Genomic DNA, 56,245 nt, shown 5'->3' with positions numbered 1-56,245 from the left:
GTACCTCAAGAAATCGTTCACGGAACGAGTCGAGGCCCTGTGTTTGAAGGCGCACCCACGACTCTTCCAGGCAGGTCACCACCGTGACGCATCGGTCGCAGAGATCGTGGGTTTCAAGGAGACCTGCCGCGAGTACCTCCGCGAGGCCAGTTTGTGCCTCGAAGCCGTCCCCGGCGTTGAAACGGCTTGCCTCGATCACGCCGTCGATCTGATCGACGGCGATCACCGTCGGCGCGCTGAGCCCCATGATCCAGCACATGCCGCGAACGAGTTCACTTGGTGCGGGGGGAGGCTTGAAACCGAGAGCCGCCTGTGCAGCGGCATCGGTCTCGTAACCCTGGAGCCAGGCGTGTGCGAGAGCGACAACTGAAAAATCCTGCGAGCGCAGCAGGCAGAGGGCGCGAAAGACATCGAGATGGGCGAGAGCTCGGCCCATATCGACGTTTAGCAAGGCCTTGCCGAGGACATCAACAATCCGCCGCGCATCCATGTTCGGCGTGCCGAAAGCGGTTTCGACCTCCTTCTCGACACTAAAGCGACGGGCGATACCGGCGATGACGGCATCGGACTGCCGCCGTCCGTCCGGCATCGTCTTGAGCAGGGCGGTCACGAAGCTCAGCGCCGCGCTGCGCCAAAAATCCGTGAGTCCAATAACGTCGAGAGGGACGAACCAACCACCCTTGTGCCATGCCTCTCGCCGAAGTTGCCCGATAAGATGGGTCTTTCCGATGCCGGATGGACCCACGAGCACGCGACCGCGCGTGCGGTCCTCAGGACGGCGACACTGGCGATGAAGCTTCCCGATGATGTCCGGAACGAGCTGCTCGTTTGGACTGCCGATCGGTGGAGAGTCGATCCAAATGCTGTCGAGGGTACGCACCCAGTCGAAATCAACCTCACGCAGGGCGTCGAGGGCATCGCTCATGATTGGATCCGGATAATGTGGAAGGGCTCGCCCGCCGGGCTGTAGGCGGCTGCGCGTTCGGCCTCGTCCAGGGAGCGAGGGTCGCTAAATCGGCTCAGCCGCGCCTTCGGATCACCCCGCAGGATCGCTGCGAGGCCGGCATCGACGGTGGCCCGGTCGAGATCCTTCAGCGCGACCCGCAGGGCGCTGAGGCGCACGGCCTCGGCCTTCTTCCCGCCGGTCAGCGTCAGATAGGCCGACTCGATCCGCGCCCGCACCGTCCTGGCGCTCGGCCTTGCGGTCGATTTTTGGGGCTTTGAGACAGGCTTCGGGGGAAGGGGCGCCGGCTCCTCGGCGGGCGGGCCGATCAGCTCCGCGAGCGTCCGCCCCGACCGGGCCAAATCGGCGTCGATCCGCGCCAGCCAATCCTGCAACACGCGGAAGGACGCGGGCAGGGGCTCGCGCAGATTCTTGCCGGCCCAGTCCCAGCCCCGGTCCGTCACGGTGAGCCGGAGGGAGCGTCCCTGCTTCGCGGCCTCGATGTAGCGGCCCGCGACCAGGGCTTCCCGATCCGCCTTGTCGAGCTTCGGGGCGAGGGCGCTCTGCAGGGCGCTGCCGCCCCGGCCCAGGAGGCACCACAGGACCAGGGCCTGTTTCGGTGTCGGCGTTCCGCTCATCGGCTCATCCCCGTTGGCGCCGCAGCTGGACGACGGCGCGAATCTTCTCGATGGCCAGGGACAGGTCGGTGGCGACCTGCTCGTTGGTGAGGCGCAGCACGAGATAGCCTGCCGTCAGCAATTCGTAGTCCCGATGACGGTCGTTGCGGAATGTGGGCTCCGTCCGGTGCTCGGGCCCGTCGAGTTCCACGACGATCCGATGCTCCGCGCAGAGCAGGTCGACCCGCGCCGTCCCGCCCCAGGCGCCGACGGGCACCGGCGCGTTGCACACGAACAGGCCCGCCAGGTCCTCATCCTGCCCGAGGGCGGCGGCGACCTGGCGTTCGGTCTGGCTCGCCGGGTGAGCGCCGGCCGGCGCGATGAAGCGCGCCACCGCCGGGACCTCGACCCTGCCGAACGCGACGGCCCCGTAGAGGATGCGGTCGTAGGGGGCGATCTCAGGTGGTGTCGCCGGCAAGGCCGCGACGACCGGAGCCCCGTGTCTCGCGCACCATTCCAAGGCTTCGACCGCCGGTCCCGCGCGCAGGGCCGAGGCCGGATCGATGTCCCAGAGCAGCACGACGCCGGAGGGGTCGATCACCGTCGTCAGGCGAGCCAGTTCGAGTTCCCGCGCCGTGCGCCGGAAGCGCGGCGGGAGCCCGAGCGCGGCGCGTTTGGAGGCCGCCTTCCGTCAGGGATCGGCGCCGCCCTCCTCGCCATGCCAGTGCGGCCACCGTGCCAGGGCAAGGGCGGCAAGGTCGTCGAGTAGCCCGTCGAGGCGCGCGGACGCGGACGAGCTTTCCCCGCGCGAAACCAGCAGCACGGCGCGTTCGGGATTCGGATCGTCGGACAGCAGGGCGCCGATGGCATCGAGGCCGGTCTCGAGAACGACCAAGCGCTCGCCCGGCCTCAAGCCTGCGATCCGCCGCCTGATTTCGGCGGCCGGAAGGGTCGGCCGTACCGCATCGCTGAGGGGGAGGAACGGTCGCACACGAACCCGCGCTGCCGCCTGAACCCGGAGGCGCGAAGCTCACGCCGCCGTGATGAAGAGATACCGCACGGACACCGCCCTTGGCTACCGGGGGGACATCCTGAGGTTTTGAATTGTCCGCGTTCGTGTCAGCGATTGCGGCAAGGGGTGCGTTCATGGGGCGCGTTCATTCCGGCTCCCTCCCGGCTTACCCGCAGCTCCCTGTGCGAGCGGCCCGATCCGTACCTATGCCCTTGGCCTTCGGGCCGCTCGCGACTTCATGTCGAGCCCGGCAGCCACCCATCACACCGTTGCGCTCCCCGCCCGCTTGGGCTAGGTGAGAGGCACGGTCAGCATCCGTAGCTCAGCTGGATAGAGCGTTGCCCTCCGAAGGCAAAGGTCACACGTTCGAATCGTGTCGGGTGCGCCATTTACGTACAGAACTGCGAACACCGGGCACGGATGAAGAGCCGGCCCCCGCGATAGCCAACTCCAGGCTGGCTTTGTCGCCCACGATGCGGATCACGTCGGCTCCGACCTCTACCCGATCGATAATCGACTGAAGCCACGCCTTGCGGAATGGGATCTCTCCCGCCGTCACGTTCTCCCGCATCAGCCGACCGAATCGCTCGATCAGTTCAGGCGGGATCTCCCTTGGCGGTCGCTCGGCTACCCGGATCCGGTCGAGCGCTGCGGCTGCTCGGTCCCGCTCCTCCTTCAGCGTCTTGAGGCGGTCCTTCAGAATCTCGTTGAGGTCGGTCATCCCCTCCTCAACCATCCGGTACAGCCGCCTCAGCTTGTCTTCCGCGCCTACAACCTGGCCGCGAAGTGTTGCTACGCGTCCGTCCACCTGCGCCGCCTTCTCGTCTCGTTGCGACCGCAGCGAAGCCAGCGTCTCCCGCAGGCGATCCGGCTGCAGCAGTTCGGCGATCAGACGATCGATCACCAAGTTGTCGAGCGTGTCCATGCGGATGCTGCAACCGGTGCAGCCAGTCTTGCCCATCCGACCGTGGGTCGAGCACCGGTAGTACTTGTGCACCTGTCCCGATCTCGACGTCCCGGTGCGCAGCGTCATCGGACCGTTGCAGGTCGTGCAGGTGGCCAAGCCCGTCAGCAGGATCGGGCCGGTGACGACACGCGCCGGTGTGACCCTCGGGTCGTGGGCTTTGAGAGTCGCCTGCACCGCCTCGAACTCGGCGTGGTCGATGATCGCCGGCACGCTGATTGAGATCTGCTCGGCCTTCGGCTTCTCGGCCAGGGTCTTCGAGCAGCGCCGGTTGAACACCCATTCGCCCACGTAGACTCGGTTCGTTAGGATGCCGTGGGTGGTGGCGACGCCGAAGCGGGCATCTTTGCGGGTGCGGTAACCGCGCTCGTTCAGCCAGCAGGTGATTGCCTTGACGCCCAACGGTCCGGAGGTGCCGTCGCCCTCCCGGTAGAGGCGAAAGATCTGCTTGATCGTCTCGGCCTCGACCGCATCCACGGTCAAGCGCTTCTTGATCTTCGTCCCACGCTTCTCGACCTCGACCAACATGTAGCCGAGCGGCACCGGCGCACCGTTGTAGAAGCCCTGCCGCGCGTTCTCCTTCATGGCGCGCAGCACGTGCTTGGCATTCTCGTGCGACTGGTACTCGTCGAACAGGCCGTACAGCCGACGTGTCATCACCTGACCGGGTTCATCGCCGAATTCCTGGGTGATCGATATCAACCGCACGCCGACCTTGCGGAGGCGGCGCTCGTACATCTCCCCAAAGAAGCTGTCCCGAAAGAAGCGCGAGTAGGAGTGGACAACAATGGCATCGAAGGGACGATCGTCATCGGTCGCCCGCTCGATCATCTTCTGGAACTCCGGTCGATTGTCGTCCGTGGCCGAAGCGCCCGGATCAACGAACTCTGCCACGACCGACCACCCCTTGTTGCCGGAGAAGGCCTGGATTTGTCGCCGCTGATCGGGGATAGACAAATCGCCTTCGGCTTGCCGTCCTGTCGAGACGCGCAGGTACGAGCAAATCCGCAGTGGCCCGTCGATCGCGGGCACAAAGTGCGCTTTGCGGGTGTAACGCGTCATCGAGCGGCCCTCGGTCTTTCAGCATCGGCTGGTGACGGAATCGTACAGGCTGTGTGAGCCGCGACTCGCGGGCAAGCGCGGACGGCTCGCTCTCCACAAGCGCTTGCCGGCAGCGAAGCGGCGTTACCGCTGGCTGGAGCGGCGCTGAGCGAAGCTTTGCAGCGCCGGGCGCGCGGAACCCGGACGTGGGGCGATCTTCCGGCGTCGCCGGGCGCCGCGCAGGGCGTGGATGTGCACAGCGTCACCGGGCGAACTCGCGCAACAGCGCGTCGATCTGGGCGCCGAGGTAGGTCTCGATCACGTCAAGTTCGGCGCGTGAGATCGGTACGGGACGCGACAGATCATCCACAACCCTAGGTGGTTCAGGGTCGCGTCGCGACGTGCGTCCACGTTTGCGCTGCCGGGGCAGCGCGGCGGGCTCGTCGGTGCTGAAGGTGGCTCCCCGACCTGTGACAGGTGCTCCGGCGGGCGGGGACTTCAGCGATGTCTTGGGGCCGGCTACCGCACCCGATGTCATCCGTGCCGGCCGCGATGCACGCGAGGTGCGCGCCGCCGGCGGAGCGGAGGGTTTGTACGCCACGAAGCACGTGAAGTCCCACGCCGACCGACAGCCTACGCATCCGGAGCTGGCTGTCGGCCAGCGTGGGGCAGTTTCTTCACCTTCCCCGGCGCGACACGACGCATCCGCGCGTAAAGGCCCGCGAACCGCCGTGTGAGGGCAAGTTTCGAAGAATCTCGAGCGAGCGCAAGTGGCATCGCTCCGCTAAGATTGCTGAGACAGGTTTAAGGCGAAGCGCATAAAAACCTGAGGTCAAACCGCAAAAAAGGTCATGACCTGCAACGACGCCTACAACGTAAAGGGTGGGTAGCCAGGATTCTAAGCCAAAACCGAAGGGGTACGACATCAAGGGGTTAGACCCTCGACCACCCATCTCGCGAGGCATCGGACCCGGGGAGTGGACCATCGGATTGGACCCTGGTCAACGCTCGGCCTGGAATGCTCCACAACTTCGGCGAATGGCGGTGGACCCGCCATTCGCCGAGAGCGCAGGATGGCACTCTGCCCGGAAGCGGACGATCCGCATTCGACCCACCTCAGTCATCCCGATGGGCCTAATGGCGAGGCCGAAACTGGCGCATAGCGGCAGCGATGAGCGACTGAGTCGGGTGGAAAACAGCCGGTCTGCTTCCGGACGAAACATGCGTTGAGTCGGTCGCCCGGTGTGGATCGGATGCGATGGCGGTGTGCCGGAGATCGATCATCGCACGTGAGCGTCCCGCGGTCGGGCAGGGCGAGCCCCGCTGCGCACCGACCGGGCCTTGCGTGAGCCGTGGGCCTCATGGGCGTTGAAGCACCTGTGCGTACCAGTAAAAATATACCGACTGTAGTAATTCTCTATAAACCTGGACGAACCGTGGAGTTACGAAATTATTAAGGGAAATTTGCGCGAAAAAACTTGAAGTATGACAAAAGATATTTTGATTATAGGTGTTTTCAAGTCAGATATGCGATGACGAACGCGTGAGATCCAGCCATTCATGTCTGACAAGTGATATCGTATTAAATGTGCAGTCTCTAAATTTGGCGCAATCGAATAGCGGGAGAAGCGCCATGCGGCTCAGTGTCGGGCTCAAGTTCCAAGCCCTCGTCGCCATTGCGGTTTTAGGTATGATCACCGTCGCCGGTATCGCCGCCTACGGGCTCAACGGAGCGATCAACGAGACACGCGCTTTGAAGACGCGCGATCTTGTTCAGACAGCTTACAGCGTCCTGAAGCACTACGAGGAGCAGGAGCGAGCCGGGCGGATGGATCGCAGCCAAGCGCAGGCCAACGCGGCAGCTGCGGTAAAAGCGCTGCGCTACGCCGGGAACGAGTACTTCTTTATCATCGGTATGCAGACCCGCATGGTGATGCACCCGTTCAAACCGGAACTCGACGGCAAGGATCTTAAGCAGAGCCGCGATCCGAATGGTAAGGCGCTATTCAACGAGATGGTCGTCACGGTCGCGGCCTCCGGATCAGGGTACGTCTCGTATCAGTGGCCCAAGCCCGGAGCGGACCATCCGGTCGATAAGATCTCCTTCGTCCAGGGCTTTGCGCCGTGGGGCTGGATCGTCGGCTCTGGCATCTATGCCGATGATACCTTCGCTCAGATGCGGTCCACCCTGATCGAATTGCTGATCGGCCTCGGGGTCAGCGGCGCCGTCATCGGTGGCCTCGCATACCTCATCGGTCGTGGCATCGCCCGCCCGACCTTGGCGCTGGCTGATGTCATGGACGCGTTGGCCTCCGGTGACCTGAGCAAGCCCGTGCCGGCGGCGCGGAGGCGCGACGAGATCGGCCGGATGATCGAGGCGACCCGCGTGTTCAAGGAGGGACTGGTGCGCTCGCGCGACCTTGAGGAGGAAGCACGGGCGGCACAAGGGATATCGGCCGCTGAGCGGCGCGTGGCCATTCATGCCCTGGCCGACACGTTCGAGCGGAATGTCGGGCACGTGGTGAGGCTGGTCTCCGCTGCGTCCACCGCGTTGCAGTCAACGGCCGGGACCATGAGCGACACCGCTTCGGAGACGGCCGCCCAATCGGAGGCGGTCGCCTCAGCGGCCGAGGAAGCGGCGAGCAACATCGGCACCATCGCCGCCGCAGCCGAAGAGCTTGGCGCCTCGGTGCAGGAGATCGGCCGGCAGGTGCAGGGATCGGCAGAACTCGCCGAGATCGCCATGAGCGAGGCCGATCAGACTACCGTTTTGATCCAGGCACTGCGACAGACTTCTGTACGGATCGGTGGGATGGTGGGCCTGATCTCCACTATCGCCAACCAGACCAACCTCCTCGCCCTCAACGCGACCATTGAGGCTGCAAGGGCCGGCGAGGCGGGCCGGGGCTTCTCGATCGTTGCCGCCGAGGTGAAGGAACTCGCGGGCCAGACGGCGCGGGCAACCGAGGAAATCGCGAGCCAGATCGGCGAAGTCCAGGGCGTCACCGACCGAACCGTTGCGGCCATCGGTGCGATCACGGGGCGCGTCCGGGAGATCGGCGCCTTTGCCACGTCCATTGCCTCTGCCGTGGAGCAGCAGGGCGCGGCAACGCGAGAAATCGTGCGCAACGTCGCTCAGGCCGCGATTGGCACGGGCGAGGTGACGAGCAACATTGTGGGATTGGCCGATGCTGCGGACAACACCGGAACGGCAGCCGGCAACGTGCTGGCTTCGGCATCCGAGCTATCGCAGCACTCGGAGCATCTTCAGGCCGAGGTCAACCGCTTCCTCGCCACCGTGCGTGCAGCCTGATCCCGAAATTAATCAGAAAGCCAACACCTGACTATACCCCACCTCTCATCAGGTCGGGGGCGATGCTAATCTATGCCCGAAGCGAGGCAACGATGGGCTACTTCACGATTGCGAGGCACTTCCTTAAGTCAGCCAGAGTCTGGCTCGTTTTGAGCTTCGTTGCCCCCCTCGGCATGCTGGTCGCCTCGGGTCTCACGCTGTTCGATCTGAGGCAGGATGCCTGGGAGCGGGCCGAGCAGACGTCCAAGAACCTGCTTCAAGTCTTGGAACGGGACATCGCCCGCAACATCGAGATGTATGACCTGTCCATCAGGGCGGCCGCTGAAAATTTTAGAACCCCTGGTGTGGCGGAACTCACCCCACACCTGCGCCAACTCGTTCTTTTCGACAGAGCGGCGACCGCGCGCGATATGGGTGTGATGATCGTAATCGATGAGCGCGGGGATATTGTTGCCGATCTCGATGCGGTACCGCCGCGCAAGGGCAATTACGCAGATCGTGAGTACTTCCAGGTTCACAGAACGCGCGTAGGCCGCGGCCTCTATGTTGGGCGCCCCATTGTGTCGCGCCTTACCGGCGAGCGGATGCTGCCCTTCAGCCGCCGGATCGACAACCCCGATGGCAGCTTCGGCGGCGTAGTCCTTGGCAGTCTGAAGTTGTCCTACTTCACGCATCTCTTCCAGAAGATCGATCTCGGTCCCGACGGTGCGATCAACCTCTATTTGGACGATGGCACGCGCATCATGCGCCATCCGTTCAACGAGGATGATATCGGAACGAATATTGCCAGCAGCCCAACCTTTCAGGGCTTCCTTCACCAAAGCAGCGGCACCTTCATCAAGACGTCGGTGCGTGATGGTATCAAGCGCCACTACACGTTCATGCGAGTGGGCAGGCTGCCGCTGATCCTGAACGTCGCACTCTCTACACAGACGATAGAGGCTGACTGGTGGGTCAAGGCCACCGCGATTGGAGGCATCTTGCTGGCGCTAAGCGGGCTGACCGTCGCGCTGGCGATCCTCTTCGGTCGCGAATTGCGACAACGCGAAGCCGCGCAAGCGGAACTCGAACGTCTCTCTCGAACAGACGCGTTGACGAGGCTTCCCAATCGCCGGGCATTCGAGGAGGCGGGCACACGCGCCTGGGAGCAGGGACGTCGCGACTGCAACCCGCTGTCTTTGTTGATCATCGATGCCGACCATTTCAAGCGCTTCAACGACCGGTATGGGCATCAAGTCGGCGACGAGGTTCTGCAGGGGCTGAGCCAATGCTTCTCCGCCAGCGTGCACAGGCCCCATGACTTGGTCTGCCGGGTCGGTGGTGAGGAGTTCGCCATCCTCCTCCCGAACACCGACCAAGCCGGCGCCATGCGGATCGCCGAGATCGTGCATCGCGAGGTAAGCACCCTGGCTATCGGTTCCATCGGCGGCGGGGCAGGCGCAATCACGGTGAGCATCGGAGCGGCGGTCATCACGCCGAGCGGGGCGGACAGCGCGTCCTTGATGGCTCTCTACCGGTTCGCCGATGCCGCGCTCTACGAAGCTAAGTCAGCGGGACGCAATCAAACCCGCTGCGCGAGAACACAAGTATCCTCGGGAACTGCACAGAGACCACAGCTTCAGGTCGTGGGCTTAACTTGATCGCCTGATCGCTCCCTCGTATCTCGGTTCGGCGTGATGCCCTCCAGTGGTCGCGTCATGCCCGAGGCTACGTTGTCGTGATAGCACCGGCAAAGGCTGGGACAGGGCCGTGATGAAACCCTGTCCGATTGAGGCCTCGTGATGAAGTATGCCTTTCTGGGTGTCCTGATGTTCTGGCCAACCGCCACGATGGCAGAGGTACCGGCGCTCTGCGCGGACACCCAGAACCAGACCGAGGGGACGCTCTGCGCCAAGGGCAAGTTGGACGAAGCCGAGGTCGGCCTCGCGAATGCACTGGATGCCCTGCAGGCCAAGCTCGACCCGAACGGGCGACGCAACCTCGACCTCGCTCAGCAAGCATGGCGGCGCTTCCGCAATCTCGAATGCCGGCTCGAGACTGGCTACGATGCCGATCATCCCGATGGTAACGGCACGATCATGCCCATGCTCCTGGGGGAGTGCGCGACCGCCATGACCGAGCGCCGGACCCGCGACCTGACGGACCAGTTGGCTTGCCCGGGCGGGAGCATGTCATGCGAGCGGTGAGTGTTCTCCAGTGCACGGTGACCCACCTTGGGGCATCTTTCGCACTCGCATTCATGGCGCCGGCTGCCCACGCGGCAAGCTTCGACTGTGCCAAGGCGTCGATCGGAATGGAACGACTCGTCTGCGGGCACGCCGCCCTCGATGCCCGGGACGAGATCATGGCGAGGCTTTACGCTGCCGCCCTGAAGGCCGGGAGGCGCGATGGGGTCGAGGCGCGGCAGCGAAGGTGGCTGAGGACTGCTCAGACCTGCAGCACCGCAACCTGCCTTGCCGAGGCCTACGACCGGCGGAACGCCGAACTCCAACGGTCCGAGGGTGGGGCCACCGTCGGCACGGACTTCTTCAGCGAGGAGCCCAAGGGCAACCATGGCACCCTCAACGTCGTGGGACCGATCCACGGCTTCGCCAGCGTGTCCCTGTCGTCGACGTATGTCGGGGCCGGCGGCAAGGAGGCGGGCGACGTGTTCGCCACCGGGACTGACGCCTTGTTGGACCTCCGGGAAGGGCCGGCCACTTTCGCCGAGGGCCCCTGCAGGCTGACCTTCGAGCCACTGAATGCGGACCGTTGGAAGATCACCCAGTCCGGCACCTGCGAATTACCGGGCGGCGCGGTCTTCGCCGGCGTCTACCATCGCCTGCCTTGACACGACTATGACCCGCCGCCGGTATCCATTTCGCTCGCGACCCCTGACGATCGTCGGCGCACAGGGGTCGGGTGATGGAAGTTGCATCCGCACACGCATCAAGGCGGGGCAGATACGCTGAGCTTTCGTCCGCACGCGCCCGGCAGGTCTGTTTCTGAGAAAAGCACCGAACTCCTACTACGTTAGGGTTGGGTCGCAAGCGGCCACGGCACATAGACCTAACCGATCCCCTATCGCGCCGGCATAGCTCGACCGCCTTTAGACTTTTAGCTCGACGGCATGTCAGCCAGCCCCGATCCCGTCGCTCGCTGGCGGGACGCCCTCGACAACCTGTCGCCGCACGCCTCGCCCTGGCGAAATGGGCCGGGATCCGCGAAAGCGGCATCAGGTTGTGATGGTGGAGTGTGACCGGACCACGCCCGTCGTGCGAGTAGAGGCAGAAGGGTCTGAGTGCGGTTCCATCCGTGCTCAAGCTTGTTAGGGGGACATCCCCAATATGCTTGGTTTCGCGTTGCGTTGGCGACATTTGGCTTGCCCGGGCATGGGTCATCGATCCGAGGTGGGGCGATGCCTCTTCCGGTCTGACATGGGGGTGGGGATGGTCAGGATCGCATCGAGGCTAAGCGCGCTGTGCCTACTCGCGGTCACCGTATGGGGCTTCCCGAATGCCGTCTGGGCCGCCGATATCACCGTCCTTTGCTCCCAAAGCCTGAGGACTGCTCTGGTCGAGCTTGCGCCGCGATTTGAACGGGCCAGTGGCGACCGCCTTCTCGTCACCTACGACACGGCCCACAACCTCAAAGTGATGGCTGAGGTGGGGAAACCGTTCGACGTTGCGGTCCTGACCCCAGCGCTGGTCGTCGCTCTGGTCCAGCAGGGCCGAGTCGCCGATGGAGGCGCCATGACTATCGCTCGTACAGGAGTCGGCGTCGCCGTCAGGAAGGGGGTCCCACGGCCGGACATCGGCTCCGCTGAAGCGCTCAAGCAGACACTCCTTGAAGTGAACTCAGTCGCTTACAGCACCTCTGGGGCGAGCCGGTCGGTGTTCATCGCGGCCCTCCGTCGGTTTGGAATCGAGGAAGAGGTGAAGGCAAGGGGCAAGGCGGTGCCCACGGGCCTGACCGGCGAGCTTGTCGTGCGGGGCGAGGCCGATCTCGCCGTGCAATTGATGCCGGAGCTGATGGCAGTCCCCGGCGTGGATGTCATCGGGCCGTTTCCGCCCGACGTTCAGTCTTACGTGGTGCTGGCTGGTGGGATCTCGACGGGCACCGCGGACAGCGAGCGGGCGAAGGCGTTCCTCGCATTTCTCAAGACCCCGGCGGCGGCTGCCGTCATTCGCGCCAAGGGCTTCGACCCCGGCTGAGAAATGAACTTACGGCCATAGCTCAAGGGGCGTTCGCAAGCGGCGCATCAGTGCAATCTAAATGACGCATCGCTTCAGTTTTGCTGCCTCGGCGACGAGACGCACCGGCTCAGCTGGACGGCGGCCGAATTGTTCGCGGTTCACCCGAAGCACGGGACGCTGCGCATCGACTATTGCGGCGTGCTGATGATTGCGGACGACCGTTCGCTGACCGTCGAGGCAACGCAGTGCCGAAGCCGTCGCCAGAATGGTGCTGCCGACCTATTTCGGCGTTCTCGGACAGCATGGGTGCCTGTGCATCCTCGGCCTGATCCGCGCTTAAGGAGAAGCGCCGGATCAGCGCCGGAGCAGGCCGGTCCAGGTAGCCAACGGCTCTCTGATCGTCATCAAGTTGCCTCCAAATGTTAGCGGACGTACGGCCATCAGCGCGGCCGCAGTAGCGGCCACAATATGAGCGAGCGCGATGGGCGGACGTCAGGCCACTTGAGAGCCGCACACGCGCTCGACGGCTTCAGCGCTGTCCTGAGGCTTCGTATTGAAGGCGATCGGCATCGTCGGTGCGGCTTCCCGAGTTGCGTTGATGATCGCCTCGAAGACCGGCAGGTGACGTGACCAGACGCGGACACCGGCTCCGATCACGAGGCAGTCGTACGGGGCCGAGGCGAGCTTCTGCTTCAGCGTCGGAACCGCCTGCTCGTCGGGACGTATAAGGCAGTGATCCGCCTTCCAGCCGCGGCTGCGCATTTCGTCCAGCGCCATAGCGATCCCCTGGTGGATCTTCTGTGCGTCCAGGCCTGGCGTCAGGGCCGGGTCCGAGAAATCGACCGCCTCCGGCTCGTAGCCCACGAGAAGCACATTCATCGGACCCTCCCACTTTCAGATGCCGGGGCGAGGCAGCTTTCAGGAAAATGGGGACGCGGTGTGCAGCCTCAAGCCGTTCGGCTCGCCTGTCCTGATTCCACACGATCCTCGGAACGAACGGCTAACCGTTCAACCATATCGCTGGATCTAGCACTTCTGCTTGACGGTTCACCCGGCTGGACATCGGAAACCCCATCGACTGACCTCGGATTGGGTGGCGGGGTAACACTGATGACGAGCGGCTAGGACGAACCGAATGACTGATCTGGAGGAGCCGAGATTGTCCGACGAGGAGATTGATCGTCGGGCTCGAAAGTTGTTTGCAGAGGTTCGCGCGGAGCATCCCGAGGCAAAGGCCGAGCGGGCGCTGGCGACTGCGGGTGAGGTAGCCGGAGAGGTCGTCCCCGGCTTACCTGACTGGTTGCAGGATGCCGACGCTACGCCCTAGGACGCCGGCAGTGCTTAATCGCTGCGGGATTACGGTGCCTTCTTTCGCCCTTTCGGCGCCGGCTTCTCTTCGACAACCTGTACCTTGTGACTGCTGGTTTGCCCGAAACGCAGCGACTTCGCGAGGCTCGACCGCTTCTCGCTGTACGACGATGCCACCATCGGATAATCGACCGGCAGTCCGAACCGCTCACGGTACCTGTCCGGCGTCAGGCCGTGCTTTGTGAGGTGGCGCTTCAGCGTCTTGTAGGACTTGCCATCGATGAAGCTGACCAAGCAATCCGGGCGGATGGACTTCCTCACCTCGGCTGATGTGGTCTTCTCGGCGGTGGAGCCAGTCTTTTCGAAGCTCGAACCGTTGCCGCCGAGGCCGCTGACAGCGGTGTGGATTGTCGCAATGAGGCCCGGCAAGTCGGCGGCGGCGATGTGGTTGTTCGAGACGTAGGCAGCAACCAAGTCGCCGACTCGTTCGATCATCATGGAATTGTTACTTATTTCGTTCTCGCTCAATTTATCTTTCCTTTCTCGCGCGCGCCCACGGTTGCAATGGAGCAATATAGAACTTTTAGCAAGTATGTATTCCGGTAGACCGACAGCCAGCGGCATTGTTTCTATAATCTTTTGAATCACGTTCTGTGCAAGGTGCACGCAAAGCTTGCACTGAGTCAGCCGGGATGGACCGGAGGAACGCACTCCGTCCGTTGCCGTTGATTCAGTATACCGGCATGGGCCGGCTCAGCATGTTCCGAGCACGCTATGACGAATCGTACAATCCAGTCCGCCGTTCTCGCCGTGGCGCTTCTCACGGCAAGCGCCGGTATCGCGGTTGCACAGAGCACGCCGAATGGTGACACCTCTACCTCGGGATCGGCTGCAGGGTCTGGCAGCAGTGGTAACGGCGCGACCGGGAGTGGAGCGGCCCCGAGCGGGAAGTAACAATCTCTCGCGTTGAATATTTAGCGCGCCCGGTCCTCCGGTGCGGGCTTTTGCGTGGGCCTACTGAGTGCGTCCACCGTTGACGAGCCCAAGGGGACGAACTGATGCGGTGGAGAGCGGGGATAACGAGGATAGGCATTTCCAGCATAACACATGTGATTGGATGAGTGCGGATTACGCATGGGCCGAAAATGCCAATGCTTCATTCTCGCGTGATGCTTCTCATCGCACGAGCCTATAATGCACTTCACGATCCGCCCGTCCGGGCCTGCTTGGGAGTGGGTCCTCGTCTCGTCGGCTGGTGAACAAATCGCCGAATCGGGGCGGACCTATCCGATGGAGAGCCAAGCTTCAGCTGCGGCCTTTGCATGGTCGCAACTGGTCCATCGTGCCGGCCGTGCGATGACGCGATTCTGAGAGCCGTAGGTGTCTACAGTCGGTCGGTCTCTAGCTGGCGCCTAACATCGCCTCTTTCACGATCTCCAGTGCACGCAAGATCCCGAATGCTGTCGTCTCAGCGTCCGCCTCGCCTTCGGCGCTATCGGGAAAGATCGCAACCGACTCAGCGCTGTCGCCGCCCTCGCGCCCCACGATCACTTGCAGCGTCATGCCGACCTTCTCGTCCTCGGCGCGGATCAACGCCACAAAATGGCCGACGGCGACGCCGTAGACCTGTAGGGGGCTGAACGCCTCAACGGCTTCAGGAGTGGCTTCGGCCTCGGCACGGCGGAAGGTGGGGCGGATCACATTGGTCATAGCCGAGTTATCTCATAATTCGCCAAATACGCGACTGCCTTTATAAGTTGTCGTGGTACAACTAAGGGTTGAAGATAATCTGCTATTTCAGAAGAATTGAATTCTAAAATCGGCAAATAACGGGGACGTACACTTCGTGAGGGCCCTGATATGGCGACGACCGCAGAAAAGTTCGTCTCCTACCTGCGAGTATCTACGGATATGCAGGGTCGTTCGGGCCTCGGTTTGGAAGCCCAGCGCCATTCGGTCACCAGCTTTCTGAACAGTCGGCAGAGATCCGTTTTCGCGGAATTCGTCGAAATTGAAAGCGGCAGTCGCAATGACCGGCCGCAGTTGCAAAGGGCGCTGGCACTTTGCCGATTGCAAAATGCAACTTTGATCATCGCCAAGCTGGATCGCCTTTCACGCGATGCTCATTTCCTTATTGGCCTGCAAAAGGCCGGCGCTCGTTTTATTGCCGCCGACATGCCCGAGGCTAATGAGTTGGTTGTCGGTATTATGGCAGTGATTGCTCAGGCCGAGCGGGAGATGATTTCAAGACGCACGCGCGAAGCACTCGCTGCAAAACGGATCTTTTATGCCAATCTTTCTGATGCGCAGCGCGATACGTTGCGGGCGGCGGGGAAAGCTACACAGCTAGGAAATCCAAGCCATCTGAGCAGACACGACGTCGGGAGGTCGTTAGGGCGAGCGCGCCAACAACTGAATGCCAACAATCGCGCAGCCGATCTCGCCCCTATCATTTCCGATATTAGGTCTGCCGGGGCTAATTCTCTTCGGAAGATCGCGGCAGGGCTGAATGAGCGTGGCATCCCGGCGCCGCGGGGCGGCGTTTGGGGACCGTCGCACGTCAAGAAGGTCGTGGCGCGCATTGAACGTTGCGCGCTACTCGGCCCTTTCCCATCGAAGCCACATACTTGTAACTTCCGATAATCGTCATGAGCCGCATCGGCTACCCTCCCCCTAACAAGAGGCAATTCACGGGTTTCGTTGCTGTAAGGCTACCCATGTTCCCTACGGCACCATCGCCCCCTGCGTCTCGACATAGACCGAGTAGATCGAGGTGCTTGCAGCCATGAACAGCCGGTTCCGCTTGGGTCCGCCGAAGCAAAGGTTGGCGCAAGTCTCGGGCAAGTGGATCTTGCCGATTAGGTCGCCTGAGGGTGCGTAGCAGCGCACGCCATCCTCGCTCGGGTCGGCCCATCCCATCGAGCACCAGACATTGCCATCCACGTCGGTGCGGATTCCATCGGTGAAGCCCGGCGCGAAGCCTTCCGCGAAGACGCGGTCGCCGGTGAGCCGGTCGCCTTTGACCGTGAAGGCGCGGATGTTGGACCGGCCGCCATGGGTGATACCGGAGTCGACGACGTAGAGCGTCTTTTCGTCGGGCGAGAAAGCGAGGCCGTTCGGCCGGTCAATGTCCGCCGCCACGACCTTGGCCTGTCCCGTGGAGGGGTCGAAGCGGTAGACCCGAGCCGGCAACTCCGCCTTGGCCTTGTGACCCTCGTAGTTCCCGTCGATGCCATAGCCCGGATCGGTGAACCAGATCGTGTCGTCGGCGGCCACCACCACGTCGTTGGGGGCGTTGAGCGCCTTGCCGTCGAATGTGTCGATGAGAATGGTGATCTTGCCATCCGGCTCAGTGCGAGTCACCCAGCGGGTATCGTGCTCGCAGGTGATCAGCCGACCCTGTCGGTCGCGGGTATTGCCGTTTGAGTAATTCGAGGTCGCTCGATAGACGCTGACATGGCCGTTCTCGAGCCAACGCATGATCCGGTTGTTCGGGATGTCGCTCCATAGCAAATAGCCGCCGTCCCGGAAGTAGACTGGACCTTCTGCCCAGCGGAACCCTGTGGCGATGCGCTCGATAGCGGCGTTGCCGACCTTGTAGCGAAAACGCTTGTCCAACGCCTCGACCCGCGGATCGGGATAGCGGGTGCCTGGCAAGTTGCCGAGGGGCAACCGGTCGGCCTGTGCCGTGACCGTGGTCGCCATCAGGGCGACGGTATCCGCGAGGACATCACGTCGGTTCATCGTTCGTCTCTCCCTTGTCCGGTCTTCACGCCGGAAGGGTGGATTGTATGGAAGCTGGGTTCGGTGTCTCGAGTTTTTCGTTTTAACGAGGCGATGCGGCTAGGAGGCTGGCCTGGGACAGGGAAGCGCTGCGCTCGGGATAGAAACGTTTTTGACGGCGGCGAGACGTGCAGATTCTTTTACAGATTGGGTACCTCGAAAGGACGGCACTCTATCGTCACGATGTAGCCTTTGATTGCGCTCGTATGGATCACAAGCCGGAAGCCAGAGGAGCCAACCTCGCAGCGAAAAGATATAGACGGCTGGTTTGCCCGCTGAAATTCTTCCTACGGGCAAACCTTTGGGGCGACGCTTGGTCAGAACAGTTCGCCGTTCTTGTTGACCGGCTGAGGCACGGAGGCTGGTTCTGATGTGGTCCCCTCTCTGGGCCGCCCTCTTGCCATCACTATGTCCATCCCTCTCCCGAGCGCATGTCTGGCGTTCCGAGCAGATTCGAGTTCCTGCTCCGCCTTGCGAGCGTGTTCGGGGTTGTCAACGTCCTGTGACTCGGACGTCGTCGCGACCGTCTGTTTTGGCGGTGTCGGCTCGACAGTTCGCTCCTGCGGCGCCGACGTGGGACGCTGTGATCCAGCGGGGTCCGAGGGTTCGATGCTATGCGGCTTGGTCGCATACTGGCTTGCCATACTAGGACGATCTGATTGGGCCACAGACGCAGGTGATGGCGTAGCGATCGCGGGGGCGGGCTGTGGCCGCGCTGGCCTCGGTGGCAATGTCCCGGGGCTCGTCGGGATCGCGCTTGTTGTCCCTACGGAAGCTTGAACAGGGCTGTTCGCGATGAAGGCCGCCGTTTGGGATGGCGGTGTCGTCGGCGTTTGCCGCTGCTGCGGCTGAGACGATGCCGTGGGTGACGTCGTACCCTGGGTGGCGCTGCTCGACGCAGGCGGTGACGAGCTCGCTGAGGACGAAGTACCTCCGCTCGTATCCGTCTTTTTGACTCGGCCTTTTCGGGCAGAGCGTTTTTCACAGCGTGCGAGGTAGCGACGGAGTTGTATTCCGTCGAGTTGTTCGCCGCCGAACTTCAGTCGCGCAGCAATCGTCGCGAACGAATGTCCCGCCTTGAGGCAGGCGCGGATGTCGGGGGCGTAGGCCGCGATCTCGGTCGCCACGGTGACCTTGGTCGGCTGTGCCTCCGGTTCCTCGGCCTGCAACTCAGTGAGTGCGTTGCGGTTGTCGGCCGGCTCATTCGCCAACATGGGCTTCAGTCTGCGTTTGGGTTTGGCCATCGGTCTTTGCCTTGCGTGAGCCAAGCCTTTGGTCGAGCGGGATTGCTCAAGCTTAGCTCGCTTATGGTCACGCTTGTCGCCGAAAAGTGCAAATGCTGGCGATTCGCATGCAGTCTTAGGCCTGTAGATCGCCCGTAAACCCGGGGCCGTGAATCGCTATGCGAATCGTCAATATTTGACAGAGGCGCTTGGTCAAGCTTTACCATCAAGCTTGAGCTTATCGGCTGTCGATAGCTCGGTCGAGCCATCTCGGCTCATGAGGGTATGGCCGATGATCATCTACGTAGAACACGGAGCGTCTGTCGTTCCGTTCGGCTCATGGAAGAAACCACCGCCAGCCGACTTGGACCGCACTGTCGCACCAGTGAGCCAGACATCGGGCTTAGCGACACAGAAGGAAGTGTACTCCCGGAAGGACGGTCCCGAGGAGAACACAGCGGGCAGGATGCCCCTCGCTATCCGCGCCGCCGGCCAAGCCGGGCGCAGCTACCGAGGAGACGCAGCCGTTCGGCGCTGACGCTTCTCACACCCGCTCACCTGTCGGGGCGAGCCCCCGAACCCCCATCCCAGAACCTCCCCGAACACAGCCCGAAAAGGACCCCTACCGTGCCCGGCCAACGCGGAAGCGAGACGCGCATCCTGACGAAGCAGGTCAACATCCGGCTCACGCCCGAGGAGTACGAGCGCCTGCAGGCCGAAGCCGTGGCGGCGGGCATCACGCTCGCCGAGCTCACGCGACGACGGCTGCTCGGGCTTCACATCACCGCTCGCGTCGATGCCGAACTGATCCGCGAGTTGAGACGGCTGGGAGGGCTCGCCAAGATCGCCATCCGCACTCTGCACATGGCCGAGACCGGTCGCCTCGTGCTCCAGGATATCCGCTCTGCCATCGCGCATCTGGCCGCGCCGTCGTGATCGGCAAGCGCATGCCCCAGCGCCGCGACGGTGCCTCGGTCGCCCGGCAGATGACGGAGGCCACCGCCTACTTCGACCGTGGCGCCGACGAGGCGGAACGCGGCGACGTTCTGGCCCGAGGCCAGCTCCACCTCATCGCCGCGACCCGCACCGCGCAGGTGGCGGAGATGATCGCCACCGCGATGGGCGCCCCCACCGCCCGCAGCCCGATCGAGCACATCGTCCTGTCGTGGCGGGCGGGCGAGCAGCCGACGGTCCGACAGATCGAACGGGCGCTCGCGATCCTACTGGAGGAGACCGGCCTGCGCGGCCATCAGGTGCTCTGGACCCAGCATCTCGGCGCATCCGGCAACGCCCACGTCCACGCCCTGGTCTCCCGGGTCGCACCGGACGCGGAGACGCCGACGCGGGTCCCCTTCTTCCATCGAGCCATCGGGCGCGCCGTCGCCCGGATCGAGCACGCCCAGGGCTGGCAAAGAGAGCCCGGCGCGCATCACGAGGTCCTCTCGGACCGCAGCGTAGGAGAGCAGGATGTCAGCCGGTACGAGTGGGACGGAAGCACCCCCGATGCCTTGGGCGGAGCGGGCGGCGCGCGAAGCCGCCGGCGCGCACAACGAGGCGCGGGATGCGCGCCGGAACATGGACAAACTCCTGGCGATGGTGAGCGAGCGCTACGAGGAGGCGGACCCCCTCGGGGCGATCTCCGAAGGCCAACTGCTCACGATCGAGCGGCAAGGCCAGACCTTGGATCAGCTGCGGACGGTGCAGGAGACGATCGACGAGTTCCGGGGGAGCCACGAGGGCCAAGCGCTGGAGATTCAGGCACTGCGAACGGACCTGTCGGCGCTGCGCGAGGAGATGAGGACGCTGCGGGCACGGTGCGACGAAACCTACGCCTTGCTGGTAAGGGTGACCCAGCGGGCCGCGCCCTCCGCCGCCTCGCCGAAGCCGGCCTGAGACGTGGCGCGCGTGCCCGCACCGTCGCCATGCGGGACGCGTCCACCCCCGACCCGGACGAGGCCAGGGCCAAGCACATCGGCACGAGGCTGAGGGCGGTCGCTGCCCCGACACCGGAGGCTGCCGCCGCCCGCCTGATCGCCGAACTCGGCGCCCGCCAGGCGCATCGCGCGGCCGCGCCCCGGATCGCTCGCAGCGTCGCGCCAGGCGACGCCCTGCCGGCGGGGGCAGCACGTGCCGAGATCTACCGCGGCGAGGAGAGCGCTGCCCGACGGGTCATCGAGATCGGCGGTCCGATCGTGGCTCGTGCCGCGGCCTGGGACGATCTGCATGCGCGCCTCGCCGAGCACGACATCGCTTATGCGACCAAGGGCTCGGGCGCGGTGTTCCTCGTGGACGGCCTTATGCTCAAGGCCTCGACCTGCCGGGCCGCCAGCCGAGCCCGGCTCGAGGCGCGCCTCGGGCCGTTCCGACCCAGCGCGCGGCCCCCCGATCCCGCGATGGCCAAGCCATCGCCGCGCCCCGCCCCCGGCATCGATCAAGCCCTGTTCACTGCCGCCCGGAACGCCCGGATCGCGGCCGACGCCGCGCGCGTCGCGTACGACGCGGTCTACCCGGACCTGAACGGAGCGACGCTGCTCAAGACCGCCATGGTCGGTCCGGCCCCCCGTGCCGCCCCGAGTGCGCGTGCGCTCGCAAGACGGACCGACCGAGCGTTGCCGCGCCTCGCGCCGGTGCGTCGCCCGGGGCGGGGCGGGGCGGGACTGGCCGGGCTGCTCGAGCTCTACCACGCGGGGGTCGGTGCCGACCGCTACCGCGTCGTGGCCGAGCGCCGGTCCTCGCCGGATCCCGACCATCTGATCCAGCTGACACCGCGACCGATGACCGAGATCGCGCAGGGCTGGGCGGCGCTGGAGCGGGCGGCGGGACCGGAGAGTACCGTCTACCTCGCACCGGTCTCGGACGACCGGCATCACGTTGTGCTCTCGGGGCTGCGCGTGGAACAGGTCGCGCAGCTCAGGGCCGCCAAGTTCGAGCCGGCTCTGGTTCTGCGAACGCGTTCCGGACGCTACGGGGTCGTGCTCACCGCACCGAACGAGGGGAGGCCGTACGAGCGGGCGGCTCTCGCCCAGGCAAGCGAGCATCTCCGTCTGAGTCTCGGCCTCGCCCGGGGTCGTCTCGGCCTGCGCATCGACGATCCCGATCCCCCGGACACTAGCGGGTCCGGCGACGACGCTCGCCCCGCCAGAATCTACGCTCAGGTCGTGTTCGCGACCGGGGCGCAGTGCGCTCGGCTCGCGCGGCTTATCCGGCACCAGATCGACGTGTTCGCCAAGCGCTTCGGCCTCGGTCCGGGCTCACGCCTCGGCCGCGGCCTCGGGCTGGGCGGCATCGCGCCGCACGCGGACGCACCCCTGTACTGGGCGCACCGGGGGGACCTGCTGGCGCGCTGGCAGGGACGCTGGCCCGATCCCTCGCGGGTCGACTCGCTGATCGCCCGCCGCCTACGCGTGACCGGGCACGACGAGGACGCGGTCGCCGGCTTGATCACCGCCTGCGCACCGATGGTGCCGCGGATCGGCCGCCATGCCTGGGCCGGGTATGGCCGACGCGCCGCGGCCCACGCCTTCCGGTGCAATGCGGACGACAGTTGCTGGGCGTTCGATCGATGCTCTCCGGCGATGTGGCCGGAGCTGGAGCAGGCCGTGCGGGAACGCGAGCATGCAGCGAAGAAAGACCGTCAGCCCGCGCAGCCCATGCCGACGACTGTGCCGGATCTGCCGGAGGTCTCGTCCGCGATACCGGCGCCCCAAGAGACTCGGGTGGGTAGGACGGGGAAGGGCAAGCGGACCGGTCGACGCGACGACCACTGGTGGGATTAGCGCTCTCGGATCAGATCTCAGCCTTCAGTGGCTCGATCACGGCATCGATCCCGAGGACGAGTGCCTCGTAGCGCGCGCCGAACTGCGCTCGCAGGGCCATGTCGGACAGGGTGGTGAGGATGAGCTCGGTCAGCATGGGGACCAGTGTCGGTGACAGGTGCCCGTTGGCCGCTGCACGGGCCATCCTCGCATTGAGCGACCAAATTAGCGTCTCTGCACAGGCCGTTTAGCGGCGCCCGAACAGAAGTTAACGGGCGGCCAAATTCAATCCGAGAACAAGCTAACGCACACGATGCGGCAGAACAACGCATGCCCTTTTAAGCCGCCCCAGAGCGGTCTTCGGAGGGTTCGATCCTTACCGAATCGCTTTAATCAACCCAGAGGTTGATTAAAGCGATGTCCCTCGATCCAGTCCGACACCGGCTCCACTTGCTCGAATCGAGCACGCCTGCCTAAGCTTAGCCTTGAACATTTGGCGTTGCTTATCAGGCGGCCACCACCAATGCCCAATATCACCGACACGCACCCCTTCGTGCGCAAAGCGATCACGCGCCTATGCGGTACCGCAAACGATCTTGGCACTCTTCAGACTAAGCGCGGCCGCGAACTCGCACATCGGTTCCCCGACCGAGACACCGCTGCCGAGTGTGCCTGCCTGGGCCGTCAAGGGGGTGAAGGGGGCTGCGACGGGAAAAAGCGAAAGCGTCCGGCCGAGCCTCACGTCTTCGCGGACCGGGCGAGGCAGACGAAGTGGTCGCGAGATCGGAGAATGAGATGAAGAGATCGCATCACATCCTTGGCAGGCAGGAGCCGCGCTGCCGAACTTTCGCAGAAGTCGGAGATCGTCGAGCGAAGCATCGTAACGCCGTAGCGTCACGGCGTTCTGGCGCTGCGATGCCGAGGCGCTGGGGCGCTTCCGTGCCATGGCGTCGCGATGCCGTAAGGCCATGGCGCCGCGGCGCCGAAACGCCGTGGCGTCTTGATGCCATAGCCCCCTCTTGCGGAGGGCGACGCTGATGGACACGCTTGCCATTGCCGGACAGAAGGGTGGTACCGGCAAAACCACCACCGCAGTCAATCTGGCTGTCGCCGCTCATCAGGCCGGACGACGCGTTGCCGCCCTCGACCTCGACCCGCAGGGCTCGCTCGCCGCATGGGCCGCCCGACGTGAGGCCGACGATCCGGCCGTCGACCATCTCGGGCTCGAACGCGTCGAGCAGTTGCCGAAGATCCTCGGCGCGCTCGAACGGCGCGGTTTCGACCTCATCATCCTTGACACCGCGGGCTCCCTGAGCCCCGCGGCCAATCTCGCCCTGCGCTCCGCCGGCCTCGTTCTCGTCCCAGCGCGGCCGAGTCTACTCGACTTGATGGCGACCGAGCCCGCGCTTCGCGCGCTCGGTCAGATCGGCCTCGCCGAACGCGTGGCGCTCCTGCTCACGCAGTGCCCCACTCAAGGCCAAACGCGCACCGCCGCTTACGCCGAGCGCCTGCGCCGCTGGGGGCATCTCGCAGAGCCTCCGCTGACGCAGCGCGTGGACTGCCAGGACGCGCTGCTGGGCGGGCAGGGCGTCACCGAGTTCGCGTCGGCTGGCAAGGCCGCCGCCGAGATCCGCGCCCTCTGGGCCTGGATCGAGCGACGCTTGGAGGAGACCCATCGATGAGCAAGCCGACCCAACGCTCTTCAAAGCGCCTCTCCCTGCTCAGCGACTTGGACAACCCTGTCGGTGCATCGACCGGCATCGAAGCTGACTCGGAAGATCGGATGCTCACCGGGGGGCATCGTGGCGTCCCGTCCTCAGGCCGTGCTCCGGCACCTACGCGGCGCACGTCGGTCTACCTGCCGGCCGCAACGTTGCGGCGCCTGAAGGAGGTCGCCCTCGCACGCGATTGCAAGGTGAACGATCTCCTCGTCGAGGGCGCGGAGGCCGTGCTGCGCGAAAGTGGCCACCTCCCATCGCCGGCCTTTCGAGACACGAGCTGAGCGTGCTCGCCTCTCCAGCGAGAGCATCGTGATGCCACAGCGTCACGAGGCTCCGAGGCCATGACGCTGTAGCGTCGAAGCATCTCGGCATCACAGCGCACCAGGAGCGGAGCGTCGTGAGCCCTTCATCCTCCGAAGCCGGACGAGGACCGCCCAGTCCGCCATCCCCCCGCCGCCACGCCCCTCGGCTGGCAACCTCTCAGCATGACTATCGGGAACCGACGATCATGGACGACGCACGATACACCCTCCATCCCTCCTCCGATCGGGATCGTTGTCACGACCCAGCGGCCACCGCCACGCTCCTCGACCACATCCGCCACGACCTCGTCCGCCAGCGCTTCCGCCTGTCCCTGATGGGAGCGCAGGTCCCGGAGGTCGTCAGCGTGACGGCAGATCGGCCCGACGTCGCTGTCGCTGACGTCGACCGGTCGGCACGGCACCACATGACGCCCTCATTCTCGGACGAGGCGCGCCGTCTCGCAGTTCGAGAGCGTCTCAACGACCAAATGCGCCCCATCCTGCGCGCAGTCGCTCAGATTGCCGGCCTCGACTTGGCGATCTGGACGGCGCGGATCGAGGGTCCGATGCCGTTGACAGATCCCGAGCTCGTGCGAGCGCTGCCCGCAGTGTTCGCGTCCGATGCCTTCCGGGAAGCCCGCCGAGCATGCCGCGACCTTACCCTACTGCCAGCGGAGCTGACGGTTTTCGGCGAAAAGCCGTTCGACCTCGGCTTCCACGGACGGCCGCCCGCGAAAATTCTGGCCGAACACCCGTGCTGGGACCTCCCGTTCGTGCCTGGAGCCCAGACCCTCGATCGCTGGACCATACACGATGCCGCCGAATTCATGTCGATCTGGCCGCCCGATCCCGGCGACCTGAAGGAACCGATGGATGCCTGGGACGCGCCGACTGCCGATCTCTGGCTTCGCCGGCACGAGCTCTCCGACGGCCAAGAGGCGGACAAGAGAAATCCGGTCGTCGCTTACAGGGAGGGGCATACGAAGAAGGGCCCGCTCAAGGTTCTGGCCGGACTCGACGAGGACGCCCTGCTCGTCTTGACCGACGCGGTCCTGCGCGAGCGTTTGCGCCGCGATGTGATGGCCGTGCTGATGCAGGATCGTGCCGACCTGATCCACGCGGGCCTCGAGATGGTGGCGTGCGGCTACCTGTGTCTGGACGACGTGTGCGCGGCGCTCGCATTCCATGACGAGGCTCGGGAGGACGCCTTCGCCGAGGCTTTCGCCGAGAACGACGACTGGATGAGTGAATGGATCGTCGATTGGAGTGTTTGGCTGATCAGCGGCTATGATTGGCCGCTGGTCGCCGCCTCTCGTGCCTGAGGCTTAGATCGCGGGATATCGAAGACGGAACGCGAAGCCGGGCCAGGCTCCTGTTGATGCGAGCGCTTCGAAGACGAGGTGAGGAGCTGTCGGATCGTCCAGATCCGACAGCGAGGCCTGGGTACGACGCCGTCAGATAGTTTGGTTTCGAACATCGGCAGCAGTTCGAATAGGTGGGCTCAGCCGGCGCCTCTCCGCTCGAATCCAGGATCGAGGTGGTCGCCGTCACGCGGGATATCACCAAATTGGATAGACGTCGGTTATCACTCGCGAGCCTGCGTCGGTTATCACTTTGAGCCTGAAAGACGTTCACTGGCAGAGCGTTGCCGCCCGAAAGCCCGGGGCCGATCGTGCTGAGATCGATGAGACGAGAACCGCGGCGGGGTGAAGCGAAGACAGTCCGCGAACCCCTGGAGTAATGCGACGACGGAGGGCGGCGACGCATCTGCGCTCTCTTCCTCACGAACACCGAGAGATCACATCCTACGACATGCCCGCCGGCGAGACTCTGGGTGCGCGCTCGCGCCGATCATACGGACCCATATCGGGGCAGTTATCCCCTCGAGGTGCAGCCCTTTCATCCGAGCCAGGACGGAAAGCTGTCCGCCTGCATTTGCAAGCCCTTCGCGGATGCCTGGTGCGAGCCGCGGGGGTGCGGTTGCAACCGACGAGCTCACGCTGCTCCCGTTGCTGACGCTCGACCCCGTGCGGGGCTTGAGCGCCCGGATCGTCAGCGTCGCGGCCCGATCTAGGAGCCTGACGCAAGTCGAAACACAGCAAGCTTCGAACATCACAATCAGGAGGAAGACGACGCGCTCCCGAGCCTCTGCGGCTTCGGGAGCGGAGGGGAAAGCAGTCCAATCACAGCAGATCAGGCGAAGGCCCTTCGCCCTCAAACCCCAGGAAGAACGGGGTGAAACGCGGCGCTCGAACAGCGCCCGCGGGAAGAAGTCGGCGAGGTGCCTTCGCCCCTTCCCCTGACTATGGACACGACAAATGACAAATAACGACGCGCTCGCCGGCGCGAACGAGCCCGGCCGCCCCCGCGAGCCGAGCTTTTGGGTGCGCGCCAGGGTTGAGCGCCCTCGCAGGCACCAGGACGGCCTCCTCCTCGAACTCCGGGCCGTCGATCCAGGCCGCCCCGGCCGGCTCACGGCCTTCGTGACGGGTGACTTCATCCGAGAGGTTCAGCACGCGACGGGCATCTTTCTCGATCCGAGCAACTTCTTCGGCGAACACGAGCTGAAGCTCACCGTGACGGCCGAACCACGGGGTGACCTCTCGGCACAGGTCACCGGCTTCGTGCGAGACACCTTCCTGTCGGACTGGGCTGAGCAGGATGCAGCGATCCGGGATGGGCTGGAGGCCGATCGGATCTGGGACCGTCAGCACAACCTGCCGGCCCCACGGCGCCTCCGGCGTGTCTTTCTGATCGAGCCGGAAGACGCTGCACCCAGCGCACTCAGGGAAAACCTCGAGCGGTGGTGGGAGCTCGGAATCATCGAGCTGATCCGGCACCCCGTCGCCTTCGAGGAAGCCGGCTCGGTCGTCGCCCTCGAGGAGGCGATCGGCTGCGCCTACGATCAGTACGAGTGGGGCACGCTCGACCTCGTCATCGTCGCACCGGGCGCAGGGTTCGCGTTCCGCTCCCTGTCGGACGAGGGGCTGCTGCGCCGGATCGCCGTTCTTCCGGTCCCGGTCGTCATGCGCAAGGCGGGCGCTCCGACCCTGCTCGACACCATGGCCCATCGCTGTTTCGATGGCCCGGACGAGATCCTCGCCTTCCTGATCGGCATCCTGCGGGAAGAGGTGCGCTTGGCGAACACGCGGCGGCTCGCGGCGATCGCCGAGATGATCGAGCCAGTCCCCGCTCCACGGACCACGCCCGTCGTCCACGGGCCGCTGTTCGACTGACGCTACCGCCACGATCCGGCCGCCCGCATGAGGGCCGCCGGATCATCTCTGCTTCCCGAAACAAGAATGACAGATGAGACACCACCGCTTCTTCAATGCGTCCGGGCGGGCGCCCCTGCGGCGCCCGCTCTCGGGCGATGTGGGTCGCCTCCTCGGGCGAAAAAACGATGAGGATGAGCCCAAGCCCGCCGATGAGGTGCGCGACCTGCGGGACCTCATCGGTTGGCTGCGCCAGCGCCTGCGCGGCGAACACACGGTGCGGGCCTGTGTCCTCACCGTCGAACCCGTCGGACCCAGCGATTACCTGCTCTTGCTTGGAGCGGCCGACCCCAGCGGCAGTGCCTACCCGCCGCGGCTGAAGGTCCGGCTCGACGCGGCTGAACTCGAAGCTTATCGAAGCCCAACCGGTGAGAGCTTCGATCCAGCGACCCTGGTCAACAGAACGATCGAGCTGCGGCTGCAGACCGGCATGCGCCAGCGCTTCGGTTGCGGGGCCGGGGTGCAGGCCCGGGTCCTCGCCCTGCTCACGATCGGTGAGGTACCGATCGACGGCGAATTGGATCGGGAGCGAACGCTACAGCGTCTCCGGCTGGAAGGACGCCGATTCGGTTCTGAGACGTGGATCGAGCCGGAGGATCCCCACCACATCGCACTGATTGCAGCCGAGTGCGGCGATGCACGCCGTGACGTCGAGCACATCCTGCGTCCGCTCGAGGAGAGCGGTCTCATCCGCATCCACCGGATCTGGGCCAACTTCGAAGGACCCAGTGCGGAGCGGTCTTTGGCTGCCGCTTTCGAGCGTGTCAGCGGACTGCATTGCGATCACGGCCTGTCGGCCACTCTGGTCTGCAGGGGAGGGGGGCCGGTCGAGGGCTTCCGGGCCTTGAATGCTTTCGTGACCGCGAACGCTGCAGTGGCCGCCGCGGTTCCGAATCTCATCGCTGGGCTCGGCCATGCGGGTACGCCGCCCACCGCCCTCGATGCGATCGCGGCCCGCTCGGAGCCCACGCCGACCGCCGCCGCGATGCTGATACGCAGGCTTGTTGAGGGCACCGGCGCCCGTGCCGAATGTACGCTCGCTGCGTTCGATGCTGCGGTCGCAGACGACCTGGAAGCAGCCGCCCAGATCGCTCTGGCGCGAGCTACCCACGCCTTCGAGGCAGCCTTGCAGGATCTCGTCGATCGCGCTGACCGACACCTTCGGCAGCTGGACAGAGCCGTCGAGCAGAGCCTGCTGGGTCACCTTGCTGAGGCAACCACCATAGCAGTCGCACCCAGAGCGGCTCCCGATCCCGTTCAGCCCCCACAACTCGGCGAGGGTGATTGTGCGCCACCGCAGGAGCCGGGGCTGGCGCTGGTGACCGTCGCCGAGACCAACCGCGTCATCACGCAGTACGACCAGCTGAGATCGGACAGCAACTTGTTCCTTCATTTCCACGACGGAACGGTCTTCGTCCGGGTCGTACCGATCAGCGTCGCCTTCCACTGACACATCAACGAGGAAATACGAAATGACCGAGAGCCAAACGCCCGAGACGCCCAGCTTCCTGATGGCGGTCAAGCGCATCGAAGCGCTGACCCAAGAGATCCGGAAGGAGGGATTGGCGGCCTTCGAGCAGGCCGAAGCTGCTTACGTCGAGATTCAGGAGCTTCGCGGCATCCTGCAAGATCGTATCGCGAGCCTGCGCCGCCGAACTGCGTAACGAAGTTGTTGCCTCACCGCCGATGTCATCTCATCGGCGGTGATCCTCCCACTTCACGAGCATAGGGCACTGGCCAAGAGCAGTTGGGCCAGAGGTTTGGGTACGCGTACAAATCCCGAGGGGACCTTTGCCCCGAATAGCTAACGAATGACGCGCAAACAGGGGGCACCGGCTTGGTCCGCTATCACGGAGACGCTCTCGACCAAATGCCGGAAACTGGCCGTAAGCGGAACGGCCGCTTCCAGTGCGTCAGACCTTCAAGCAGACAGATAACTGCCTCAATCAACAGGGGCTGATATCCGTCCGATCGTCGTGATGTCGGACGCTTCCGAGCGCTGCTTGCTGGCTGACGCCGGAAGGAGCTTGCCGGGGTTCATCAGACCATCCGGGTCGAGGGCCCGGCGCAGGGCCCGCATCAGATCGAGCTCCACCGGATCTTTGAAGCGGGCCATCTCAAGAAGCTTGGCGGCGCCGATGCCGTGCTCGGCCGAGAACGTGCCGCCGCATGCTACTGCCAGGGCATCGACGCGGCCGGCGATCTCGTCCCGTAGGAGTGAAAATTCCCCCTCGTCCCAGTCCTCGGGCGCGTGAACGTTGCAATGAACGTTGCCGTCGCCGAGATGGCTGAGGAGCACCACCGCACAACCGGGGAAATCGCGGGCGCAGATGGGGCCGACCGTGTCGAGGAAGCGTGCCGCGGCCGAGACCGGCACGGCGATGTCGCATTTCACATGCGGGCCGTGGCGGATCTGCGCCTCGGCGAAGGATTCCCGCAGCCGCCAGAAGCCAAGTCTCGCCGACTCGCTGTCGGCGAGGGCGGCATCGGTCACGAGACCAGCCTCGTAGGCGGCGGCCAGGGCCTCTTCGAGGGCCACGCGCGCGCCGTTGAGGGTTGCGGCGGCAAATTCTACGAGGATGTGATGGTCGGCCGCCTCGACGGGCAGGCGCGTATCGGGGATGTGCCGCAGCACAAGGGCGAGGCCCCATCGGCTCATGTATTCGAACGTGTGGATTTCGCCCCCCGTCGCTGCCCGAAGGCTGGAGAGCAGGGCGACACCCGCCTCCGCTGAGGGCACGGAGCAGAAGGCCGTGGCGACGGAGCGAGGCGCGGGCATCAGCCGCAGCACGGCGGCGGTGATGATGCCGAGCGTTCCCTCGGCGCCCATCATCAGGTGGCGCAGGCAGTAGCCGGAATTGTCCTTGCGCAGCTTGCGCAGGCCGTTCCAGACGCGGCCGTCCGGCAGCACCACCTCCAGCCCCAGGGCGAGGTCGCGAGCATTGCCGTAGCGGGCCGTGCCGCTGCCGCCGGCATTGGAGGAGAGCACGCCACCGATCTGCGCGCTGCCCTCCGAGCCGATGGAGAGGGGGAACATCAGCCCGGCCTCCGAGGCCGCCGCCCGCACGGCGGCGAGGGTCGCTCCGGCGTCGACGGTGAGTGTGCCATCCGCCGCGTCGACCTCGCGGATGCGGTTCATCCGGCCGGTCAGGAGGATCAGCGCGTCGCCGGCCGGGGAGGGCGTCGCCCCGCCCACCAGCCCGGTATTGCCGCCTTGGGGCACGATCGGCACACCGTGTTCCCGGCAGAGGGCGACCACCCGCGCGACCTCCGCCGTGGAGCCGGGCCGCACGACAGCGCGGGCGCGGCCCCGGTAGAGTCCCCGCCAGTCGACGCAATGTGGCTCCGCGTCGGCGCCCCACAGGAGATTGCGAGGGCCGACGATCGCTTCGAGGGACGGCTCGAACGGATCCATGACGCTACCGGGCAGGACGCGAGGACTTGTACCGCAGCATCGTCCACGGATCGGGCATCGGGCCGACCGGCACCTCGATCACGCTCGGGCCATCCTCGCGGAAGGCACGGGAGAGGGCGGCCCGCAACTCGTCCGGCCCGTTGGCCCGGAGCGCGAGGGCACCGTAGCTGTCGGCGAGGCGCACGAAATCCGGGTTGCGCAGGTCGCTGGCGATCCGCCGCCCGGCATATTGGTCGTCCTGGATGCGGCGGACGTTGCCGAAGGCGTCGTCGTTGGCGAGCACAGTAACGAGGGGGATGCGGTGCTGCACGGCGGTGGCGAGTTCCTGGGCATTGAACAGGAAGCCGCCATCGCCGATCACCGAGACCACCTTCGTGCCGGGCTTGGCGACCTGGGCGCCCAAAGCCGCCGCCATGCCCCAGCCCAGCGTCCCCTGGTAGCCGGGGGAGAGGAAGGTGCGCGGGGCGTAGACCGGGAACAGGGCACGGCTCGCATAGCCGAGCTGGGTCAGCTCATCGACGAAGAGTCCGTCTTCCGGCAATTCGGCGCGGATCGCCTCGAGGAGCGCGATCTGCGGCTTGAGGGTCGAGAGCTTCTGCCACGCCCGCCCGCGCGCGTCGTCGATCTCCCCCATGCGCTCCCGGCGGGTGTTGTGGGCCGGCAGCTCGGCGAGCAGCGCCCGCAGGATCGGAGCTGCATCGCCGACGAGGCCGACCGCCGGAGCGGCGATCTTGTCGAGCGCATCCGGATCGGCCTCGATGCGCACGACCTTGAGGTCGGAATCCTGGCCCCATTGCATTAGCTGCATCTGAAGGCGGGTGCCGACGGCGAGCACCACGTCGGCGCTTCCCCAGAGGATGTGGCCGGTGACGGGATCAACGCAGAGGGGGTCCCGGCTCGACAGCACGCCCCTTCCCATCCGGTGGGCGGAGACCGGGGCCTGGAGCATCCGCGCGAGTTCGGTCACTTCCTCGGAAGCGTCCTGCGCTCCGGCGCCGACCACGATGATCGGCCGCTTGGCCTCGCCCAGCAGCTTGGCAGCCTTGCGCACCGCATCCGTGTCGATTGCCACCGGCTCGGGGCCGGGGGGCGCTTCGCGCAGCGCCACACCCCGGCGGCCCCAGACATCCATCGGACATTCGAGGCCGACCGGGCGGAACGGTGCCCGCGCTGCCTGGCGCAGGGCCTGCGCCGTGAGGGCGGCGGCCTCGGAGGGGCCACGGATGCGCCCGGCCCATTTGGTGAACTGGCGCATGATCCCGATCTGGTCCGGGATCTCGTGCAGCATGCCGACGCCCCGGCCGATCATCGCCTGCGGGATCTCCCCGGCCAGCGCCAGCACCGGGGCGCAGCAGCCATAGGCGGTGGAGAGCGCCGCCGTGGTGTTGAGGAAGCCCGGCCCCGGCACCACCGCGTAGACGCCGGGCCGGCCCGTCGCCATGCCGTAGCCGGCGGCCATGTAGGCGGCCCCCTGCTCATGGCGGGTATGGATGGTGCGCACGCCCTCCGCGCCGTGGAGGGCGTCGAACAGGTCGTCGTTCTGGATGCCCGGCAAGGCGAACATGTCCGTCACGCCGGCATCCCGCAGGGTCGAGAGCAGGATCTGCGCGGTAGTGCCCTGCACCGTTCCCGCCTCGGCGGCGGCATCCCGGGTCGGCTTCATGGGGTGATCCTCGGCTTGAAATGGAATCGCCCGCGGACGGATCCGCGGGCGGCTGGGTCGGGCGATGTCAGGCGCGGGCGGGGGAGGCGAGGCGCTGATGCGCCTCGGCGGTCTCGCCGGCTTGGAGGTACTTGCGGGCGAGCAGGGTGCCGATCACCCCGATGATCGCCGCGCCGGTGAGGGCGAAGCCGGGGATCGCCTTATCGCCCGTGACCTGGATGAGGTACGTGACCAGCGCCGGGGTGAAGCCGCCGAAGATCGCGTAGGTGAGGCTGTAGGCGAGGGACCAGCCGGAGGTCCGCACGCTCGCCGGCATCATGGTGACGAGGGCCCCCACCAGCACCCCTTGCCACATGCCGTAGAGGGAGCCGAGGAACAGCTCGACGAAGAGCAGCCGCCCGAAGGAGGGCGCGGCCACGAGCCACTGCATGCAGGGATAGGAGAACACCGCGATCCCCGTGGCCGCCGCCACCAGGATGCGCACCGCGCCCACCCGGTCCGCGAGGCTCGCCATGAGCGGCATCCACGCGAGGTTGGCGATGCCCAGCGCCACGGTGACGAGGAAGCCGTCCATGGGCGCGAGGTTCAGCACCTGCCTGCCATAGGTCGGCATGTAGGCGGTGATCAGATAGAACATCACGGCCGTCAGGGTGATCATCATCACCGCCGTGCCGACGATCCGCCAGTTCGCGGCAAGCGTGCTGTAGATCTGGCGCAGGCTCGGATGGCTCTTGCGGGCCTTGAACTCCTCGGTCTCCTGCAGCGAGCGGCGCAGGACGAGGATCAGCGGCACGAGGAGCGAGCCGATGATGAACGGCACGCGCCAGCCCCAGGCCTGCATCTGCTCGGCGGTGAGCACCATGCGCAGGCTGATGCCGATCACCGCCGCGAAGATGACGGCCACTTGCTGGCTGCAGGTCTGGAAGCTCACGTAGAACATCTTGCGGCCCGGAGGCGCGATCTCAGACAGATAGACCGAGACCGCCCCGCTCTCGGCGCCGGCTGAGAAGCCCTGGAGCAGGCGCCCGAGGATCACGACGATGGGCGCCGCGACGCCGATCGTGGCGTAGCTCGGCACGAAGGCGATCATCACCACGCCGGCGGCCATGATCGACAGGCTGAGGAGGAGGCCCGCCCGGCGGCCGCGCTTGTCGGCATAGGCGCCGAGCACGATCGCCCCGAGGGGGCGCATCAGGAAGCCGACGCCGAAGGTCGCCCAGGACATGATGAGGGCGAAGTTCTCGTCCCCCGGCGGAAACAGGGTCTGCGCGACGTAGTGCGCGTAGAACCCGTAGACCATGAAATCGAACATTTCGAGAAAGTTGCCGCCGACGACGCGCATCACCGCGCCGGTCTTCCCTTGTCGTTCCGCTGCTGCGCTCATGTCGTCCCTCCTCGCCATCCGCGGTGTTCGACCGCCCCACCTTCGGCCGCTCTTGTTCCGGCAGCTCTTCGATGTGTGTTCTAAATATTAGAACGATGTATCATGATTCACGACGGTAATGATCTATCTTGCAGCCTGTCAATGGCCGTCGGATCAACATTCCAATGTTTGTGAATTCGACATTGCGCCGCAAAACAGATCGCAGGCATGATTTTGCAAGTTGGCCTTGACCCGTCGATGTCGCCAGACTACACATTTCTCAGAACGGCGTTCTGACATTTGGAACAATGGACAGCACACTTCTCAAAGGGCTGACCGTGCTCGAGCACCTCGCTGCCAGCGACGAGCCGCGCGGCGTGAGCGAGATCGCCCGCACCCTCCAGCTGACGAAGAGCAACGCTCACCGCACGCTCCAGACCCTCACTGCGGCCGGCTATGTCCGGGCGCTTCCGGGCGGGGCCTACGAATGCACGCTGAAGCTGTTCGAGCTGGCGAGCGCGGTCCTGTCCCGGGTGGATGTGCGCCGGGTGGCCGAGCCGCACATGCGCGCGCTCGCCGACGCGACACAGGAGACGATCCACCTGTCGCTGCTCGACAGGGCGGAGGTGATCTACCTGCACAAGATCGAGAGCCCGCAGCCGGTGAGGGCCTATTCCTCCATCGGCGGACGGGCGCCGGCCTATTGCGTCGCCTCGGGCAAGGCGCTCCTGGCCTACCAGGAGGAGGCGTTGCGCTTCCTCTCCGATCCGCTCGAGGCCCATACCTCCCGCTCCATCACGAGCCTCGATGCCCTGCGCCGGGAGTTGGAGCAGGTCCGGGTCCAGGGCTTCGCGATCAATCGGGGCGAGTGGCGCGAAGGCGTCTGCGGCCTCGCGGCCATCGTTCACGACGCCCTGGGCAAGCCGGTGGCCGCTATCGGCATTTCCGGCCCCGCCGCCCGCCTCAACCCGGCGGCGCTCCGCGACTTCAGCGAGGGTGTCGTGGACACAGCGCGCACCCTGTCGCGGGCGCTCGGCTACAACCCCATCGCCATGTCCTCCCGCCGCGCGCCTTCGCGCGAATTCGCCTGAGACGGCGCGCCGTCCGCCATCCGAGGAGATCGCCCGTGCATCCGCTTTCCGGCATCCGCGTCATCGAATTCTGTAGCGTCGCGGCGGGGCCCTTCTGCGCCATGCTGCTCGCCGACATGGGCGCCGACGTCATCAAGGTCGAGAATCCCGGCGGGGGCGATTCCATGCGCGCCTGGCCGCCCGTCAACGAGGGGTTCAGCGAGAACTTCGCATCCCTTAACCGCAACAAGCGCTCCGTCACCCTCGACCTCAAGGCCCCCGCCGACAAGGCGAGGGCGCTGGACCTGATCCGCTCGGCCGACGTGGTGCTGGAGAACAACCGCCCGGGCGTGATGAAGCGCCTCGGCCTCGACTATGCGAGCCTCGCCCCGGCGCAGCCGGGCCTCGTCTATTGCTCCATCTCGGCCTTCGGACAGGAGGGGCCGCGCTCGAGCGAGGCCGGCTTCGACCTGACGCTTCAGGCGATGAGCGGCGTGATGAGCGTCACCGGCGAGCCCGGCGCGCCGCCGGTCAAGTGCGGGGTGCCGATCTCCGATTTCGGCACCGGCCTCTACGCCGCCTACGCCATCGCCGCCGCCCTGTTGCAGGTGCGCGCGGGCGGACAGGGCGTGCACGTCGATGCCTCGATGTTCGGCGCCTCCCTCGCGATGGCCGCGCTCCAGACCAGCGAATATTTCGGCAGCGGGAAGGATCCCCTGCGCCTCGGCTCGGCGCACCCGCGCAACGCCCCCTATCAGGCCTTCCGCGCCAAGGATGGTTACTTCGCCATGGCGGCGGGCAACGATGCCCTCTACCGCGCCGCCTGCGCGGCGATCGACCGGCCGGACCTCGCGCAGGACCCGCGCTTCGCCTCGACGGCGATGCGCGCTCAGAACCAGCACGCCCTGCTGGAGATCCTAGAGCGGGACTTCGCGGACGAGACCTGCGCCGACCTGCTCGCCTGCTTCCGGGCGGCGGGCGTGCCCTGCTCGCCGATCAACAGCTATTCCGACGCGCTGGCCGATCCGCAGGTCGCGCATATGGGCTGGGTGCAGCCCCTCACCCTGCCGGGCGGCAGCGAGACGCGCACCTTCGTGTCGCCCCTGAAATTCTCTGGGAAGGGGTTCCCGATCTATCGGGAGCCGCCGACGCTGGGCCAGCACAACGAGGAGCTGTTCGGCCCTCAGGAACAGCCGCTCAAGCTCGCTCGCTCGGCGTGAGGGCAGGGGCATGAGCGAGCTTCTGCGTGAGCGCACCGGCACCAACCTGGTGCTGACCCTCAACCGGCCCGACAAGATGAACGCCTTGTCGGGCCCCCTCGTCGACGCGCTCCTCGACGCGGTGGAGGAGGCGAGGCGCGACGGCACCCGGCTCCTCGTCCTGAGGGGAGAGGGGCGCAACTTCAGCGCCGGGTTCGATTTCGGCGGCTACGAGGACCAGTCGGAGGGCGACCTCCTCCTGCGCTTCGTGCGGATTGAGCAATTGCTCCAGGCGCTCGCCCACGCCCCGTTCGATACGCTGGCGCTGGCCCATGGCCGCAACTTCGGCGCGGGGGTCGATCTGATCTGTTCCTGCGGGCGGCGCCTCGCCGATCCGGCCGCGGCCTTCCGCATGCCCGGCCTGTCCTTCGGTCTGGTGCTGGGCACCCGTCGCTATGGCGACCGGGTCGGCGGCTCGAAGGCCCGCCGCGTCCTGCAGGAGGGCCGCGTCTTCGACGCCGAGGAGGCCCTGGCCGACGGCTTCCTCACCGGCCTGTCCCCCGTCGCGTCATGGCCGGATGCCCTCGACGGGGCGGGTGAGGCGTCGGTGCGCCTGTCCGAATGGGCTGGCGCCGCCCTCAACCGAGCGACGGCGCGGGACACCCGCGCGGACGACCTCGCCGATCTCGTCGCCTCGGCCGCGCGGCCGGGGCTGAAGGACCGCATCCGGGCCTACCGCGCCGCCTGACAGGCATTCGAAGGAAGGAATCCCATGAGCACCGGAGCCTCGAAGATCGTCTCCCTGGCCGACCTCGCCGGGCTTGTACCGGATGGCAGTTCGCTGGCACTGGGCGGCAGCTTCCTGCATCGCGGGCCCTTCGCCTTCGTGCGCGAGCTGATCCGCCAGGGCCGCCGTGACCTCGAAGTGGTGAAGCAATCCCCTGGCTACGACATCGACCTCTTGTGCCGGGCGGGCGCCCTGTCGCGGGCCAAGGCCGGGATCGTGGCGATGGAGGGCAATTTCGGCCTCGCCCCCTGGTACCGGAAGGCCATCGAGACCGGGCAGGTGCGCCTGGAGGAGCATGCCTGCGCGAGCCTGACGGCGGGCCTGCGCGCGGCGGCCTTCGGCGTGCCCTTCATGCCCTGCGGCGGCATTCACGGTTCCGACCTCGCCGCGCTCAACGGCTGGAAGACCATCGAGGACCCCTATGGCAGCGGCGAGGCGGTCTACGCCATCCCGCGCATCACCCCGGATTTCGCGGTGATCCAGGCCAACGAGGTCAGCGAGGCCGGTGACGTGCGCGTCTTCGGCACCTCCCATTGGGACCGCATCATGAGCCGATCCGCCAAGCGGGTCTTGGTGGTGGCCGAGCGCGTCGCCTCGAACGCCTCGTTCCGCGACCAGCCCGAACTGACCCTGGTGCCCCACTTCCTAGTGGAGGCGGTGAGCATCGTGCCGAACGGCGCTTGGCCCGGCTCCCTCTGGCCCGATTACGAGATCGATTACCCCGCCGTCGAAGCCTACATGGAGGACCGACGGGGCGTGCTCGACAGCCACCTCGCCGCCGGTCCCGAGGCTCGGGAGGCCGCCCATGTGTGAGGAGCGCGCGACCGTGGACGCCGGCTGGTCGGGCTTCTCCTACATCGTCACCAATCTCGCCCGTTTCGTGCGGCCAAACGAGATCACCTTCAGCGGGGTCAACTCGGCCTTGCCGATGCTGGCCTGCCTGCTGGCCAAGCAGGCGTATCCGTTCGACTTCACCTACATCAACGTCGCCGGCGGGGTGGATCCGAACCCCTCGAAGGTGCCGATTTCCTCGTCCGATCCCGTGCTCGCCGAGGGCTCGCGCTCGATCTTCTCCAACGAGGATTTCTACGACCTCTGCACACGGGGCCTGATGGACCTGTGCTTCCTTGGCGCCGCCCAGGTGGACGGGCTCGGCCGTACCAACGTCTCCTGCATCGGCGACTGGCACGCGCCGAGGGTCCGCCTGCCGGGCGGGGGAGGAGGCGCGGTGATGCTGCCCACCGCCCGCCGAGCCGTGACGTGGCGGACCGAGCATTCCCGGCGCACCCTCGTCGAAACCCTCGATTTCGTGACCGCTGCCGGGGGCATGCACGGCGTGGTGACGCCCATCGCCGTCTTCGTGAAGCGGGAGGGCCGGCTCGTCCTTGCATCCTGGCATCCCGAGGCGAGCCTGGAGGAAGTCCGCGACCGGACGGGCTTCTCCTTCGCGGCGGAGGGCGCCGCGCCGACGCCGATGCCGAGCCCGGAGGAGCGGGCCGGGCTCGCCGCCCTCGATCCCGAGGGACGGTTCGAGGCCGACGCCAAGATCCGCCTGCGCTGAGGCGCCGGCACAAGGCATAGGGAGACGCGCCGCCATGACAGAGTCGATCAGTGCCCGCTTGCGGGCGGCCATCGCGCACCATGCCGGGTCCGGCCGCAATGCCCTCTCCGGCGAGGCCCGTGTGAGCTACGCCGAACTCGGAGCGGGGATCGACGCCGCGGCGGCGGCCCTCCACGACTGGGGCGTCACCCGAGGCGACCGGGTTGGGCTGGTGGCGCCGAAGGACCCGGCAGCGATCATGGCCTATCTCGGGGCGATGCAGGCCGGCGCCTGCGTCTGCTTCTTCGAGCCCGGTCTCGCACCGGAGGTGCTGGCCGAGCAGGCTACCCTCGTGGGCATGCGCCACCTCGTGGTTGCTGCGGCCTATGCGGAACGCCTTGCGGTGCCGGCCCTTGACGGCGTTGCCCGGCACGCCCTCGCGGACCTCAAGGGGGAGGGCGCCTTCGCCGCCACGCTCGGCCCGGAGGACGAGGCGATGCTGCTCTTCACCTCCGGCAGCACCGGCCGTCCGAAGGGCGTGCTGCTGCGTCACGGAAGTCTGATCTGCAACGCGGCGGGGGTACTCGCCCATACCGGCACCTGCCCCACCGACCGGCTGCTGCACGTCATGCCGCTCTATCATACGAACGGCATCAACAATCAGCTCATTGTGCCCTTCCTCGCGGGCGCGGAGGTGATGCTGATGGAACGGTTCCAGCCGGAGGCCGCCCTCGGTCGGCTGCGCACGGACGGCATCACCTACATGACCGGCGTGCCCACGATCTACGCGCGGATGCTGCCGCATCTGATGCCCGGCGAGCGTTTTCCCCGATTGCGCTTCTTGCGCTGCGGCTCGGCGCCGATCACTCCCATGCTACACAGCCAGATCGAAGAGGCGTTCGGCGTACCCCTCGTCGTCTCCTACGGTCTGTCGGAGGCGACCTGCACCTCGACCATGAACCCGCCCCACGCGCGGCGCCTCGGCACGATCGGCACGGTGCTGGAAGGCCAGGACGTGCGCCTATTCGATCCCGTGACCGGCCGTGAGGCCGCGCCGGGTGCCGAAGGCGAAATCCGCATCGCCGGCCCCGCCCTTATGGCGGGCTATCTCGGCAGCGACGAGGAGCCGATCAAGGACGGGTGGCTGCACACCGGGGACCTCGGCAGCTTCGATTCAGACGGCTATCTCGCCATCACAGGCCGGATCAAGGACGTGATCATCCGCGGCGGCGAGAACATCTCGCCGGCCCTGATCGAGCGGCACCTCGCCGTACACCCAACCATCCGCGATTGCTGCGTCGTGGGCGCCCCCGACGCCGACCTCGGGGAGGTGCCGGTGGCGTTCGTGGTGCTTCGCGAGGGCGCTGGACTCGACGAGCCCGGGTTGCAGGAGTTCGTGCGGGCGTCGCTCGCTCGCATCTACGTCCCTGCCCGGATTCGGCCCGTGGAGACATTGCCGCTGAATGCCGTTGGCAAAGTGAACCGGAAGGCTCTTCGCGATCTCGTAGGCTAGTATTAACTTGATTTTTATAATTTCTCATTAAATTGCATTTGCAGACAATCTGTAATATCTATGATATCTTCTTTTTCATTGTCATTATTCGCGGGTGAAGCGACCGCGCTACTATCTATGCGCCGGGCAAGCGGGTTCGTATTCGCTTCATAGCCGCCGTTTCCAGGCGCAGCCATTTCGCTTTCGGCCAACTCGTGTCGGACGTCGAATGACGACTCGTCGACGTTCACAGCCGAAATCTACCCATACGAGACATTCAAAAGGGCAACGCTTGGTGGCAGATGCTGGCCGTAGGCGGTACGTCCGGTTCGGAGCAGCTCAGCTGAAAAGCGGATGATCTCTCAGCGACCCCGAACGGCTATCCACGAACGGTCGTACGGCTCACAGAAGTGACTGGTTGTTTCGAAAATATTCCTGCAGAGATGCGTCTATATCGACCGGCTTAGCAATTTCGTTAAATCCTGATAGCGCCTCGAATGTAATACGGGCATAGTTTTTAAATATGTCTAAAATTGCGAAGGAATTCGTGACCCCTCTCCTGACAAAGGCCAACACTCAAATTATCTGTTACCTAGGCGGAAAGTCTTATCCGGCAGGCTTCACATCGCCCCGAGCGCCCGTGGAAGCCAGAGAGAGAGAGCAGGCCAGTAGGTGACCAAGATCAGGAAGACTAGCATCGTCAATAGCCAGGGCATCACTGCGACGGTCAGTTCAGAGATACCCATGTGGGCGATGCCGCTCGCAACGTAGAGATTGAGCCCGACCGGTGGGTGACAGAGGCCAACTTCCATGTTGACCGCCATGATGATCCCGAAATGGATCGGATCGATCCCGAGCTTCACCGCGATGGGGAACAGGATCGGCGCCATGATCAGCAGGATCGAGGAAGGCTCCATCACGTTGCCGGCGATCAACAGGATGATGTTGACCACCAGCAGGAAGACCAGCGGGCTGAAGTTCATCGCGATCAGCCACGCCGCCATCGTCTGCGGGATGTTCTCCGAGGTCATCAGGAAGGAGAACAGCACCGCGTTGGTGATGATGTACAGGAGCATCGCGCTCATGTTCGCGGAGGCGAGGAGCACGCGCGGCACATCCGACAGCTTCAGGTCGCGATAGACGAACACCGCGATGACGAAGGCGTAGACGGCCGCCGTCGCGGCCGCCTCGGTCGGCGTGAAAATCCCCGCATAGATGCCGCCGATCACCATCACCACGAGGAACAGGCCCCAGGCGCTCTCGCGGAATGCGCGCAGGCGCTCGCCCCACGACGCTTTGGGCATGCGCGGATAGCCCCGACGCTTGGCGATGACGAAGGTGACGCCGGCCAGCATGGCGGAGAGGACGATCCCGGGCATCACACCGGCCAGGAACAGGTTCCCGATCGAGGAATTCGTCGACACCCCGTAGAGCACGAGGATGATCGAGGGCGGCACGAGGATGCCCAGCGCCCCGGAGGTCGTGATGACCCCGGCACCGAAGCGACGCGGATAGCCTTCGGCCACCATGGCGGGCAAGATGATCGACCCGATCGCCACGACCGTCGCCACGCTCGATCCCGACACGGCGGCGAAAAGCGCGCAGGCCACCACGCCGGCGAGGCCGAGGCCGCCCGGCCAGTGCCCGACGAGCGACGTCGTGAAGGCGATCATCCGTCTCGCCACGCCCCCGTGGGCCAGGAAGTTGCCGGCGAGGATGAAGAACGGGATCGCCATGATCGAGAAGTTCTCGATCCCGGTGAACAGTTTGAGCGCGACACTCTCGATGGGCACCTGCGTCAGCGTGAACAGGAAGGTCAGCACCGTCAGGCCAAGCGCGATCGAGATTGGCATGCCGGTCAGCATGAGGGCGATGAGGAGCCCGAAGATGATCAGGCCGCTCATGTAGGTCCTCCCTCCCGGCCGAGTTGAACCGGATCGACGCCCTCCACCGTCGGGACGCCGTCGACGTGGGCATGGTCACGGGCAGGCAGGTGCCCGGTCGTCCAGTAGCCCCACGCAACCTGCAGGAAGCGGAAGCACATCAGGTAGGAGCCCAGCGGGATCGCGAGGTAGACGATCCAGACCGGGATCTCCATGTCGGGGGTGGTCTGGTCGGTGTGGCCGATGCGCCAGACGAAGTTCGTGCCGAGCGTCCCGACGATCCCGGTGAAGAGCGCGCCGGCAGCAAGGCTGAGAAGGACCATGGTCCGCCGCGCGCCCGGCGGCAACCGGTTGACCAGCACGTCGACGCCGACATGGATTCCGGTGCGGACGCCGTAGGCCGCGCCGAACTTCGCGACCCAGATGAACATGTAGATGCACAGTTCCTGGGACCAGCCGAAGTCGATCCGGTCGGTATAGTCCTGCAGAGCCGGAATGCCGGACAGGAAGCGGTGCACCACGGTGGCGAACGTGATGACGGTGGCGGCCGCCATCAGCGATCCGATCAGCACTTCTTCGAGCCGATCAAGGATTTTCAGGAACATTGTCGGTCCGGGGGCGCGGCGACGGGATCAGTTGTTGGGGGCGCCCTCGGCCTCTTTGCTGAGCGCGGTGATCAGATCGCGGCCAACCCGGGACGCCATCTCGCGCTGAACCGGCGCCAAGGCCTTGCGCCACGCAGCATTCTCGGCGTCGGTCGGGGTGTAGACCTCGGTCTTGCCGGTGGCGCGGATGTCGGCGAGCGCCTTCTCGTTCTGCTTGTCGGCGATCTCGTGCTCGTAGGCCGTCGCATCCTTGATCGCCCCTTCGAGGGTCGTGCGGATGTCGGCGGGGAGGCCGTCCCAGAAGCCCTTGTTCACGATCACGGCGTAGCCGACATAGCCGTGATAGGTCAGCGTCGCGTGCTTCTGCACCTCGTTGATCTTCTGGGTCGTGACATTCGAGGGCGGGTTCTCCTGCCCGTCGACGACGCCGGTCTGCAGGGCTTGATAGAGTTCGGAGAAGGCCAGCACCTGCGGCAGCGCGCCGAGCTGCTTGAACTGCGCCTCCAGAACTTTCGAGGACTGGATCCGGAACTTCAGGCCCTTCACGTCCTCAGGCCCGTGCATCGGTTTGTTGGCGGTGAGGATCTTGAAGCCGTTGTCCCAGTAGCCGAGACCCTTGATCCCCTTGGATTCGAGTTTCTTGAACAAGTCCTGGCCGATCGGCCCGTCCTGCACGCGCCGCAACACCTGCTCGTTCGGGAATATGTAGGGCAGGTCGAACGCTTCGTATTCCTTCACCCCGAGGGGGCCGAACTTGCTCGTCGACGGCGCCAGCATCTGCACGGCGCCGAGCTGGAGCATCTCCACTTCTTCCTTGTCCTTGTAGAGCGTGCTGTTCGGATAGATTTCGATTTTGACCGCGCCTTTGGTGCGCTCCTCGGCGAGTTGTTTGAACCGTTCCGCGCCCTGGCCCTTGGGCGTGTCCGTAGTCACGACATGGCTGAACTTGATGACGATCGGGGATTGCGCTGCGGCCGGCGCAGCGAAGGCGAACGCACAGGCTAGCGCACCGAGGATGCGAACAGTCATCTTGTCCTCCCACATCGATCCACGTCTTCGCGCAGATTGAATTTTGGATAACCTTGCAGGTGAGGGCCGCTGCCGCAAGCCCGAAGCGGAGGGGCCGGCCCGCCGCGCCGGTCAGGCCCCCGGGGCTCCCGTGGGCCGCACCGGCGGCTCGTGGAGCCGCACCGCCTCACCGCCGCCCGAGGGCTCGGCCGGATAGAACGAGCGCACCAGCGGATCGTGGCCGGGCACGATCCGGTGCGGGTCACCGGCGAGCGCCAGGAGCTTTTTCCAATTCTCCATCATGGCTGCCAGATCGACCACGATGGGAAAGGGATTTTGCTGATTCAGGTTGGCGTAGAAATGCGCGGCGTCGGAGGCGAGGACGACCGGGCCCCGGACCGTCTCCACCCGCACGCATTGCAGCCCCCGCGTATGCCCCGGCACGTGATGCACGCTGAGGCCCGGCGCGATCTCGGCCGAGCCGTCCACGAAGCCGACGCGCCCCTCATAGACCCGCCGGACCATGGTCACGACGTCTTCCACAGCGAAGGCGGACCGCAGGCGGGCGTGGCACATGCAGCGGCCAGTGGCGTAGGCCATCTCCGCATCCTGGAGGTGGAAGGTGGCGTTCGGGAAAGCGTCGAGGTTGCCGGCATGGTCGTAATGGAGGTGGGTGATGACCACGTCGCGGACCGCCTCAGGATCCACGCCGAGCGCCCTCAGGCCCTCGACCGGGTGGCGCAGCATGGTGCGCCCGTGCGCCCGGGCCGCCGGCCAATCGAAGCCCGTATCGACCACCACCGTGCGCTGCGCGTTGCGGCAGACCCAGACGAAGTAGTCGATCGGCATCGGCCCGTCATGCGGGTCCTCGCCGGGGCCCGGCGGGTAGAGGAGGTTGGCCGAGGCAGGGCGCTCGTGCGTCGCGTAGCGGAGGGCGAGGATCTCGTAGGGCTCGCCCACGCTCACGCCTCCCGCTGGCCGAGGAAGGCGTCGATCGCCGTGTGGTCCGCCGAGGTCCCGAGTTCGGCGAGCGCCTCCGCCCACAGGGCCGAGACCGCTTCGGAGAGGGGCGCGGCCACGCCCTCGTGGCGGGCGAGGTCGTCCGCGGTGCGCAGGTCCTTCGCCATCAGCGCCAGGGAAAAGCCGGACGTGTAGTTCTGCGGAATCACGAAGGGCTTCAGCTTCACCTCTGTCGAGTTGTTCCGACCGGTGGAGACGTTGAGAATATCGGTCATCAAGGTCGGATCGAGCCCGAAGCTGCGGCCCACCCGCAGGGCCTCGCAGGCCGCCGTCAGGCCCGCCGCCGAGACATAGTTGTTGAGCGCCTTCATGGCGTGCCCGGAGCCGATGGGCCCGGTGGCGAAGATCGACCCACCCATGACCTCGAGAAGTGGCGTGGCTGCCGCGACGACCTCCGCCTCGCCCCCGACCATGATGGCGAGCGACCCGTCGATGGCACGCTTGACGCCGCCGGAGACCGGCGCGTCGATCAGGGTGACGCCCTGGGGCGCGAGTTCGGCGGCCAGATCGCGGGTGCCGACGGGCGCGGAGGAACTCATGTCGACCACGAGGGTGCCTGGGACAAGGCGGCCCGCGACACCCTCGGTCTGGGTCACCAGCGTGCGCACCGCCTTCCCGTCCGGCAGCATCAGGACGAGGGCGGTGGCCCCCTCCACGGCTTCCCCGGGCTTGGAAGCCGCTCGACCGCCGACCGCCGCGAAGGCGTCGCGGGCAGCGGGGAAGGGATCGAAGCCCGTGACGGTCCAGCCCGCTTCGACAAGGCGGGTGGCCATGGGCAGGCCCATCTTGCCGAGCCCGAAGAACGCGATGCGCGCGGCGGCTTGGTCGAGTGTCGTCATGGTGGTTGGCCTCCCTTCCATGCCCCGCTTCCGGGGCCGCCGATCATTGTAAGACAATCAGCCCACCGCTTCGGGGCGATGGGCCGCGGCGCGTCAGGTCGTGGGAATGGCGCCCTCGGCCTTCAGAACCTCGTGGGCCGCCTTGAAGGCGTCGAGCCCGGCCGGGATGCCGCAATAGACCGTCGCGTGGAGAAGGATCTCCTTGATCTCCTCGACGGAGACGCCGTTCGCCAGCGCACCCTTCACGTGGAGCTTGAGTTCGACAGGCTTCGAGAGAGCCGTGAGCATGGCGAGGTTGAGCATCGAGCGGGTCTTGCGGTCGAGCCCGTCCCGCGTCCAGGCGTAGCCCCAACACCACTCGGTGGTGATGCGCTGGAACGCCATCATGAAGTCGTCGGCCTTGGCGAGGCTGCCGTCCACGTACTCGGCGCCGAGCACCGCACGGCGCACTTCGAGGCCCTTCTGGAATTGCTCGCTTTCAGCCATGTTGTCCTCCTTGGTCCCGCAACCTATACTTGATCGTCAGTCAATCTGACAATCAAGTTTGAGGGGGCCGAGAGCCAGCGCCGTGTTCGCGATCCGGCGGTCGCGGACGGGGCGCTCATTCGTGGGAGACGCCGCATTTCCGATCGCCGAACCAGCATCCACGTCGGCGGGAAATGCTCAGCAGCGGGTGGGTCGGATGAGTGAGTCGTTGCGGATCGTGCCGCAGCCCATGCGGAGGCAGGTCGAGGAAGGTCTGCGGGCCGCGATCGTGAACGGCCGGTTCGCGCCCGGCGAGCACCTGCCGGACCGGGTGCTCTGCGACCTGTTCGGCGCAAGCCGCAGCGTGGTCCGCGAGGCGGTGCGGCTCTTGGAGGCCGAGGGCCTCGTGACGGTGCAGCCGAACCGGGGGCCCTTCGTCGCGCATCTCTCCCCCGAAGAGGCCGCGCAGATCTACGACGTGCGCGGCGTCCTAGAGGCCCTAGCGGGCGAGAGCTTCGCCCGCCACGCCTCGGACGAGGAGCGGGCGGAGCTGCGCGCCGTGTGGGAGGATCTCGCCCAGCGGGGACAGGGGGCGACCCGCGAGGACCTGCTTGCCATCAAGCGCCGATTCTACGACGTGTTGCTCGCCGGCGCCCGCAACGCCTACGTGGCGCGGATGCTGGACCAACTCCTCAACCGCAACATGCAATTGCGGGCCACCTCCCTCTCCGAACCGGGGCGCCTAGCCTGGACCGTTAAGGAACTGAAGCGGGTGATCGACGCCATCGACCGGCGCGACCCCGACGAGACCTTCACGGCCTGCCGTGAGCACGTGCAGCGGGCGGCGGACGTCGCCCTGCGCCTTCTGACGGCGCAACCCTCTCCCGCCGCCGAGGACCGGCCATGACCCTTCCCAGCCTCGCCGGCCGGCTCCGGCCCGCACTCGCCGACCCGGAGTTCCTGGCCTGCGCCCGCGGCCTGTCCGTTCGGGTCGCCTTCTCGGTCGAGGGCGCGCGGGTCGATCTCCTCGTCGCGGACGGGGCGCCCTCGGTGGAGGCCGGTGCGACCGGGCGAGTCGACATCGCCGTCGCGGCGGATGCAACGGCTTGGGAGGCGATCCTGTCCGCCCGGCCGCCGCGTGGGGCGAGTTCCTTCACGGCGTGGCAGCTCGCGAACCCTGCGGTCTCACTGGAGGGCGATCCCCTGTGCATCGCCCAGGCGCGACCGGCGCTGGAGCGGTTGGTCGAGGTCCTGCGCATGCCGGAGGAGTTGGCCGCCCCGCCGGTCCGGCGCGACGTGCGGCAGATCCGTGGGCGCTACGTTCCGATCCGTGTGGCCGATGCCGGCGCGGACCTCTATGTCGAGGAGGCGGGGTCAGGTCCGCCCGTCCTCTGCCTTCACACGGCGGGCGCCGATTCGCGTCAATACGGCGCCCTCCTGGCCGACAGCGATCTCGCCTCGCGCTTCCGGCTCGTGGCATTCGACATGCCCTTCCACGGCCGCACGATGCCGCCGCCGGACTGGGACGGCGGCGCCTATTGGCTCGACGCCGCGACCTACCTCGCCTGGGTGGCGGCGGCACTGGAGCAGGTCGTCGGCGAGCCCGCGATCCTCGTCGGCTGCTCGATGGGGGCCGCCATCGCCCTGGTCGCGGCGGCCGAGCGGCCCGACCTCCTGCGCGGCGTCGTCGCCCTCGAGCCGCCGCTGCGCTCGCCCGGCCGTCGCAACCCGTATCTCGCCCACGCCGCCGTCTCGGGAGGCGCGCACAACGCGGCCTACGTGCGGGGCCTCATGAGCCCCCTCGGGCCCGTGGGTCACCGCCGCCGCGCCGCCTGGATCTACGCCCAGGGCGGGCCGGGCGTGTACACGGGCGACCTCGCCTTCTACTCGGAGGAGTTCGACGGGCACGTCACGGGGCCGCGGATCGACACCGCCCGCGTGCCCGTGACGCTGATGACCGGTGAGTACGATTACTCGGCCACCGTCGCGGACGGCGAGGCGCTGGCCGGCCTGATCCCCGGAAGCCGTTTCGTCCCGATGCCGGGCCTCGGCCACTTCCCGATGAGCGAGCACCCCGACCTGTTCCGCACGCATGTCGTCCCGGAGCTCGACCGGATGATGGAGCTGGCCCGGTAAGCCCTGACGGTGCCGGTCGGTGCGAGCGTCCCGACCGGGAGGCCGCCGCTACAACCCGAGATAGGCTTCCCGCACCCGGGGATCGTCGCGCAGGGCCGCCGCGCTGCCCTCGAGGGCGACGCGGCCGCTCTCCAGGACGACGCCGCGCGTCGCCACCGAGAGCGCGAGCTGCGTGTTCTGCTCGACGAGGAGGATGGCGGTACCGCCCGCGTGGATCTTGACCAGCGTAGCGTGCAACTCCTCCACCACCATGGGGGCGAGGCCGTGGCTCGGCTCGTCGAGCATCAGGAGGCGCGGCGCCAGCATCAGCGCGCGGCCGACGGCGACCATCTGCTGCTCGCCGCCCGACATGGAGCCCGCGCGCTGCGTCCGCCGCTCCCGCAGCCGGGGGAAGAGCGAGAACACCTCCTCCCTACGGGCGGGGATGGCGGGGTCGGTCCGGCACGAGAACGCACCGGTGAGAAGGTTGTCCTCGACGCTCATGTCGGGAAACACATGGCGGCCTTCCGGCACGTGCGCGATGCCGAGCGCAGGGACTTTGTGGGCCGGCATCCGCATCAGGTCCTGGCCCTCGAAGGTGATTGTGCCCGCCGAGCGGGGAACGAGCCGCGAGATCGTGCGCAGCAGCGTCGACTTGCCGGCGGTGTTCGCGCCGATGACGCAGACGAACTCCCCCGGTGCGACGGAGAGCGACACGCCCCGCAGGATCTCGACCCGGTCGTAGCGTGCCGTCACGTTCGCGACGGTGAGCAGGTCAGCCGACATATTCGCGTCCGAGATAGGCGGCGACGACGTCCGGGTGGCGGGCGATCTGGGTCGGGCTGCCGGTGGCCAGCAGCCGGCCGAAGGAGAGGGCTACGATCCGGTCGCAGAGCGCCATCACCGTCTTCATGTGATGCTCGACGACGATGAGCGTCAAACCCTCCGCCTGGAGCTGGCGCAGGAGTGTGACGATCTCGGCCGTCTCGGCGTGGTTCAGGGCGGCCATCACCTCGTCGAGGAGAAGCACCTGCGGCTCGGTGGCCAGCGCGCGGGCCACCTCCACCCGTGCCCGCTCTGGGAAGGAGAGGTCGCCCGCCCTCTTGTCCGCGATGCCCGCGAGCCCGACCCGGGCGAGGCATTCGGCGGCGAAGGCGCGCGCGCCGGCCACGTCCCGCCGCAGCAGGCCGCCGATCAGAACGTTGTCGAGGACGCTCGCGTCGGCGAACAGGGCGACGTTCTGGAAGGTCTTCGTCAGGCCCAGCGCCGCGACGCGGTGGGGCGCCAAGCGGGCAATCTCGCGCCCGCCGAGGAGGATCGAGCCGGCATCGATCCGGTGCAGGCCGACGAGGGCGCTGAACAGCGTCGTCTTGCCCGCTCCGTTCGGGCCGATCAGACCCAGGATCTCGCCCCGGCGCACGTCGAAGGTGACGTCGCCGAGCGCCTGGAGGCCGCCGAAGCGCTTCGAGACGCCCCGGAGGGAGAGGATCGGTTCAGCGCTCACGGCGTGCCCTTGCGCTTGCGGCGCCACCGCTGCCCCAGCGCCGCGAGGCCGTGCGGCTGAACGAGGATTACGGCGATGAGGATGAGGCCGTAGGCAAAGCCCGACAGGCCGGCGACCTGGCTCGACAGGAAGAGGTTTGCGGCCTCCTCCAAAGGGATGATGACGAGCGCCCCGATAATCGGGCCGACGACCGTGCCGACGCCCCCGACGATCGCGATCAGGGCGACCCGGATGGAGACCGGCGCGGCGCCGAACACGGTGTCGGGATCGAAGAAGAAGTTGAGTTGCGCGAAGAGCGTGCCCGTCATGGCCATCAAGGCCCCCGACACCACAGAGGCGATCAGCTTCGCACGGGCCGTATCGACGCCCACGACCTCGGCCGCGTCGACGTTCTCCCGCACCGCCCGCAGGCGGTAGCCCAACGCCGACCGCTTGATGGTGACGAAGACCGCCGTGACCAGGCAGAGGGCCGCGAGCGCGATGTAGTAGTGCGGCAGCGTTGATTTAAAGTTGAACAGCCAGAGCGAATCGGGCGCGAAGGGTACCGATAGACCGACCGGACCGCCGGTGAGGCCCGACCAGGAATTCGCCACCACCCGCATCACCTCCCCGAAAGCGAGCGTCGAGAGGGCGAAGTAATGGCCCGAGAGACGCATCGTCGGCAGGCTGATGAGCGCCGCCGCGGCGGCGCCCAGGACTCCGCCTGCCAGCATCCCGATCCAGGGCGAGAGACCGAAATGCACGAGAAGCAGGGTTGAGGTGTAGGCGCCGATGCCGAAGAACGCCGCGTGGCCGAGCGACATCTGGTTGGCAAGCCCGCCGACCACGTTCCAGCTCTGCGCCATGGCGCCGAACAGGAAGACGAGCGTCGCCACGCGGATGGCGTAGCCCTGTGGATCGAGCCCGAGGGGGAGGCAGATCGCGGCCAGGAGGGCGAGGGCCGCCACGAGGGCGAGGGGGCGGCTCATCGGCGCGCTCCGAGCAGTCCCTCGGGCCTGAGCGCGAGCACCGCGATGAAGACGCAGAACAGGACGAGGTTCTGCAGCTGGATCGGAAAGACGAGGCCCGACAGGGATTGGACGATGCCGACGAACAGGCCACCGACCACGGCCCCGGCGATGGAGCCGAGTCCGCCGATGACCACAACCGTGAACATCAGCACGACGAACTGGCCGCCGACCGTCGGCGAGACGGTTAGGTAGGGCAGGATCACGGCACCGCCGAAGGCCGTGAGACCGACCCCCAGCCCGAAGGCGAGGCGCCGCATGGCGTCCGCATCGATGCCCGAGAGCCGGGCCGCCATGGGATCCTGCGCGGTGGCCCGCATGGCCCGACCGTAGGGGCTCGCCCGCAGGAACCACCACAGCGCCAGCCCCGAGACGGCCGAGGCCGCGAAGGCGAGAAGGTAGGGGACGCTGATGAAGACCGGCCCGAGCTTCAGCGCCAGCGCCTGATAGGGCGTCGATACCGAGCGGTAGTCGGATCCGAAGACGAGAAGCGCCCCGTTCTCGAGAACGATCAGCAACCCGACCGTCAGGAAGATCTGCGCGACCGGCGGGGCGTTCATCACCCGGCGGAGCAAGAGTTCCTGCGTCAGCATGCCGATCCCGCCGACCACCACGAAGGCGGCGGGCGCGGCCAGCAGCGGATCGAGGCCGCAATACGCCCAGAGAAACCACGCCACGAACATCCCGAGCATCAGGAACTCGGCCTGCGCGAAGTTCACAATGCCCATCACGCCGAAGACGAGGGTCAGGCCGATCGAGATGACGGCGTAGACGCCGCCGATCATCACGCCGTCGACGACGGCCTGGGTCAGGGCAAGCATCGCCGCGTCAGCCCTGCCAAGTGGCCTTGCCCTTCGCGTAGGGCTCTGGCCATACGGTCACGAGCTCCTTCTGGCGCCACTGCACCATCACGGGGACGGAGAGCGTGTTGAGGCCGTTGTCGTTGAACTGGATGGCGCCGCCCGTCATGGCCCGGGCCCAGCCGCCTTCGAACCGGGCGCCCGCCAGGGCGGCTCGGATGGCGGCGGGATCGGCCTTGCCCGCCTTCTCGATCGCCTGGGCCAGCACGTCCATGCACACGGCGTGTTCCAGCGCCTCGTGGACCATGAAGTAGCCGTAGCGTTTTCGGAACCGCTCCGTGAGATCCGGTGCGAGGTCGTAGTTGGCGGGCGCCACCGACAACACGCCTTCGGCGAAGGGCCCGAGGCCCTTCTCGAAGTCGGGGATGACGTACCCGGCGGCGCCGCCGATCGCCGGAATGCTGATGCCCTGCTGGCGCATCACTCGGATGATCTGCAGGCTGTCGCTCAGGTAGGAGACTGGGAAGACCGCCTGGGCGTTCGACGCCCGAAGCTTGTTGATGAGGGGCGTGACGTCCGTGATGCCAAGCGGGTAGGCATCGTCCATCACAATCTGGACGCCGGCCTGCTTGGCGCCCTCGCGCAGGCCCACCGCCTGGGCCGTCCCGTAAGCCGTGTCCTCGTACATGATGGCGATACGCTCGAGGGTCTGCCCGGCCGCCTTGGCGATGGCGAGCGTGCCGTCGAACTGGGCGGCGCCGATCACGGAAGCCTTGGCGACCACCTGGAACACGTTCTTGAAGCCGCGACCGGTCACCTGATCAGCGAAGGACATGGTGAGCAGCGGGACGTCCCGGCGCTCCGTCACCTCCGAAATGGCGATGGTGAGCGAGGAGGCGAAGGCGCCGAGAATGGCGCTGACGCGGTTCTGCGTGATCATCCGCTGGGCGACGTTCGCCGCGTTGGTCGGCGTCGAGGTCGAGTCCGCAACGACGAGGTTGATCTTGGCGCCGCCCAGCGCCTTGATCCCCCCGGCCGCGTTGATCTCGTCGGCCACGAGTTCGATCCCGTTGCGGGAGTTCACACCGAATTGCGCGTTCGCCCCGGAGAGCGGCACGGCGACACCGACATTGACGGTCTCAGCCGCCCAGGCGCTCCGCATCAAGGCCGGTGCCGAGATGGCCCCGGCAAGGCCCGCCAGCGCCACGCGGCGCGTTGGACGCGCCCCTCCGCACACCCGATCCGCCATGGTGACCTCCCTCTCAGTATCGGGGACCGTTCCCGGTCCTGCGGATGGGATGGCCGCGCCCGCACCGTGCCCCGCCGGAGGGCAAGGTGGCTCGGCGGATCGCGATATCTCCTCCGCTTTGTGTCAGATTGTCTGACTGATTTCACAAAAGCAACGGGCTGCGGACGATGTCCGCGACGAACCTGGCCATATCCACGTGCTGTAACCGCTTGCAACCCGGTGGTTGTGGCGGATTGTCTGGCGATTATGACATAGCTGCTTCGGAGATTGGCCGCTGGAAAAGCGGACGGCCTGCTACCGACCCATACCCGCCGCCCGGACCACCCCCGTCGCTTCTCCGAAGCCGACGTTCGTCGGCCTTCCGGCAACTTCGCCCGACGCACCCTTGCGCGGTGTGCGCCTTCTCACCGCGCCTTTCGTGGCAGGTGCCTTAGCCAGCCCGGATGAGCATCAGCATCCACAACGTTAGCGTCCCGATCTTCGTGAACGCGCTTCGCAACATGAGCGCGTGGCTCGACAAGGCCGCATCGGAAAAGCCGGAAGCAGAGTTGATCATCCGGCGGCTGGCTCCGGACATGAAGCCTCTGCCTGCCCAGTATCAAATGGCGTCCGACAGCGCGAAGAATGCGGTGGCACGGCTCGCCGGGATCGAAGCGCCTTCGATGCCCGACGTCGAGGCGACCTTCGCCGAACTCAAAGAGCGCTGCGCCAGGACGATTGCCTTCGTCGAGGGCATCGATCCGGCCGCATTGGCCTCAGGTGCGGAGCGCGAGGTGGAGCTGAAGTTCCCGAACGGCATGGGATACCGCTTCAACGGGCAGGCTTATCTCACCGGCTTCGCGCTGCCGAACTTCTTCTTCCACGTGACCACAGCCTACGGGATCCTCCGCAGCGCTGGAGTGAGTGTCGGCAAGCCGGATTTTCTCCAGCATCTCGGGCCGCCAAACATTCGCACCGCGGAGTAGTCGTTCACGCTCCCTGGGGCCCGAATTCGATCTGCGGGATTGGGTGAACGCGCGCATGACGGCTCCGCCTCGGCAGTCTCCGGGTCGTCGATTGAGCCTTACCTCGGCAGGCGCGTTTACCCCCGTGTCCTCAACCGAATGGGAGCCCCGATGTCGAGCCTGTCCGAGCGAAAGGCTCGCCTGATCGTCCATGGCGATCAGCCCTACAACGCCGAACCACCCCTCAGCCGACTGCGTGCCTCCTATCGCACGCCGGCGGAGGACTTCTATGTCCGCTCTCACGGCGATCTGCCGGACCTCGACCCAGAAACCTGGCGCCTCATCGTCGACGGCGGAGCCGGTGTCACGCTCGAGCTTTCGCTGCTGGACCTGCGTACCCGGTTCCCGGAAGCCACGGTCACGGCGACGATGCAATGTGCCGGCAATCGTCGCGCCGACATGCGAGCGGTTGCCCCCGTATCCGGCGACCCATGGGATGCCGGGGCCATCGGAACGGCTGAATGGACCGGGGTCCGCCTAGGCGACGTCCTGCGCGAGGCGGGTGTCGCGGATGCAGCCGATCTCCATGTGGCCTTCGAGAGCCACGACATGGTGGAAGGGCGCCCGTACGGAGCCTCGATCCCACTCGGCAAGGCAATGGCGCCCGAGACCTTGCTCGCCTACGCCATGAACGGTGAAGCCTTGCTACCCGAGCATGGCTTCCCGGTTCGGGCGGTCGTGCCGGGCTTTGCCGGCGTGCGCAGCCCAAAGTGGCTCCGGCGCCTCGCCGTCCAGGACCATCCGTCTGACAACCTGATCCAGGCCGGCGACTACAAGCTGTATCCGCCCGACGTGACCGCAGAGACGGCGGACCCGGCCAAAGGACACACCATCGACATGATGCCTCTGAACGCCGCGATCTGCGAGCCGGAACGCGGAACTGCTCTCACGGCCGGACGGAACAGGGTTCGCGGCTACGCGGTGAGCGGTGACAGGGCCATCGTACGCGTCGATGTCTCCGGGAGCGGAGGCCGGACCTGGATGCAGGCCGATCTGGAACACGAGGTCGGCGCGCCGTTCGCCTGGACGTTCTGGAGCGCAGAACTCGATCTGCCTCCAGGCGAGCACGAACTTGCGGTCCGCGCCTGGGACGCCGCCGCCCAGACACAGCCGGCGCTGCCAGACGACACCTGGAACCACAAAGGCTACCTCTGCACCTGCTGGCACCGGGTTCGTGTAAGTGTGACCGAGAAGAACATTGGTCGCTTGATTACCCCTTCGAAGGACCGAGGCGGCTCGTGAGCCGGCAGCACCCCGCCGTCCGCTGATGCCGTCCGCCGCGCGGACGTGGACCGGCAGAATGCCACCCCGAGCGGCCATCCCGCTTCCGACCCGAGCCAGTCGTACAGATGGCTGTCAGCGCATCCCGGAAGCGGACCCTCGTCAGCCGTTAAATGAAGTCGGCTTCGGGAAGTGAATGCCTGGACCGTCACCCCTTGGGCTCCTGGCTCCTCTTCCTGCCCTTCGCGATGCTCGCCGGTAGTGCAGCCGCGGTCACCCTGATCAGATTGGCCAGCCAGTCCGCGTCTTCCCAAGCCTCGCCTGGGACGAGAAGGTAGGGCTTGGCATCGGGATAAGGGGGTGCCTCGATCACAGTGCTAATATGAGCGCGGCCTGCTTGGGTCGGTTTGACGAACAGTTGCTCCCCGCACACCAACGCCACCAGCTTACCGTTGCAGTAGAGGCCATACTCACCGAACATTCTTCGTGCGGTCACAGTCCCCGCATCGCGGGCCTGATCAAGGAGGAGATCAATGGTGCCCGGCTTGGTCGGCACCGACCTACATCCCCTCTTCCAGCATGACGAAGGCGTTGAGCTTGTTGCCGTCCCGATCACGGAAGTAGGCTGCGTAGAACCCACCGCGCGGACCGGGCGCGCCCTCGTCGCTGCCGCCGAGGTCGAGGGCGAGCCGGTGCAGTCGGTCAACCTGCGCGCGGTCTTTGGCAGCGAGTGCGACCATTACACCGTTGCCAACCGTCGCTGCCTTGCCGTCGTAGGGTTTCGTGAGCCCTATGCCTGCTCCTCCGCCTGGTTCACCCCATGCGATGAACCGTTCGGTCTCCATCATCCGACCAATGCCCATCTCGCGCGCCAGCGCGTCATAGAAGGGTGCTGCGTGTTCGAGATCGTTCGTCCCAACCGTAACGTAGCCGATCATGGGAGTCTCCGAGGTGGGCACCGCAGGGATGAGTGTGCGCGGACCGGGCATCGCGAGCAACAGGCGCTTCCACCACCTGATTGGGGTCGATAGCACTGGAAATGACGAGGTTCGCTTGGATGCCTGAGCCGTCCAGGAGCGGACGGTCGCAAATCCACCCACAGCGGTCCTACGGCTTCCGACCCGACCCGGCCAAAACTCTTGGTTGCGGGGTTCCGCAAAGCGGACGTCTCTCCTACCGGCATTTCGGTCGCAGTGGCCCAAAGCGGTCACTCCGGTTCCGACTGCGCTCGAGTTGTCCCTCTCGCTGCGCCGGCGTCGTGAGACCAATTTCTGACTGACTGATGCCTCATGCAGATTTGTCGGGCAGGTGAAAGAGATCGACGAAGGACCTCGCCAGTGCAGACTCACCCGTGAAGGCAAGGGTGCCGCCTACACCATCTCTGGTCAGCGTAGCTTTGCCGTAGATGGTCCGACGCATCGCCATCGTGTCGCCCGTGAAGGCAAGGTCGGGGGCCTCCATTGTGCCTCGACGTACCAGGATCTCGCCGCCCCCCACCGTCGCGATGAAGTCCTCCCCGGGGAAGTGAAAAGCGACCGACACCGGCAGGGCGGTGGCGCGCGTG

Annotated in this window: 52 protein-coding genes, 1 tRNA gene and 2 pseudogenes; 28 read left to right on the top strand and 27 right to left on the bottom strand. The window is 66.1% G+C overall.

Annotation, left to right across the window (positions count from 1 at the left end; translation table 11 throughout):
- The first annotated feature begins 106 nt into the window (after positions 1-106).
- On the top strand, positions 107-370 hold the full coding sequence (locus ACS5Q7_RS22325; RefSeq protein ID WP_478341462.1) for a hypothetical protein: 264 nt from the start codon (positions 107-109) through the stop codon (positions 368-370).
- Positions 371-921: 551 nt separating this feature from the next.
- On the opposite strand, the gene ACS5Q7_RS22320 is transcribed toward ACS5Q7_RS22325, so the two are convergent.
- From ACS5Q7_RS22320 to ACS5Q7_RS22310, 3 genes are all read right to left on the bottom strand, one after another.
- Positions 922-1,581, bottom strand: coding sequence for a hypothetical protein (locus ACS5Q7_RS22320; protein ID WP_478341461.1), 660 nt, complete (start codon positions 1,579-1,581; stop codon positions 922-924).
- A 4-nt stretch (positions 1,582-1,585) separates the two neighbouring features.
- Positions 1,586-2,161: an endonuclease domain-containing protein gene (locus ACS5Q7_RS22315; protein WP_478341460.1), complete on the bottom strand. Its 576-nt coding sequence runs from the start codon at positions 2,159-2,161 to the stop codon at positions 1,586-1,588.
- A 90-nt stretch (positions 2,162-2,251) separates the two neighbouring features.
- The gene (locus ACS5Q7_RS22310; protein ID WP_478341459.1) at positions 2,252-2,455 is read right to left on the bottom strand and encodes a hypothetical protein; all 204 of its coding nucleotides are present in this window, start codon (positions 2,453-2,455) and stop codon (positions 2,252-2,254) included.
- Between the two features lie 428 nt (positions 2,456-2,883).
- Here ACS5Q7_RS22310 and ACS5Q7_RS22305 point away from each other — a divergent pair.
- Positions 2,884-2,960 (top strand) — tRNA-Arg (locus tag ACS5Q7_RS22305).
- Here ACS5Q7_RS22305 and ACS5Q7_RS22300 read toward each other — a convergent pair.
- Positions 2,931-4,598: a recombinase family protein gene (locus ACS5Q7_RS22300; protein WP_478341458.1), complete on the bottom strand. Its 1,668-nt coding sequence runs from the start codon at positions 4,596-4,598 to the stop codon at positions 2,931-2,933. The two genes, ACS5Q7_RS22305 and ACS5Q7_RS22300, sit on opposite strands and share 30 nt — an antisense overlap.
- A 1,612-nt stretch (positions 4,599-6,210) precedes the next feature.
- Here ACS5Q7_RS22300 and ACS5Q7_RS22295 point away from each other — a divergent pair.
- From ACS5Q7_RS22295 to ACS5Q7_RS22275, 5 genes are all read left to right on the top strand, one after another.
- The gene (locus ACS5Q7_RS22295; RefSeq protein ID WP_478341457.1) at positions 6,211-7,890 is read left to right on the top strand and encodes a methyl-accepting chemotaxis protein; all 1,680 of its coding nucleotides are present in this window, start codon (positions 6,211-6,213) and stop codon (positions 7,888-7,890) included.
- A 92-nt stretch (positions 7,891-7,982) separates the two neighbouring features.
- Complete coding sequence (locus ACS5Q7_RS22290; protein ID WP_478341456.1) at positions 7,983-9,530, top strand: sensor domain-containing diguanylate cyclase; 1,548 nt, start codon at positions 7,983-7,985, stop codon at positions 9,528-9,530.
- Positions 9,531-9,671: 141 nt separating this feature from the next.
- On the top strand, positions 9,672-10,076 hold the full coding sequence (locus ACS5Q7_RS22285) for a lysozyme inhibitor LprI family protein (protein ID WP_478341489.1): 405 nt from the start codon (positions 9,672-9,674) through the stop codon (positions 10,074-10,076).
- A 53-nt stretch (positions 10,077-10,129) separates the two neighbouring features.
- Positions 10,130-10,720, top strand: a complete 591-nt coding sequence (locus ACS5Q7_RS22280; protein WP_478341455.1) for a lysozyme inhibitor LprI family protein — start codon at positions 10,130-10,132, stop codon at positions 10,718-10,720.
- A gap of 598 nt (positions 10,721-11,318) precedes the next feature.
- Positions 11,319-12,083, top strand: coding sequence for a molybdate ABC transporter substrate-binding protein (locus ACS5Q7_RS22275; RefSeq protein WP_478341454.1), 765 nt, complete (start codon positions 11,319-11,321; stop codon positions 12,081-12,083).
- A 474-nt stretch (positions 12,084-12,557) separates the two neighbouring features.
- Here ACS5Q7_RS22275 and ACS5Q7_RS22270 read toward each other — a convergent pair whose 3' ends face one another.
- From ACS5Q7_RS22270 to ACS5Q7_RS22260, 3 genes are all read right to left on the bottom strand, one after another.
- Entirely contained in the window at positions 12,558-12,944 is a 387-nt protein-coding gene (locus tag ACS5Q7_RS22270; RefSeq protein WP_478341453.1) for a hypothetical protein, read from the bottom strand.
- Between the two features lie 477 nt (positions 12,945-13,421).
- A complete protein-coding gene (locus ACS5Q7_RS22265; protein WP_478341452.1) occupies positions 13,422-13,901 on the bottom strand; it encodes a Ros/MucR family transcriptional regulator in 480 nt (159 codons plus the stop codon).
- Positions 13,902-14,774: 873 nt separating this feature from the next.
- Entirely contained in the window at positions 14,775-15,083 is a 309-nt protein-coding gene (locus ACS5Q7_RS22260; protein WP_478341451.1) for a hypothetical protein, read from the bottom strand.
- 150 nt (positions 15,084-15,233) lie between these two features.
- Between ACS5Q7_RS22260 and ACS5Q7_RS22255 the strand changes: the two genes are divergently transcribed.
- Entirely contained in the window at positions 15,234-16,016 is a 783-nt protein-coding gene (locus ACS5Q7_RS22255; RefSeq protein WP_478341450.1) for a recombinase family protein, read from the top strand.
- An 81-nt stretch (positions 16,017-16,097) separates the two neighbouring features.
- Here ACS5Q7_RS22255 and ACS5Q7_RS22250 read toward each other — a convergent pair whose 3' ends face one another.
- A complete protein-coding gene (locus ACS5Q7_RS22250) occupies positions 16,098-17,078 on the bottom strand; it encodes an SMP-30/gluconolactonase/LRE family protein (protein WP_478341449.1) in 981 nt (326 codons plus the stop codon).
- Between the two features lie 1,928 nt (positions 17,079-19,006).
- Here ACS5Q7_RS22250 and ACS5Q7_RS22245 point away from each other — a divergent pair.
- The 4 genes and pseudogenes from ACS5Q7_RS22245 to ACS5Q7_RS22230 all read left to right on the top strand — a co-directional run bounded on the left by ACS5Q7_RS22245 (position 19,007) and on the right by ACS5Q7_RS22230 (position 22,155).
- Complete coding sequence (locus tag ACS5Q7_RS22245) at positions 19,007-19,315, top strand: plasmid mobilization protein (RefSeq protein WP_478341448.1); 309 nt, start codon at positions 19,007-19,009, stop codon at positions 19,313-19,315.
- 11 nt (positions 19,316-19,326) lie between these two features.
- Positions 19,327-19,776: pseudogene (locus ACS5Q7_RS22240) on the top strand (relaxase/mobilization nuclease domain-containing protein); the annotation flags it as partial.
- A gap of 106 nt (positions 19,777-19,882) precedes the next feature.
- Positions 19,883-20,272, top strand: coding sequence for a hypothetical protein (locus tag ACS5Q7_RS22235; RefSeq protein WP_478341490.1), 390 nt, complete (start codon positions 19,883-19,885; stop codon positions 20,270-20,272).
- Between the two features lie 29 nt (positions 20,273-20,301).
- Positions 20,302-22,155 (top strand): hypothetical protein, encoded by a 1,854-nt coding sequence (locus ACS5Q7_RS22230; protein ID WP_478341488.1) that lies wholly within the window; start codon positions 20,302-20,304, stop codon positions 22,153-22,155.
- A 10-nt stretch (positions 22,156-22,165) separates the two neighbouring features.
- Here the strand turns inward: ACS5Q7_RS22230 and ACS5Q7_RS22225 are convergent, their stop codons facing one another.
- Positions 22,166-22,291, bottom strand: a complete 126-nt coding sequence (locus ACS5Q7_RS22225; protein ID WP_478341447.1) for a hypothetical protein — start codon at positions 22,289-22,291, stop codon at positions 22,166-22,168.
- A gap of 880 nt (positions 22,292-23,171) precedes the next feature.
- Here ACS5Q7_RS22225 and ACS5Q7_RS22220 point away from each other — a divergent pair.
- From ACS5Q7_RS22220 to ACS5Q7_RS22195, 6 genes are all read left to right on the top strand, one after another.
- A complete protein-coding gene (locus ACS5Q7_RS22220; RefSeq protein WP_478341446.1) occupies positions 23,172-23,816 on the top strand; it encodes an AAA family ATPase in 645 nt (214 codons plus the stop codon).
- Complete coding sequence (locus tag ACS5Q7_RS22215; protein ID WP_478341445.1) at positions 23,813-24,136, top strand: hypothetical protein; 324 nt, start codon at positions 23,813-23,815, stop codon at positions 24,134-24,136. Before ACS5Q7_RS22220 ends, ACS5Q7_RS22215 begins: the two co-directional genes overlap by 4 nt.
- Positions 24,137-24,363: 227 nt before the next feature.
- Positions 24,364-25,479 carry a hypothetical protein gene (locus tag ACS5Q7_RS22210; RefSeq protein WP_478341444.1) on the top strand — a complete coding sequence of 372 codons (1,116 nt, stop codon included), beginning with the start codon at positions 24,364-24,366 and terminating at the stop codon, positions 25,477-25,479.
- A gap of 996 nt (positions 25,480-26,475) precedes the next feature.
- The gene (locus tag ACS5Q7_RS22205; RefSeq protein ID WP_478341443.1) at positions 26,476-27,393 is read left to right on the top strand and encodes a hypothetical protein; all 918 of its coding nucleotides are present in this window, start codon (positions 26,476-26,478) and stop codon (positions 27,391-27,393) included.
- Positions 27,394-27,466: 73 nt separating this feature from the next.
- Positions 27,467-28,882 (top strand): exodeoxyribonuclease VII large subunit, encoded by a 1,416-nt coding sequence (locus tag ACS5Q7_RS22200; RefSeq protein WP_478341442.1) that lies wholly within the window; start codon positions 27,467-27,469, stop codon positions 28,880-28,882.
- A gap of 22 nt (positions 28,883-28,904) precedes the next feature.
- On the top strand, positions 28,905-29,096 hold the full coding sequence (locus tag ACS5Q7_RS22195) for a hypothetical protein (protein WP_478341441.1): 192 nt from the start codon (positions 28,905-28,907) through the stop codon (positions 29,094-29,096).
- A 278-nt stretch (positions 29,097-29,374) separates the two neighbouring features.
- Here the strand turns inward: ACS5Q7_RS22195 and ACS5Q7_RS22190 are convergent, their stop codons facing one another.
- From ACS5Q7_RS22190 to tcuC, 3 genes are all read right to left on the bottom strand, one after another.
- Positions 29,375-30,847 carry an FAD-binding oxidoreductase gene (locus ACS5Q7_RS22190; protein ID WP_478341440.1) on the bottom strand — a complete coding sequence of 491 codons (1,473 nt, stop codon included), beginning with the start codon at positions 30,845-30,847 and terminating at the stop codon, positions 29,375-29,377.
- A gap of 4 nt (positions 30,848-30,851) precedes the next feature.
- Positions 30,852-32,510, bottom strand: coding sequence for a thiamine pyrophosphate-dependent enzyme (locus tag ACS5Q7_RS22185; RefSeq protein WP_478341439.1), 1,659 nt, complete (start codon positions 32,508-32,510; stop codon positions 30,852-30,854).
- Positions 32,511-32,577: 67 nt separating this feature from the next.
- Complete coding sequence (tcuC, locus tag ACS5Q7_RS22180; RefSeq protein ID WP_478341438.1) at positions 32,578-33,894, bottom strand: tricarballylate/proton symporter TcuC; 1,317 nt, start codon at positions 33,892-33,894, stop codon at positions 32,578-32,580.
- 287 nt (positions 33,895-34,181) lie between these two features.
- Here tcuC and ACS5Q7_RS22175 point away from each other — a divergent pair, with 287 nt between their 5' ends.
- The 6 genes from ACS5Q7_RS22175 to ACS5Q7_RS22150 are packed head-to-tail and all read left to right on the top strand — an operon-like array spanning position 34,182 to position 39,982.
- Positions 34,182-34,964: an IclR family transcriptional regulator gene (locus ACS5Q7_RS22175; RefSeq protein WP_478341437.1), complete on the top strand. Its 783-nt coding sequence runs from the start codon at positions 34,182-34,184 to the stop codon at positions 34,962-34,964.
- A gap of 35 nt (positions 34,965-34,999) precedes the next feature.
- Entirely contained in the window at positions 35,000-36,163 is a 1,164-nt protein-coding gene (locus tag ACS5Q7_RS22170; protein WP_478341436.1) for a CaiB/BaiF CoA transferase family protein, read from the top strand.
- Between the two features lie 10 nt (positions 36,164-36,173).
- On the top strand, positions 36,174-36,890 hold the full coding sequence (locus tag ACS5Q7_RS22165; RefSeq protein WP_478341435.1) for an enoyl-CoA hydratase/isomerase family protein: 717 nt from the start codon (positions 36,174-36,176) through the stop codon (positions 36,888-36,890).
- Positions 36,891-36,914: 24 nt separating this feature from the next.
- Complete coding sequence (locus tag ACS5Q7_RS22160) at positions 36,915-37,742, top strand: CoA transferase subunit A (RefSeq protein WP_478341434.1); 828 nt, start codon at positions 36,915-36,917, stop codon at positions 37,740-37,742.
- Positions 37,735-38,490 (top strand): CoA-transferase subunit beta, encoded by a 756-nt coding sequence (locus ACS5Q7_RS22155; protein ID WP_478341433.1) that lies wholly within the window; start codon positions 37,735-37,737, stop codon positions 38,488-38,490. Before ACS5Q7_RS22160 ends, ACS5Q7_RS22155 begins: the two co-directional genes overlap by 8 nt.
- 34 nt (positions 38,491-38,524) lie before the next feature.
- Positions 38,525-39,982 carry a class I adenylate-forming enzyme family protein gene (locus ACS5Q7_RS22150; protein WP_478341432.1) on the top strand — a complete coding sequence of 486 codons (1,458 nt, stop codon included), beginning with the start codon at positions 38,525-38,527 and terminating at the stop codon, positions 39,980-39,982.
- 14 nt (positions 39,983-39,996) lie between these two features.
- On the opposite strand, the gene ACS5Q7_RS22145 is transcribed toward ACS5Q7_RS22150, so the two are convergent.
- The 7 genes from ACS5Q7_RS22145 to ACS5Q7_RS22115 all read right to left on the bottom strand — a co-directional run bounded on the left by ACS5Q7_RS22145 (position 39,997) and on the right by ACS5Q7_RS22115 (position 45,802).
- Entirely contained in the window at positions 39,997-40,212 is a 216-nt protein-coding gene (locus tag ACS5Q7_RS22145) for a hypothetical protein (RefSeq protein ID WP_478341431.1), read from the bottom strand.
- 369 nt (positions 40,213-40,581) lie between these two features.
- Positions 40,582-41,865 (bottom strand): TRAP transporter large permease, encoded by a 1,284-nt coding sequence (locus tag ACS5Q7_RS22140; RefSeq protein WP_478341430.1) that lies wholly within the window; start codon positions 41,863-41,865, stop codon positions 40,582-40,584.
- Positions 41,862-42,449 carry a TRAP transporter small permease gene (locus ACS5Q7_RS22135; protein ID WP_478341429.1) on the bottom strand — a complete coding sequence of 196 codons (588 nt, stop codon included), beginning with the start codon at positions 42,447-42,449 and terminating at the stop codon, positions 41,862-41,864. The genes ACS5Q7_RS22140 and ACS5Q7_RS22135 overlap by 4 nt, the downstream gene beginning before the upstream one ends.
- Before the next feature lie 27 nt (positions 42,450-42,476).
- A complete protein-coding gene (locus tag ACS5Q7_RS22130) occupies positions 42,477-43,478 on the bottom strand; it encodes a TRAP transporter substrate-binding protein (RefSeq protein WP_478341428.1) in 1,002 nt (333 codons plus the stop codon).
- Positions 43,479-43,589: 111 nt separating this feature from the next.
- Entirely contained in the window at positions 43,590-44,417 is an 828-nt protein-coding gene (locus ACS5Q7_RS22125; protein WP_478341427.1) for an N-acyl homoserine lactonase family protein, read from the bottom strand.
- A 2-nt stretch (positions 44,418-44,419) separates the two neighbouring features.
- A complete protein-coding gene (locus ACS5Q7_RS22120; protein ID WP_478341426.1) occupies positions 44,420-45,316 on the bottom strand; it encodes an NAD(P)-dependent oxidoreductase in 897 nt (298 codons plus the stop codon).
- A gap of 93 nt (positions 45,317-45,409) precedes the next feature.
- Positions 45,410-45,802, bottom strand: coding sequence for a carboxymuconolactone decarboxylase family protein (locus ACS5Q7_RS22115; RefSeq protein WP_478341425.1), 393 nt, complete (start codon positions 45,800-45,802; stop codon positions 45,410-45,412).
- Between the two features lie 196 nt (positions 45,803-45,998).
- On the opposite strand from ACS5Q7_RS22115, the gene ACS5Q7_RS22110 reads away from it, so the two are divergent.
- Positions 45,999-46,688: a GntR family transcriptional regulator gene (locus tag ACS5Q7_RS22110; protein WP_478341424.1), complete on the top strand. Its 690-nt coding sequence runs from the start codon at positions 45,999-46,001 to the stop codon at positions 46,686-46,688.
- Positions 46,685-47,917: an alpha/beta fold hydrolase gene (locus tag ACS5Q7_RS22105; protein ID WP_478341423.1), complete on the top strand. Its 1,233-nt coding sequence runs from the start codon at positions 46,685-46,687 to the stop codon at positions 47,915-47,917. The genes ACS5Q7_RS22110 and ACS5Q7_RS22105 overlap by 4 nt, the downstream gene beginning before the upstream one ends.
- Positions 47,918-47,965: 48 nt before the next feature.
- On the opposite strand, the gene ACS5Q7_RS22100 is transcribed toward ACS5Q7_RS22105, so the two are convergent.
- From ACS5Q7_RS22100 to ACS5Q7_RS22080, 5 genes are read right to left on the bottom strand one after another with little or no spacing between them, the layout of a single operon-like run.
- Positions 47,966-48,670 carry an ABC transporter ATP-binding protein gene (locus ACS5Q7_RS22100; protein WP_478341487.1) on the bottom strand — a complete coding sequence of 235 codons (705 nt, stop codon included), beginning with the start codon at positions 48,668-48,670 and terminating at the stop codon, positions 47,966-47,968.
- Between the two features lies 1 nt (position 48,671).
- Positions 48,672-49,400, bottom strand: a complete 729-nt coding sequence (locus tag ACS5Q7_RS22095; protein ID WP_478341422.1) for an ABC transporter ATP-binding protein — start codon at positions 49,398-49,400, stop codon at positions 48,672-48,674.
- Entirely contained in the window at positions 49,397-50,368 is a 972-nt protein-coding gene (locus ACS5Q7_RS22090; RefSeq protein WP_478341421.1) for a branched-chain amino acid ABC transporter permease, read from the bottom strand. Before ACS5Q7_RS22090 ends, ACS5Q7_RS22095 begins: the two co-directional genes overlap by 4 nt.
- Positions 50,365-51,228, bottom strand: a complete 864-nt coding sequence (locus ACS5Q7_RS22085) for a branched-chain amino acid ABC transporter permease (protein ID WP_478341420.1) — start codon at positions 51,226-51,228, stop codon at positions 50,365-50,367. Before ACS5Q7_RS22085 ends, ACS5Q7_RS22090 begins: the two co-directional genes overlap by 4 nt.
- A gap of 7 nt (positions 51,229-51,235) precedes the next feature.
- Complete coding sequence (locus ACS5Q7_RS22080; RefSeq protein ID WP_478341419.1) at positions 51,236-52,456, bottom strand: ABC transporter substrate-binding protein; 1,221 nt, start codon at positions 52,454-52,456, stop codon at positions 51,236-51,238.
- Positions 52,457-52,899: 443 nt separating this feature from the next.
- Here ACS5Q7_RS22080 and ACS5Q7_RS22075 point away from each other — a divergent pair, with 443 nt between their 5' ends.
- Both ACS5Q7_RS22075 and ACS5Q7_RS22070 read left to right on the top strand, forming a co-directional pair.
- Complete coding sequence (locus tag ACS5Q7_RS22075) at positions 52,900-53,421, top strand: DUF1993 domain-containing protein (protein WP_478341418.1); 522 nt, start codon at positions 52,900-52,902, stop codon at positions 53,419-53,421.
- Between the two features lie 150 nt (positions 53,422-53,571).
- Positions 53,572-54,702, top strand: coding sequence for a molybdopterin-dependent oxidoreductase (locus ACS5Q7_RS22070; RefSeq protein WP_478341417.1), 1,131 nt, complete (start codon positions 53,572-53,574; stop codon positions 54,700-54,702).
- A 187-nt stretch (positions 54,703-54,889) separates the two neighbouring features.
- On the opposite strand, the gene ACS5Q7_RS22065 is transcribed toward ACS5Q7_RS22070, so the two are convergent.
- The 3 genes and pseudogenes from ACS5Q7_RS22065 to ACS5Q7_RS22055 all read right to left on the bottom strand — a co-directional run.
- Positions 54,890-55,237 (bottom strand): TfoX/Sxy family protein, encoded by a 348-nt coding sequence (locus ACS5Q7_RS22065; protein WP_478341416.1) that lies wholly within the window; start codon positions 55,235-55,237, stop codon positions 54,890-54,892.
- Positions 55,238-55,241: 4 nt separating this feature from the next.
- A complete protein-coding gene (locus ACS5Q7_RS22060) occupies positions 55,242-55,619 on the bottom strand; it encodes a VOC family protein (protein ID WP_478341415.1) in 378 nt (125 codons plus the stop codon).
- 349 nt (positions 55,620-55,968) lie between these two features.
- Positions 55,969-56,245 (bottom strand): annotated as a pseudogene (locus ACS5Q7_RS22055) (transcriptional regulator); the annotation flags it as partial.

This window comes from Methylobacterium sp. Gmos3, assembly GCF_056430985.1.
This window is presented reverse-complemented; position numbering and strand designations above follow the sequence as displayed.

Coding starts and splice junctions, on each gene's coding strand:
- ACS5Q7_RS22320 (WP_478341461.1), bottom strand. CDS start 1,581: ATGAGCGGAACGCCGACACCGAAACAGGCCCTGGTCCTGTGGTGCCTC.
- ACS5Q7_RS22300 (WP_478341458.1), bottom strand. CDS start 4,598: ATGACGCGTTACACCCGCAAAGCGCACTTTGTGCCCGCGATCGACGGG.
- ACS5Q7_RS22295 (WP_478341457.1), top strand. CDS start 6,211: ATGCGGCTCAGTGTCGGGCTCAAGTTCCAAGCCCTCGTCGCCATTGCG.
- ACS5Q7_RS22290 (WP_478341456.1), top strand. CDS start 7,983: ATGGGCTACTTCACGATTGCGAGGCACTTCCTTAAGTCAGCCAGAGTC.
- ACS5Q7_RS22285 (WP_478341489.1), top strand. CDS start 9,672: ATGAAGTATGCCTTTCTGGGTGTCCTGATGTTCTGGCCAACCGCCACG.
- ACS5Q7_RS22280 (WP_478341455.1), top strand. CDS start 10,130: ATGGCGCCGGCTGCCCACGCGGCAAGCTTCGACTGTGCCAAGGCGTCG.
- ACS5Q7_RS22275 (WP_478341454.1), top strand. CDS start 11,319: ATGGTCAGGATCGCATCGAGGCTAAGCGCGCTGTGCCTACTCGCGGTC.
- ACS5Q7_RS22270 (WP_478341453.1), bottom strand. CDS start 12,944: ATGAATGTGCTTCTCGTGGGCTACGAGCCGGAGGCGGTCGATTTCTCG.
- ACS5Q7_RS22260 (WP_478341451.1), bottom strand. CDS start 15,083: ATGACCAATGTGATCCGCCCCACCTTCCGCCGTGCCGAGGCCGAAGCC.
- ACS5Q7_RS22255 (WP_478341450.1), top strand. CDS start 15,234: ATGGCGACGACCGCAGAAAAGTTCGTCTCCTACCTGCGAGTATCTACG.
- ACS5Q7_RS22250 (WP_478341449.1), bottom strand. CDS start 17,078: ATGGCGACCACGGTCACGGCACAGGCCGACCGGTTGCCCCTCGGCAAC.
- ACS5Q7_RS22235 (WP_478341490.1), top strand. CDS start 19,883: ATGCCTTGGGCGGAGCGGGCGGCGCGCGAAGCCGCCGGCGCGCACAAC.
- ACS5Q7_RS22230 (WP_478341488.1), top strand. CDS start 20,302: ATGCGGGACGCGTCCACCCCCGACCCGGACGAGGCCAGGGCCAAGCAC.
- ACS5Q7_RS22225 (WP_478341447.1), bottom strand. CDS start 22,291: ATGCTGACCGAGCTCATCCTCACCACCCTGTCCGACATGGCCCTGCGA.
- ACS5Q7_RS22220 (WP_478341446.1), top strand. CDS start 23,172: ATGGACACGCTTGCCATTGCCGGACAGAAGGGTGGTACCGGCAAAACC.
- ACS5Q7_RS22215 (WP_478341445.1), top strand. CDS start 23,813: ATGAGCAAGCCGACCCAACGCTCTTCAAAGCGCCTCTCCCTGCTCAGC.
- ACS5Q7_RS22210 (WP_478341444.1), top strand. CDS start 24,364: ATGGACGACGCACGATACACCCTCCATCCCTCCTCCGATCGGGATCGT.
- ACS5Q7_RS22205 (WP_478341443.1), top strand. CDS start 26,476: ATGACAAATAACGACGCGCTCGCCGGCGCGAACGAGCCCGGCCGCCCC.
- ACS5Q7_RS22200 (WP_478341442.1), top strand. CDS start 27,467: ATGAGACACCACCGCTTCTTCAATGCGTCCGGGCGGGCGCCCCTGCGG.
- ACS5Q7_RS22195 (WP_478341441.1), top strand. CDS start 28,905: ATGACCGAGAGCCAAACGCCCGAGACGCCCAGCTTCCTGATGGCGGTC.
- ACS5Q7_RS22190 (WP_478341440.1), bottom strand. CDS start 30,847: ATGGATCCGTTCGAGCCGTCCCTCGAAGCGATCGTCGGCCCTCGCAAT.
- ACS5Q7_RS22185 (WP_478341439.1), bottom strand. CDS start 32,510: ATGAAGCCGACCCGGGATGCCGCCGCCGAGGCGGGAACGGTGCAGGGC.
- tcuC (WP_478341438.1), bottom strand. CDS start 33,894: ATGAGCGCAGCAGCGGAACGACAAGGGAAGACCGGCGCGGTGATGCGC.
- ACS5Q7_RS22175 (WP_478341437.1), top strand. CDS start 34,182: ATGGACAGCACACTTCTCAAAGGGCTGACCGTGCTCGAGCACCTCGCT.
- ACS5Q7_RS22165 (WP_478341435.1), top strand. CDS start 36,174: ATGAGCGAGCTTCTGCGTGAGCGCACCGGCACCAACCTGGTGCTGACC.
- ACS5Q7_RS22160 (WP_478341434.1), top strand. CDS start 36,915: ATGAGCACCGGAGCCTCGAAGATCGTCTCCCTGGCCGACCTCGCCGGG.
- ACS5Q7_RS22155 (WP_478341433.1), top strand. CDS start 37,735: ATGTGTGAGGAGCGCGCGACCGTGGACGCCGGCTGGTCGGGCTTCTCC.
- ACS5Q7_RS22150 (WP_478341432.1), top strand. CDS start 38,525: ATGACAGAGTCGATCAGTGCCCGCTTGCGGGCGGCCATCGCGCACCAT.
- ACS5Q7_RS22140 (WP_478341430.1), bottom strand. CDS start 41,865: ATGAGCGGCCTGATCATCTTCGGGCTCCTCATCGCCCTCATGCTGACC.
- ACS5Q7_RS22135 (WP_478341429.1), bottom strand. CDS start 42,449: ATGTTCCTGAAAATCCTTGATCGGCTCGAAGAAGTGCTGATCGGATCG.
- ACS5Q7_RS22130 (WP_478341428.1), bottom strand. CDS start 43,478: ATGACTGTTCGCATCCTCGGTGCGCTAGCCTGTGCGTTCGCCTTCGCT.
- ACS5Q7_RS22120 (WP_478341426.1), bottom strand. CDS start 45,316: ATGACGACACTCGACCAAGCCGCCGCGCGCATCGCGTTCTTCGGGCTC.
- ACS5Q7_RS22115 (WP_478341425.1), bottom strand. CDS start 45,802: ATGGCTGAAAGCGAGCAATTCCAGAAGGGCCTCGAAGTGCGCCGTGCG.
- ACS5Q7_RS22110 (WP_478341424.1), top strand. CDS start 45,999: ATGAGTGAGTCGTTGCGGATCGTGCCGCAGCCCATGCGGAGGCAGGTC.
- ACS5Q7_RS22105 (WP_478341423.1), top strand. CDS start 46,685: ATGACCCTTCCCAGCCTCGCCGGCCGGCTCCGGCCCGCACTCGCCGAC.
- ACS5Q7_RS22090 (WP_478341421.1), bottom strand. CDS start 50,368: ATGAGCCGCCCCCTCGCCCTCGTGGCGGCCCTCGCCCTCCTGGCCGCG.
- ACS5Q7_RS22085 (WP_478341420.1), bottom strand. CDS start 51,228: ATGCTTGCCCTGACCCAGGCCGTCGTCGACGGCGTGATGATCGGCGGC.
- ACS5Q7_RS22080 (WP_478341419.1), bottom strand. CDS start 52,456: ATGGCGGATCGGGTGTGCGGAGGGGCGCGTCCAACGCGCCGCGTGGCG.
- ACS5Q7_RS22075 (WP_478341418.1), top strand. CDS start 52,900: ATGAGCATCAGCATCCACAACGTTAGCGTCCCGATCTTCGTGAACGCG.
- ACS5Q7_RS22070 (WP_478341417.1), top strand. CDS start 53,572: ATGTCGAGCCTGTCCGAGCGAAAGGCTCGCCTGATCGTCCATGGCGAT.
- ACS5Q7_RS22060 (WP_478341415.1), bottom strand. CDS start 55,619: ATGATCGGCTACGTTACGGTTGGGACGAACGATCTCGAACACGCAGCA.